This is a genomic window from Goodfellowiella coeruleoviolacea (assembly GCF_024171785.1).
Taxonomy (GTDB): Bacteria; Actinomycetota; Actinomycetes; order Mycobacteriales; family Pseudonocardiaceae; genus Goodfellowiella; species Goodfellowiella coeruleoviolacea.
Genome location: NZ_JAMTCK010000002.1, coordinates 1 through 56,953, shown reverse-complemented (window position 1 = coordinate 56,953; position 56,953 = coordinate 1). Strand labels below are relative to the sequence as shown.

Annotated in this window: 51 protein-coding genes (1 of these 51 cut by a window edge); 21 read left to right on the top strand and 30 right to left on the bottom strand. The window is 72.8% G+C overall.

The features are described 5' to 3' along the window. The 3 genes in view from LX83_RS03935 to LX83_RS03925 are tightly spaced (each overlapping or abutting the next) and all read right to left on the bottom strand, a layout consistent with a single transcriptional unit that may run on beyond the window. Nucleotides 1-385: the start of an EAL domain-containing protein gene (locus LX83_RS03935; protein ID WP_253767129.1), read on the bottom strand. Its footprint begins 1,829 nt before the window's first position; only the first 385 of its 2,214 coding nucleotides appear in the window; it begins with the start codon at nt 383-385; its stop codon lies beyond the left edge, outside the window. Further along, the gene (locus LX83_RS03930; protein ID WP_253767127.1) at nt 382-987 is read right to left on the bottom strand and encodes an RNA polymerase sigma factor; all 606 of its coding nucleotides are present in this window, start codon (nt 985-987) and stop codon (nt 382-384) included. The genes LX83_RS03935 and LX83_RS03930 overlap by 4 nt, the downstream gene beginning before the upstream one ends. Beyond that, nucleotides 984-1,151: a hypothetical protein gene (locus LX83_RS03925; RefSeq protein WP_253767125.1), complete on the bottom strand. Its 168-nt coding sequence runs from the start codon at nt 1,149-1,151 to the stop codon at nt 984-986. Before LX83_RS03925 ends, LX83_RS03930 begins: the two co-directional genes overlap by 4 nt. Nucleotides 1,152-1,475: 324 nt before the next feature. On the opposite strand from LX83_RS03925, the gene LX83_RS03920 reads away from it, so the two are divergent. Next, a complete protein-coding gene (locus tag LX83_RS03920) occupies nt 1,476-2,915 on the top strand; it encodes a GNAT family N-acetyltransferase (protein ID WP_253767123.1) in 1,440 nt (479 codons plus the stop codon). Between the two features lie 35 nt (nt 2,916-2,950). Here LX83_RS03920 and LX83_RS03915 read toward each other — a convergent pair whose 3' ends face one another. After that, the gene (locus tag LX83_RS03915; RefSeq protein ID WP_253767121.1) at nt 2,951-3,355 is read right to left on the bottom strand and encodes a MerR family transcriptional regulator; all 405 of its coding nucleotides are present in this window, start codon (nt 3,353-3,355) and stop codon (nt 2,951-2,953) included. Between the two features lie 28 nt (nt 3,356-3,383). On the opposite strand from LX83_RS03915, the gene LX83_RS03910 reads away from it, so the two are divergent. From LX83_RS03910 to LX83_RS03900, 3 genes are all read left to right on the top strand, one after another. Then, nucleotides 3,384-4,157: a methyltransferase domain-containing protein gene (locus LX83_RS03910; protein WP_253767119.1), complete on the top strand. Its 774-nt coding sequence runs from the start codon at nt 3,384-3,386 to the stop codon at nt 4,155-4,157. A 278-nt stretch (nt 4,158-4,435) separates the two neighbouring features. Further along, nucleotides 4,436-5,641, top strand: a complete 1,206-nt coding sequence (locus tag LX83_RS03905; RefSeq protein WP_253767117.1) for a glycoside hydrolase family 64 protein — start codon at nt 4,436-4,438, stop codon at nt 5,639-5,641. A gap of 134 nt (nt 5,642-5,775) precedes the next feature. Continuing rightward, entirely contained in the window at nt 5,776-6,819 is a 1,044-nt protein-coding gene (locus tag LX83_RS03900; RefSeq protein WP_253767115.1) for an ABC transporter substrate-binding protein, read from the top strand. A gap of 103 nt (nt 6,820-6,922) precedes the next feature. Here the strand turns inward: LX83_RS03900 and LX83_RS03895 are convergent, their stop codons facing one another. The 4 genes from LX83_RS03895 to LX83_RS03880 all read right to left on the bottom strand — a co-directional run bounded on the left by LX83_RS03895 (nt 6,923) and on the right by LX83_RS03880 (nt 10,872). Further along, the gene (locus tag LX83_RS03895; protein WP_253767113.1) at nt 6,923-9,265 is read right to left on the bottom strand and encodes a heavy metal translocating P-type ATPase; all 2,343 of its coding nucleotides are present in this window, start codon (nt 9,263-9,265) and stop codon (nt 6,923-6,925) included. A gap of 35 nt (nt 9,266-9,300) precedes the next feature. Next, complete coding sequence (locus LX83_RS03890; RefSeq protein WP_253767111.1) at nt 9,301-10,260, bottom strand: hypothetical protein; 960 nt, start codon at nt 10,258-10,260, stop codon at nt 9,301-9,303. A gap of 70 nt (nt 10,261-10,330) precedes the next feature. Further along, on the bottom strand, nt 10,331-10,540 hold the full coding sequence (locus tag LX83_RS03885; RefSeq protein WP_253767109.1) for a heavy-metal-associated domain-containing protein: 210 nt from the start codon (nt 10,538-10,540) through the stop codon (nt 10,331-10,333). Nucleotides 10,541-10,590: 50 nt separating this feature from the next. Further along, nucleotides 10,591-10,872 (bottom strand): metal-sensitive transcriptional regulator, encoded by a 282-nt coding sequence (locus LX83_RS03880; protein ID WP_253767107.1) that lies wholly within the window; start codon nt 10,870-10,872, stop codon nt 10,591-10,593. 518 nt (nt 10,873-11,390) lie between these two features. Here LX83_RS03880 and LX83_RS03875 point away from each other — a divergent pair. Next, complete coding sequence (locus LX83_RS03875; protein ID WP_253767105.1) at nt 11,391-12,524, top strand: J domain-containing protein; 1,134 nt, start codon at nt 11,391-11,393, stop codon at nt 12,522-12,524. 149 nt (nt 12,525-12,673) lie between these two features. Further along, the gene (locus LX83_RS03870; protein WP_253767103.1) at nt 12,674-13,129 is read left to right on the top strand and encodes a DUF5946 family protein; all 456 of its coding nucleotides are present in this window, start codon (nt 12,674-12,676) and stop codon (nt 13,127-13,129) included. Here LX83_RS03870 and LX83_RS03865 read toward each other — a convergent pair. Beyond that, nucleotides 13,083-13,775, bottom strand: a complete 693-nt coding sequence (locus tag LX83_RS03865; protein WP_253767101.1) for a TetR/AcrR family transcriptional regulator — start codon at nt 13,773-13,775, stop codon at nt 13,083-13,085. The two genes, LX83_RS03870 and LX83_RS03865, sit on opposite strands and share 47 nt — an antisense overlap. Nucleotides 13,776-13,857: 82 nt before the next feature. On the opposite strand from LX83_RS03865, the gene LX83_RS03860 reads away from it, so the two are divergent. Continuing rightward, nucleotides 13,858-14,820, top strand: coding sequence for a zinc-dependent alcohol dehydrogenase family protein (locus LX83_RS03860; RefSeq protein ID WP_253767099.1), 963 nt, complete (start codon nt 13,858-13,860; stop codon nt 14,818-14,820). Between the two features lie 37 nt (nt 14,821-14,857). Here the strand turns inward: LX83_RS03860 and LX83_RS03855 are convergent, their stop codons facing one another. Both LX83_RS03855 and LX83_RS03850 read right to left on the bottom strand, forming a co-directional pair. Then, nucleotides 14,858-16,636 carry a thiamine pyrophosphate-requiring protein gene (locus LX83_RS03855; RefSeq protein ID WP_253767097.1) on the bottom strand — a complete coding sequence of 593 codons (1,779 nt, stop codon included), beginning with the start codon at nt 16,634-16,636 and terminating at the stop codon, nt 14,858-14,860. Between the two features lie 47 nt (nt 16,637-16,683). After that, nucleotides 16,684-17,619 (bottom strand): tyrosine-type recombinase/integrase, encoded by a 936-nt coding sequence (locus LX83_RS03850; protein WP_253767095.1) that lies wholly within the window; start codon nt 17,617-17,619, stop codon nt 16,684-16,686. A gap of 431 nt (nt 17,620-18,050) precedes the next feature. On the opposite strand from LX83_RS03850, the gene LX83_RS03845 reads away from it, so the two are divergent. Continuing rightward, complete coding sequence (locus LX83_RS03845; RefSeq protein WP_253767093.1) at nt 18,051-18,698, top strand: hypothetical protein; 648 nt, start codon at nt 18,051-18,053, stop codon at nt 18,696-18,698. A gap of 56 nt (nt 18,699-18,754) precedes the next feature. Next, nucleotides 18,755-19,198 (top strand): hypothetical protein, encoded by a 444-nt coding sequence (locus tag LX83_RS03840; RefSeq protein ID WP_253767091.1) that lies wholly within the window; start codon nt 18,755-18,757, stop codon nt 19,196-19,198. Here the strand turns inward: LX83_RS03840 and LX83_RS03835 are convergent. Both LX83_RS03835 and LX83_RS03830 read right to left on the bottom strand, forming a co-directional pair. Then, complete coding sequence (locus LX83_RS03835) at nt 19,180-22,755, bottom strand: TM0106 family RecB-like putative nuclease (RefSeq protein WP_253767089.1); 3,576 nt, start codon at nt 22,753-22,755, stop codon at nt 19,180-19,182. The genes LX83_RS03840 and LX83_RS03835 overlap by 19 nt on opposite strands. Before the next feature lie 87 nt (nt 22,756-22,842). Then, complete coding sequence (locus tag LX83_RS03830; RefSeq protein ID WP_253767087.1) at nt 22,843-23,712, bottom strand: NAD(P)-dependent oxidoreductase; 870 nt, start codon at nt 23,710-23,712, stop codon at nt 22,843-22,845. 200 nt (nt 23,713-23,912) lie between these two features. On the opposite strand from LX83_RS03830, the gene LX83_RS03825 reads away from it, so the two are divergent. Continuing rightward, nucleotides 23,913-24,407: a MarR family winged helix-turn-helix transcriptional regulator gene (locus LX83_RS03825; RefSeq protein ID WP_253767085.1), complete on the top strand. Its 495-nt coding sequence runs from the start codon at nt 23,913-23,915 to the stop codon at nt 24,405-24,407. 28 nt (nt 24,408-24,435) lie between these two features. On the opposite strand, the gene LX83_RS03820 is transcribed toward LX83_RS03825, so the two are convergent. After that, nucleotides 24,436-25,764, bottom strand: a complete 1,329-nt coding sequence (locus LX83_RS03820) for an XRE family transcriptional regulator (protein ID WP_253767083.1) — start codon at nt 25,762-25,764, stop codon at nt 24,436-24,438. Between the two features lie 375 nt (nt 25,765-26,139). Beyond that, nucleotides 26,140-27,999, bottom strand: a complete 1,860-nt coding sequence (locus LX83_RS03815) for an AfsR/SARP family transcriptional regulator (protein WP_253767081.1) — start codon at nt 27,997-27,999, stop codon at nt 26,140-26,142. A 469-nt stretch (nt 28,000-28,468) separates the two neighbouring features. Between LX83_RS03815 and LX83_RS03810 the strand changes: the two genes are divergently transcribed. Further along, nucleotides 28,469-30,094: a GMC oxidoreductase gene (locus LX83_RS03810; protein ID WP_253767079.1), complete on the top strand. Its 1,626-nt coding sequence runs from the start codon at nt 28,469-28,471 to the stop codon at nt 30,092-30,094. Nucleotides 30,095-30,129: 35 nt separating this feature from the next. On the opposite strand, the gene LX83_RS03805 is transcribed toward LX83_RS03810, so the two are convergent. Further along, a complete protein-coding gene (locus LX83_RS03805) occupies nt 30,130-31,164 on the bottom strand; it encodes a LacI family DNA-binding transcriptional regulator (protein WP_253767077.1) in 1,035 nt (344 codons plus the stop codon). 121 nt (nt 31,165-31,285) lie between these two features. On the opposite strand from LX83_RS03805, the gene LX83_RS03800 reads away from it, so the two are divergent. From LX83_RS03800 to LX83_RS03770, 7 genes are all read left to right on the top strand, one after another. Next, nucleotides 31,286-32,293: a Gfo/Idh/MocA family protein gene (locus LX83_RS03800; protein WP_253767074.1), complete on the top strand. Its 1,008-nt coding sequence runs from the start codon at nt 31,286-31,288 to the stop codon at nt 32,291-32,293. Continuing rightward, nucleotides 32,290-33,189, top strand: a complete 900-nt coding sequence (locus LX83_RS03795; protein ID WP_253767072.1) for a TIM barrel protein — start codon at nt 32,290-32,292, stop codon at nt 33,187-33,189. The genes LX83_RS03800 and LX83_RS03795 overlap by 4 nt, the downstream gene beginning before the upstream one ends. Further along, nucleotides 33,186-34,190, top strand: a complete 1,005-nt coding sequence (locus LX83_RS03790; protein ID WP_253767070.1) for a sugar ABC transporter substrate-binding protein — start codon at nt 33,186-33,188, stop codon at nt 34,188-34,190. The genes LX83_RS03795 and LX83_RS03790 overlap by 4 nt, the downstream gene beginning before the upstream one ends. 8 nt (nt 34,191-34,198) lie before the next feature. Next, nucleotides 34,199-35,269 carry an ABC transporter permease gene (locus tag LX83_RS03785; RefSeq protein WP_253767068.1) on the top strand — a complete coding sequence of 357 codons (1,071 nt, stop codon included), beginning with the start codon at nt 34,199-34,201 and terminating at the stop codon, nt 35,267-35,269. Nucleotides 35,270-35,274: 5 nt separating this feature from the next. Next, a complete protein-coding gene (locus LX83_RS03780) occupies nt 35,275-36,060 on the top strand; it encodes an ATP-binding cassette domain-containing protein (RefSeq protein ID WP_253767066.1) in 786 nt (261 codons plus the stop codon). A gap of 178 nt (nt 36,061-36,238) precedes the next feature. Next, nucleotides 36,239-38,122, top strand: coding sequence for a LamG-like jellyroll fold domain-containing protein (locus LX83_RS03775; protein WP_253767064.1), 1,884 nt, complete (start codon nt 36,239-36,241; stop codon nt 38,120-38,122). Nucleotides 38,123-38,157: 35 nt separating this feature from the next. Next, a complete protein-coding gene (locus LX83_RS03770) occupies nt 38,158-38,538 on the top strand; it encodes an MmcQ/YjbR family DNA-binding protein (RefSeq protein WP_253767062.1) in 381 nt (126 codons plus the stop codon). 63 nt (nt 38,539-38,601) lie between these two features. Here LX83_RS03770 and LX83_RS03765 read toward each other — a convergent pair whose 3' ends face one another. From LX83_RS03765 to LX83_RS03755, 3 genes are all read right to left on the bottom strand, one after another. Beyond that, a complete protein-coding gene (locus LX83_RS03765) occupies nt 38,602-39,741 on the bottom strand; it encodes a phospholipase D-like domain-containing protein (RefSeq protein WP_253767060.1) in 1,140 nt (379 codons plus the stop codon). A gap of 236 nt (nt 39,742-39,977) precedes the next feature. Beyond that, nucleotides 39,978-41,159, bottom strand: a complete 1,182-nt coding sequence (locus tag LX83_RS03760; RefSeq protein WP_253767058.1) for an FAD-dependent oxidoreductase — start codon at nt 41,157-41,159, stop codon at nt 39,978-39,980. Then, nucleotides 41,156-41,896: a TetR/AcrR family transcriptional regulator gene (locus LX83_RS03755; RefSeq protein WP_253767056.1), complete on the bottom strand. Its 741-nt coding sequence runs from the start codon at nt 41,894-41,896 to the stop codon at nt 41,156-41,158. Before LX83_RS03755 ends, LX83_RS03760 begins: the two co-directional genes overlap by 4 nt. Nucleotides 41,897-42,023: 127 nt before the next feature. On the opposite strand from LX83_RS03755, the gene LX83_RS03750 reads away from it, so the two are divergent. After that, the gene (locus LX83_RS03750) at nt 42,024-42,536 is read left to right on the top strand and encodes a mycothiol transferase (RefSeq protein ID WP_253767054.1); all 513 of its coding nucleotides are present in this window, start codon (nt 42,024-42,026) and stop codon (nt 42,534-42,536) included. Nucleotides 42,537-42,612: 76 nt separating this feature from the next. Here LX83_RS03750 and LX83_RS03745 read toward each other — a convergent pair whose 3' ends face one another. The 9 genes from LX83_RS03745 to LX83_RS03705 all read right to left on the bottom strand — a co-directional run bounded on the left by LX83_RS03745 (nt 42,613) and on the right by LX83_RS03705 (nt 51,944). Next, nucleotides 42,613-44,004 (bottom strand): MFS transporter, encoded by a 1,392-nt coding sequence (locus LX83_RS03745; protein WP_253767052.1) that lies wholly within the window; start codon nt 44,002-44,004, stop codon nt 42,613-42,615. A gap of 96 nt (nt 44,005-44,100) precedes the next feature. After that, the gene (locus LX83_RS03740) at nt 44,101-45,612 is read right to left on the bottom strand and encodes a mannitol dehydrogenase family protein (RefSeq protein ID WP_253767051.1); all 1,512 of its coding nucleotides are present in this window, start codon (nt 45,610-45,612) and stop codon (nt 44,101-44,103) included. Between the two features lie 10 nt (nt 45,613-45,622). Next, nucleotides 45,623-46,846, bottom strand: a complete 1,224-nt coding sequence (gene manD, locus LX83_RS03735) for a D-mannonate dehydratase ManD (RefSeq protein ID WP_308203905.1) — start codon at nt 46,844-46,846, stop codon at nt 45,623-45,625. Then, entirely contained in the window at nt 46,843-47,841 is a 999-nt protein-coding gene (locus tag LX83_RS03730; protein WP_253767049.1) for a 2-hydroxyacid dehydrogenase, read from the bottom strand. Before LX83_RS03730 ends, manD begins: the two co-directional genes overlap by 4 nt. A gap of 10 nt (nt 47,842-47,851) precedes the next feature. Then, nucleotides 47,852-48,886, bottom strand: coding sequence for a LacI family DNA-binding transcriptional regulator (locus tag LX83_RS03725; RefSeq protein ID WP_253767047.1), 1,035 nt, complete (start codon nt 48,884-48,886; stop codon nt 47,852-47,854). A gap of 212 nt (nt 48,887-49,098) precedes the next feature. Then, entirely contained in the window at nt 49,099-50,199 is a 1,101-nt protein-coding gene (locus tag LX83_RS03720) for an SdrD B-like domain-containing protein (protein ID WP_253767045.1), read from the bottom strand. 179 nt (nt 50,200-50,378) lie between these two features. After that, a complete protein-coding gene (locus LX83_RS03715) occupies nt 50,379-50,672 on the bottom strand; it encodes a DUF202 domain-containing protein (RefSeq protein ID WP_253767044.1) in 294 nt (97 codons plus the stop codon). Beyond that, nucleotides 50,672-51,031, bottom strand: a complete 360-nt coding sequence (locus LX83_RS03710) for a YidH family protein (RefSeq protein WP_253767042.1) — start codon at nt 51,029-51,031, stop codon at nt 50,672-50,674. The genes LX83_RS03715 and LX83_RS03710 overlap by 1 nt, the downstream gene beginning before the upstream one ends. An 85-nt stretch (nt 51,032-51,116) precedes the next feature. After that, nucleotides 51,117-51,944 carry a hypothetical protein gene (locus tag LX83_RS03705; RefSeq protein ID WP_253767040.1) on the bottom strand — a complete coding sequence of 276 codons (828 nt, stop codon included), beginning with the start codon at nt 51,942-51,944 and terminating at the stop codon, nt 51,117-51,119. A 541-nt stretch (nt 51,945-52,485) separates the two neighbouring features. Here LX83_RS03705 and LX83_RS03700 point away from each other — a divergent pair. Beyond that, nucleotides 52,486-53,316 carry an SDR family NAD(P)-dependent oxidoreductase gene (locus LX83_RS03700; protein WP_253767038.1) on the top strand — a complete coding sequence of 277 codons (831 nt, stop codon included), beginning with the start codon at nt 52,486-52,488 and terminating at the stop codon, nt 53,314-53,316. A gap of 87 nt (nt 53,317-53,403) precedes the next feature. Here the strand turns inward: LX83_RS03700 and LX83_RS03695 are convergent, their stop codons facing one another. Both LX83_RS03695 and LX83_RS03690 read right to left on the bottom strand, forming a co-directional pair. After that, nucleotides 53,404-54,651, bottom strand: coding sequence for a D-arabinono-1,4-lactone oxidase (locus tag LX83_RS03695; RefSeq protein ID WP_253767036.1), 1,248 nt, complete (start codon nt 54,649-54,651; stop codon nt 53,404-53,406). Between the two features lie 80 nt (nt 54,652-54,731). Next, nucleotides 54,732-55,424 carry a TetR/AcrR family transcriptional regulator gene (locus LX83_RS03690; RefSeq protein ID WP_253767034.1) on the bottom strand — a complete coding sequence of 231 codons (693 nt, stop codon included), beginning with the start codon at nt 55,422-55,424 and terminating at the stop codon, nt 54,732-54,734. 98 nt (nt 55,425-55,522) lie between these two features. Between LX83_RS03690 and LX83_RS03685 the strand changes: the two genes are divergently transcribed. After that, nucleotides 55,523-56,731, top strand: coding sequence for a cytochrome P450 (locus LX83_RS03685; protein WP_253767032.1), 1,209 nt, complete (start codon nt 55,523-55,525; stop codon nt 56,729-56,731). Nucleotides 56,732-56,953 lie beyond the last annotated feature (222 nt).

Sequence of the window (56,953 nt, the reverse complement as noted above, 5' to 3'; positions counted from 1 at the left end):
GCGTGGCCATGTCCGGGTCCAGCAGCCGCAGGGCGAGTTCCTTGGCGAAGCCGAGCAGCTTGTCCCGCAGGCCGGCCTGGCTGTCCAGCACGCAGCAGACCTCGCAGATGCCCCTGGCCCACTCGGCCACCAGCGGCTCCAGGTCGAAGTCCCGGGTCCGGGCCGCCCCGGCCGCCGGTTCGCCGCGCTCGTCGGCCGGCGGGTCGGCGGGTCCGGCCTCCCGCGCCAGGATCTTCGCCAGGGTCACCCGCATCACCGCGTCCTCGACCGGGGAGGCCGGCGCCCCGAGCACGGCCGACAACCGCGCCAGCCGGTCGTCGACCAGGCGCCGACGGGCATGCGCGCTGGTCCCGGGCAGCCACTGCAGAACACGGTCGAATATCACGCCTCACCCCTTGTTTCCCGGTCCCCCGGATCGTTCGCCTGGTCGCTGTCCCGGGGACGCCGCCGGGAGAGCCGGCCGGTGGGCAGATCCGCCCGTGCCGCCAGCAGCCGGCGCGCCCGGGAGACGTAACTGGACGCGGTGCGCGGGCTGCACCCGAGGACCTGGCCGATCTCCTGGGGCGACAGCCCGTTCGCGTTCAGCACGATGGCGTCCCGGAGGTGGTCGGGCAGCTCCCGGATCGCCCGCATGGTGTCGGTGTATTCCTGCCGTGTCTCGATGTCCGCGGTGTGCGCGACGAGCACGTCGTGGCTGTCGGTGAGTTCGACGGGAACCGCGTCCCTGCTACGACTGCGCAGCGCGGACCGGGCCAGGTTCTTGGCGATGGCGAACAGCCAGGCCCGCCGCTCGCCCTTGGGGCGGTCCCAGGTCTCCCACACCCGCGAGAAGGCGTCGGCGGTGATCTCGACGGCGTCCAGGTGCGGCGCCATGCCCCGGACGTACCGGAGCACCGCCAGGTAGTGCTTGTCGTAGAAGGTCTTGTAGTCGGTGTGCTGATCGTGCGACGGGCGTCCGTCGTCGCACGCGTTCCGGGCATTGGTCACTCGTGGTCGTCCTCACCCGGCGGTTCGACCAGCGTCGCTAAGGTTTTTCGGTGAACCCGCTCGGTCAGGAGTGGGTCGACCATGACTCGTGCCTCATGGCCTGCCCTGGGCACACCGTGGTTGACCACCACGGCCGCCCTGGTCGCGGCCATCAGCTGCAACAAACCGGTGTTCCTTCCAGTGCGTCGGCTTCGACGGGAGCGAAGCTCGGTGAAGGCTGGTCACCCCGTACCACGTTGGCGGCACCGTTTTGTTGATGCGCCAAGGGCAATGTTCACTCGATCGTGTTTGTCACCCACGTGAGTCACACGGAAATCCCACACCACGTGTCCGCCGGCCTCCTATCCCCCTGCCGGGTGGCGGAGTGCCCGACAAGACGCAGATCGCTCCCTACGGAGAGCCACCGGGATGGGAACACAGTGCCGTGACCAGCAGTACCAGCCGCGCGATCGCCGGGTGCCGGCAACCCCGGCCAGTAAGATCAACTGGTGCTCGGGGGACACCGTTCCGGGGGCGCTGAACCGCCCGCCGTTGATCTTGACCGGCCCAGCGCCGCCCGCGTCCACGACTGGTTGCTGGGGGGCAGTCTGAACACTCCGGCGGACCGGGCCGTTGGCCGGTCCCTGACCGACCGGCTGCCCGTTCTCGTCCCGCTCGCGCGTGCCCACCGGGCGTTCTCCCGCCACGCCGTCGCCGCGATGCTGCGCCAGGGCATCCGGCAGTTCGTCGACCTGGGGTCCGGCCTGCCCACCGTCGAGCACGTGCACCACGTCGCCCAGGCCGAGCACCCGCAGGCGCGCGTGGTCTACGTCGACCACGACCCGGACACCGTTGCCCAGGCCGAACTCCTGTTGCGGGACAACCCGTTCGCCGCCGCCGTCCGGGCCGACCTGCGGCAGCCACTGACGCTGCTGGACGCGGTCGTGCGCACCGGCCTGCTCGACGTGACCGAGCCGACCGGGCTGCTGGCCGTCGACGTCCTGCACCTGGTTCCCGACCGGGAGGACCCAGCCGGCCTGCTGCGGCGCTACGAGCGGCTGCTGGCCCCGGGCAGCTGCCTGGCCCTGTCGCACTGCCTGGCCGGCGCTGCCGCCACCCTGGTCCAGCAGCGACTCGGCGAACTCGCGCACACCGGTGCCCTGTTCCCCCGCACCAGGGCGGCGCTGCGCGCGTGGCTGGCGTCGTTCACCCTGCTCGATCCCGGTCTGGCCGACCTGCCCTGGCCGGACTCGGCGCCGCCCCCGGACGAGCCGGACAGCGCGCTGGCGGTCTGCGCCTTGGCCCTGGTCGGCTCGGCAGGGCAGCGGCCGGCCCGGCCAGCGGCGGACGAAAACCCGGTGTGCCCGGCGGGAAGGCGTTCTACCGTCCGCGCCATGTCATCCCCACCACCGGCCGGCACCATCCGACCGGCCACCCCCGAGGACGCCACCGCGCTCGCCGAGATCCACGTCGCCTCCTGGCAGGCCGCCTACGCCGGCCACCTGCCCGACGGGTTCCTGCGGAACCTGTCCGTGGCCGACCGCCAGCGGTCCTGGCAGCAGTGGCTGGCCGCGACCGACCAGGCGTCCTCGGTCCTGGTGGCGGAGGCCGACGAGCACGTGGTCGCCGGCTTCGCCGCGATCGGTCCCAGTCGCGACGACAACGCCGCCCCGGGCACCGGGGAACTGCGGTCGATCTACCTCCACCCCAAGCACTGGGGCCGGGGCCTCGGCCGGTTGCTGCACGACCAGGCGATCGAGGCGCTGCGCCAGCGCCGGTTCCGGCAGGCCACCCTGTGGGTGCTGGCCAGCAACACGCGGGCGCGCCGGTTCTACGAGACGGCCGGGTGGGCGGTGGACGGCGCCACCCGCACCGACACCAGTCGCGACGGCACCGTGCTGTTCGACGAGGTCCGGTACTGGCGGGACCTGCCGCCGGAGTCGGTCTGAACGGGACGGTCAGCTGGCCGCGGGCGGGAACGGGTTCACGGTCCACCCCCTTCGGCCACGACCGCCTGGAAGTGCGCGCACCGCGCCACGTCCTCGTGGTCGCAGCGCAGCGCGCACTCGACCAGTCGCAGGGCGGCCTGTGCCTCGGCGACCCGCCGGGTCAGCTCCGCGTGCTGGCGGCGCAGCACCTCGCGCCGCTGCGCGGAGTTCCCGCCGGCGAGCATCTGCCGGATGGCGTCGAGGCCGAGCCCGGCCTGTTTGGCGCGCAGGATCACGGCGACCCGGTGCAGGTCCTCGCGGCCGTAGCGGCGCCGGTCACCGTGGACCCGGGCCGGGGTGAGCAGTCCCACGGATTCCCAGTGCCGCAGCACGTGGGTGGCCACACCGAAGCGCGCCGCGACCGCCCCGATGCTCAGCGCGTGGTCTCCGCTTGACTTCATGTCGACATTAAGTCGCACGCTGACGACCATGTCCAACCACACTCCCCCGGACGCCAGCGAGATCGCGGTGGACGAACTGATCCGGCGGCTCGACCTGGCTGACGCGCTACCCGAGGCCGCCAGCCTGCGCGCGCACAGCTACGACCTGCTGGCGCCGACACCCGGCGCGCTGGTGGTCGACGTGGGCACCGGCTCGGGCCGGGCCGTGGCCGAACTGCGGGCCCTGGGTGCCGCCGCGATCGGGGTCGACGTCAGCGAACGGATGGTCGCGGTGGCGCGCCGGCGTTGGCCCGGCGCCGACTTCCGCCTGGGCAGCGCCTACCGACTGCCGCTGCCCGACGGCTCGGCCGCCGGTTACCGCGCGGACAAGGTGTTCCACGAACTCGACGATCCCGGGGCGGCACTGGCCGAGGCGCGCCGCGTGCTGCGCCCCGGTGGGCGGATCGTGCTGCTCGGCCAGGACTGGGACGGGTTTCTGATCGACTCCGACGAGCCGGTGCTGACCCGCGCGATCGGGCACGCGCGCGCGGACACCGTGACCAATGCCTGGTCCGCGCGCCGGTACCGGAACCTGTTGCTGGACAACGGTTTTGTCGACGTCACCGTCTCCGCGCGCACCGTGCTGCACACCGACGAGAGGGCGCTGCCCCTGCTCGTCGGGCTGGCCGCCGCCGCGCACTCGGCCGGCGCCGTGCCACGTGACCAGGCCGACGCCTGGGTGGCCGAGCAGACCCGGCGCGCGCGGGACGGACGGTTGTTCCTCGCGGTGCCGCTGTTCGTGGCCGCGGCCACCCGGCCCTGACCCGCCGAGCCGGCTCCCGGGCGTGCGCGGCACCGCGCCCCGGGGCGCACCGAGGTCGACGGCGGCGCCGAACAGGCCGGCCCGGTGGCGCCAGTCATCAGTTGTTGGCCAACGTCTGTTGAGCACACTCCGGCAAGGTTGCCCGCAGGCGTCCCCTTCTGGTTGACAGCCGGGGTGCACCCACCCAGCATGAGAGCGCTCTCACGCGGCCCCGTCGCGCCGCGAGGAAGGAGAGAAGTCACACCCAGCTCCGCGGAAGACATCGTGAGGAGTTGCTCGTGCGTTTCACCCGAAAACTGCTCCACTGGCTGAGCGCCGTGGCGGTGGTCGCGTCCACCGCGGTCGGCGTGTCAGCGGCGTCGGCCGCGCCGGTCGCGGCGGCGCCCCCCAACCTGTTGCCGCTGACCCTCACCAACAACTCGGGGCGCGCCGAACAGGTCTACGTCTACGTGCTCGGCACCAACCTGAACACCGGCAAGCTCGGCTACGTCAACGCGGCGGGTGCGTTCACCCCGTGGTCGCCGGGGTCGCTGCCGCCGAGCCCCGCACCCGACGTGGCGATCACCGGGCCGGCCAACGGCTCGGCCACCACGATCCAGTTGCCCATCATGTTGTCCGGCCGGGTGTACGTGTCCTTCGGGGAGAAGCTGAAGTTCTTCCTCACCCCGGACGGGCTCGTGCAGCCCGCGCCGTGGGCGGCCGGGGACGCCAACCGGGACATCCTGTTCGACTGGAGCGAGTTCACCTACAACACCAGTGGCCTGTGGTTGAACACCTCCATGGTGGACATGTTCAGCGTGCCGCACGCGGTCGAGGTGACCGCCGCCAACGGCAGCACCCAGCGCACCGGGGACCTGGTCCCCAACGGTCGCGAGCGGATCTTCAACGCCCTGCGCGACCAACAGGGCGACTGGGCCAAGCTGGTCCAGTCGCGCGGTGACGGCACCCGGCTGCGGGCGCTCTCGCCGGGCAGGGGCATCGACGCCGGACTGTTCAGCGCCACCTACTTCGACAGCTACGTCAGCCAGGCGTGGGCGACCTACCAGAGCACCACGCTGACGGTGGTGCCGTTCGAGAACGAGCCGGACAAGAAGTTCTTCGGCCGGACCGACTCGGCCGGGGTCATGAACTTCACCGACACCTCGGGTGCCAGGGTCGCCTCGTTCTCGCGACCGTCCACCAAGGACGTGTTCGGCTGCGACGGTGCGCTGCACGCCCCCAACGACGGGGTGGTCGGCCCGATCGCGCGCACCCTGTGCGCGGCACTGCACCGGTCGACCCTGGGCTACCTGCACACCCAGCCCACAGTGGACCCGGCCCAGTTCTACACCCGGGCCACCACCGACCACTACTCCCGCGTGCTGCACGCGAACTCGGCCGACGGCAAGGCGTACGGCTTCGCCTTCGACGACGTCGGGCACTTCGAGTCCCTGGTCCACGACGGTTCACCGCGGGCCGCGCGGATCATCCTCACCTCGTTCTGATCCGGTCCACCCCGGACTCCTGATCGGCGACGGCGGCGGGCGCCGCGGGCGACCCGTCGCCACCCGCCACTTTGGATAGGTTAGCCTAACTTCGTTGCCGTCCAGGAGACCCAGCGTGTGAAAGCAGGACAGCCATGCCCAACGCCAGAGTTCCCCGTCTCTCCCGTCGTGGTCTGCTCGCGGCGGGTGGCAGCCTCGCCCTGGGTGCCCTGGTCTCCGCCTGCGGAGGCGGCGGCAGCGGCAGCGGTTCCACCGGCTCGTCCGGGACGGCGTCCAGCGGGAACTCCGGCGGCTGGTCCTTCACCGACGACCGCGGCGTGACCGTGCGGGCCGACGCCACACCGCGCAACATCGTGGCCTTCGTCGGCACCGCCGCGGCACTGCACGACTACGGCGTCGAGTGCTCGGCGGTCTTCGGCCCCACCAAGGACAAGGACGGCAAGGCCGACGTCCAGGCGGGCGAGATCGACGTGGACAAGGTGCTCGTGCTGGGCAACAACTGGGGCGAGTTCAACATCGAGAAGTTCGCGTCCTTACAGCCGGACCTGCTGGTCGCCCCGATGTACTCCAAGGACACCCTCTGGTACGTGCCGGACGAGAGCAAGGACAAGATCCTCGGCCTGGCGCCCAGCGTCGGGATCAACACCGCAAACACCTCGCTGCCCGTGCCGATCCAGCGGCACGAGGAACTGGCCCGGGCCCTGGGCGCGGACCTGTCCGCGCCGAAGGTCACCGACGCCAAGGCCCGCTTCGACCAGGCCTCGGAAGCACTGCGCCAGGCCACCTCGGCCAACGGCGGGATCCGGGTGCTGGCCTGCTCCGCCAGCCCCGACCTGTTCTACGTGGCCGCGCCGGACGTCCTGACGGACCTGCGCTACTTCAAGGAACTCGGCGTTGACTTCGTCGTCCCGGACCAGCTCGGCGCCGGTGTCTTCTTCGAGAACCTGAGCTGGGAGAACGCCAACAAGTACCAGGCCGACGTGCTCTTCCTGGACAACCGGACCGCGTCCCTGCAACCCCCGGCGCTGGCGGCCAAGCCGACCTGGAACTCGCTGCCCGCGGTCGCGGCCAACCAGGTCGTTCCCTGGGTGTACGAGCCCCGCTACTCCCACGCCGGCTGCGCGCCGTTGCTGGAGGCACTGGCCAAGGCCATCCAGGGCGCCAGGAAGCTGGGCTGACCGCCCGACCACGGACGCGGGTTCGGGGCAGTCGACGTGACTGCCCCGAACCCCTTGACCACCGCTCCGCCCGGAACCTCACGGGCCGGCGTCCGGCACCGGGTCAGCGCGCCCCGGCGGTGACGGGCCGCCGCTGCCCCGAGGTGGCCGGGGCCGGCGCGTCCGAGGTGCCGATGCTGCTGCGGAAGCCGCGCAGGCGCAGGCTGTTGCTCACCACGAACACCGACGAGAACGCCATGGCCGCGCCCGCGATCATCGGGTTGAGCAGCCCGGTGGCCGCCAGCGGCAGCGCGGCCACGTTGTAGGCGAACGCCCAGAACAGGTTGCCCTTGATGGTGGCCAGCGTGCGCCGGGACAACCGGATCGCGTCCACCGCGGCCCGCAGGTCGCCCCGCACCAGGGTCAGGTCGCTGGCCTCGATGGCCACGTCCGTGCCGGTGCCCATGGCCAGGCCCAGGTCCGCCGTGGCCAGCGCGGCCGCGTCGTTGACGCCGTCGCCGACCATGGCCACCACCTTGCCCTGCTGCTGCAGGCGGGCGACCACGTCCACCTTGTCCTTGGGCAGCACCTCGGCGATGACCTCGTCGATGCCGACCTGCTTGGCCACCGACCGGGCCACGGCCTCGTTGTCGCCGGTCAACAACACCGGGGTCAGCCCGAGCGCGCGCAGCTCGCGGATGGCCTGGGCCGAGGTGGGCTTGACGGTGTCGGCGACCACCAGCACGGCGCGGGCCTGACCGTCCCAGGCCACCGCCACCGCGGTGCGCCCCTCGGCCTCGGCCGCCGCCTTGGCCCTGGCCAGTTCGGCGGTCAGGGGCTGGCTCCACTGCTCCAGCAGCGCCGACCGGCCCACCAGCACGGCGCGGCCGTCAACGATGCCCTGCACCCCCAGTCCCTCGACGTTGGTGAACCCCTCCACCGAGGGCAGTTGGCCCACGGCCTGCTCGGCACCGCGGGCGATCGCCTTGGCGATCGGGTGCTCGGAGGCGTGTTCCAGGGCGCCGGCCAGGCGCAGTGCCTCCGCCCGGTCGGTGCCGGGCGTGGTGTGCACCTCGACGAGGTCCATCTGGCCGGTGGTGACCGTGCCGGTCTTGTCCAGCACCACGGTGTCGATGCGCCGGGTCGACTCCAGCACCTCCGGGCCCTTGATCAGGATGCCGAGCTGGGCGCCTCGGCCGGTGCCGACCAGCAGCGCGGTCGGCGTGGCCAGCCCGAGCGCGCACGGGCAGGCGATGATCAGCACGGCCACCCCCGCGGTGAACGCCGCGGCCACCCCGCCGCCGGCCCCCAGCCAGAACGCCAGGGTGCCCACGGCCAGCGCGATCACGATCGGCACGAACACCGCGGAGACCCGGTCGGCCAGCCGCTGGATCTCGGCCTTGCCGGTCTGGGCGTCCTCGACCAGCTTGGCCATCTGCGCCAGCTGCGTGTCCGCGCCGACCCTGGTGGCACGCACCACCAGCCGGCCGCCCGCGTTCACGGTCGCCCCGACCACGGCGTCGCCGGGCCCGATCTCCACGGGGACGGACTCGCCGGTGAGCATGCTGGCGTCCACCGCCGAGTTGCCCTCCTCGACCACACCGTCGGTGGCGATCTTCTCGCCGGGGCGGACCACGAACCGGTCGCCCACCGCCAGCTGGTCAACGGGGATGCGCTGCTCGCGGCCGCCGCGCAGCACGGCCACGTCCTTGGCGCCCAGTTCCAGCAGGGCCCGCAGCGCGGCGCCGGCGCGGCGCTTGGCGCGGGCCTCGAAGTAGCGGCCGGCCAGGATGAAGGTGGTGACCCCGGCGGCGACCTCAAGGTAGATGGAGCCGGCGCCGTCGGTGCGCTGGATGGTGAACTCGAACGGGTGGGTCATGCCTGGCGTGCCGGCGGTGCCGAACAGCAGCGCGTACAGCGACCAGGCGAACGCGGCGATGGTGCCCATGGAGATCAGGGTGTCCATGGTGGCCGCGCCGTGGCGCAGGTTGGCCCAGGCGGCGCGGTGGAACGGCCAGGCGCCCCAGACCAGCACCGGGGCGGCCAGCGTCAGCGAGATCCACTGCCAGTAGGTGAACTGCAGGGCGGGGATCATCGCCAGCGCGATCACCGGCACGGCCAGCGCGGCCGAGCCGATCAGCCGCTGCCGCAGCGAGCGGGTGGGGTCGTCCTCGGGCGCGGGCCCCGGCTGGCCCGCCTCGGTGGTCTCGGGGGGTGGCGGCGCGGGCAGGCTGGCGCCGTAGCCGGCGGCCTCGACCTGGGCGATCAGCTCCTGGGGGTCCAGCGCGGCGGGGAAGCTGACCTTGGCCTTCTCCGTGGCGTAGTTGACCGTGGCGGTGACGCCGTCGAGCTTGTTCAGCTTGCGTTCGATCCGGGCCGCGCAGGACGCGCAGGTCATCCCGGTGATCGCCAGCTCGACCTGGCCGGTGTCGGCCACGGCTCCCGACGGGTTCGGGGTGGAACTCATCTGCGAACTCTCCCTCGATCGTGTCTGGGCGGCGGTCAGCCGTGCCCGTGGCCGGTGCTCTCGACGCCGGCCGGGCCCGTCGGCGTGCCGGTGGTGGCGTCCACGGTGAACTCCGCGGTGTGCACCGCGCCCGCGTGCTGGAAGTCCAGGAACAGCCGGTAGCCGCCGGCCGTGGGCACCTCGGCCACGAAGTCGACGTCCGGGCCGGCCGGGGTGCGGCCGTCGCCGGGGGCGCCGTCGGGGTGCACGTGCAGGTAGGCCAGGTCACCCAGGCGCAGCGCCACCAGGTGCCCGTAGGCGGCGAGGTAGGGCTGCAGGTCGGTGACGGGCTGGCCGTCCCTGGTCACGCTCAGCCGCAGCGGCGAGGCCGTGCCCGCGACCAGGTCACCGGTCAGCCGCACCTGGTAGCCGTCCACCTCCGCCACTCGGGAGGACGGGTAGGACCGGGGCGTGAACTGGCCGGCCACGAAGATGTCGGTGCCCAGGGTGGTCGCGCTGCCCCCGGTGGGGGTGAAGTCGGCGAAGACCCGGTAGGTGCCGGCTTCGGTCAGGGTGAGGGGCACGCTCCAGGTGCCGTCGGCGGCCATGTCCGGATGGACGTGCTGGAACCCGGCGGTGTCCCGGCGCACCACGATCAGGTGCATCCGCTTGTCGTGCTCGACCTCGAAGCCGGTGACGGGGGCGCCGTCCTGGCCGAGGACGCGGAAGGAGAAGGGCTGGTCGGTGCCGGTGGACAGGGTCGTGCTGGTGGGCGTGAGGGTGTATCCGCCCCTGGACGACGCCAACCCGCCGGGCAGGTCGGTCCGCGCGCCCTCCGCGACGGTGCCGCTGTGAGCGTCCCCGTGGCCGGTGTCCTCACCACCGGTCGTGCCGGTGTGCCCGCTGGACGCGGACGCGCCGGGAAGGGGACCGACAGCGGTTCCGGCCGCCCAGGCGCCCGCGGCGACCAGGGCGAGTGCCGCACCGTAGGCGGAGAGCTTCGCTGCTGTGTTCATGACTTCCTCGCTGCCGGGGTCCCGGTGTGGAGCCGGACGGTGCCGGCTCCACACCGGTCAGTGGTTGGGGTCAGCTGGCGGCCAGCTGGTAGCCGGCCTCTTCGACGGCGGCGCGCACGTCGGCCTCGTCGAGGGCGTCAGCGCTGGTCACGGTCACCGCGCCGGTGGGCAGGTCAACGGCCACCCCGGACACCCCGTTGATCTTGCTGACCTCCTCGGTCACCGACTGCACGCAGTGCCCGCAGGTCATGCCGACAACGGTGTAGGTGGACTCGGCCATGGTTCTCTCCTCGTTCGCGTTGACGTGGTGACTCTTCGTGGTGTTCGGGCTCAGGACCGCACCAGGCGGGCGATGGCCTCGCTCGCCTCGCGGACCTTCTCGTCGGCTGCCACGCCGCCCTCGGCGATGGCCTGGGCCACGCAGTGCTTGAGGTGCTCGTCCATCAGGCCGAGGGAGACCGCCTGCAGTGCCTTGGTCGCCGCCGCGATCTGGGTGAGCACGTCGATGCAGTACTCGTCGTTCTCCACCATCCGCTGCAGGCCCCGAACCTGACCTTCGACCCGGCGCAACCGCGCCAGGTAGCCGTCCTTGTCGGTGCTGTAGCCACGCATCTGCCACTCCCTCCGGTGACGAACCCCGAGCCTCACAGTACCCCTAGGGGGTATTGGTAGCCGCGGCTCCCGTTCACGTGGTCATTTATACCCCCAGGGGGTATCAGAGGTCAACTCGGCCCGGTCCGGCCTGCCGCCCACCGCCGCGACCAGCGAAACTCCGTGCGCACAACGCCTTCATCACCCGTTCGTGTGTCGAGTGGACCGGCCGCCCGGCCCGCCCGGATCGTGGTCCGGCCGGATCACGTCCAGGCCGGCTACCCCTTCGGGGTACCCGCGCGTGGTCGGCGCCACGCAACGGCGGCGGCCGGTCCCCGGTCGGCACCGCAACCGGCGCGGCGCGTCCGGCCCGCCCGGGCGGATCGGGTCATGATCGTGGTGTCGGGTCCGGTCGAGGTCGGCCAACCCGCACGCCCTATCGTGTGCGCGCGGCAGCAGCGGGGGGAACAGCGCGGCACGCGAGCAGCGGGCTGGGCGCGGAATCGAGTGACCGGGCACAGCGGACAGGTGGAACGAACATGGAGCGGGTCGACTACTACGAACTCCTCGGCGTCGCCCCGACCGCCTCAGCAGCCCAGATCAAGGCGGCCTACCGCGCACTGGCCAAGGTCATGCACCCCGACGCCGGCGGAACCGCGGGGGCGTTCCGGCTGCTCAGCGACGCGTACGCCACGCTGACCGATCCCCAGCGGCGGGCCGCCTACGACCGCTCGCTGCGCCGGCCCGCCGGCACCGCCGGCACCGCCGCACCGGCGCCAACCCGGCGCCCGCGCCCCGCCCGGGACTGGCGGACGCGCACCAGCCGGCAGGCCCGCGAGGACCCGGACTTCGCCCCGACCGTGCCCGATCTCGCACCCGACACCATTCCCTGGTGGCCGGCGGTGAACGCCGACGAGTCCGCCCGCTACCTCCCCACCGACGCCCCGGGACACGCCCCGGTGGTCACCGTGCTGGGCGGCTGGCCGCTGATCCTGCTCACCACCCTGCCGCTGCGGCCGTCCCCGCTGCTGCTGAGCCTGTGGCTGGTGCTGCTGGCCGCGGCCTGCACGAGCGCGTTCTGGCTGGTTCGGCTCTACCAGGCCGCCGCGCGCAGCCACCGGGACTTCCTCGCCGAGTTCGGCACGCCCAGGGTGGTCGGCGCCCCCTCGGCCGAGCACAGCGAACTGGGCGAGCACCTGACCGCCGAACTGCTGTCGCGGTATCTGACCAGGCTGCCCGGGGTCCGCATCTTCCACGGCCTGAGCTGGCCGGACTCGGTCTTCGCCGACATCGACCACGCCGTGCTGTGCGGCCGGCGGCTGGTGCTGATCGAGTCCAAGGTGTGGCTGCCCGGCCACTACGCGGCCGATGAGGACGGTCGGCTGTGGCGCAACGACCACCCGTTCCGCGGCGGTGACTCGCAGCTGGCCGAGGGGGTGAGCGCCTACCGCGCGCTGCTGCCCGACGTGGAGGTCCGCGGCGCGCTGATCCTCTACCCGAGCGCCCCCGGCGAGATCACCACCGAGGAGCCGGACGAGGAACTGGCCCCGCCGATGACCCCGGAGCAGTTCGTGCACGAGATCGGCGGCTGGCTGGCCACCGATCCCGCCACGGTGGACCGCGACGCGCTGCGCACCCTGCTCGGCCGGGTGACCAACGCCGACCCGACCTGAGCCGCGGACCGGCGGGCCGGTGGCGCGGGACCGCCGACGTGACCGGTCCCGTTCGCGGGCACGGCACCGGTCCGGTTGACCTTCCAGCGGCTGGAGACCCTAGGTTGCCGGCCCGTGACCACTCCGCTGTCGCCCCCGGGGAGGTGCTCGTGACCCGCTGCGCCGAGTGCGGAGCACCCGCGCGGCCCCACTCGTGCGCGGAACTCTTCGACACCGTGCTCGCGCTCGACCACTCCCAGCGCCCGCCCTGGGGTCCCCTGCACGGCGTCACCGTGTCCTGCTTCGTGCTCCAGCACCCCGGCCGGCTGCCCGCGCCGGGCCGGGCGCAACCCTGGGCGGTACTGCACGCGTACCTGGCCGGCGGCCAGACCGCGGTGACAGCCCTGGCCGGCAGGATGCGCCGCGCCAACTCCCACCACCGCCGCGGGGTCGGCCTCGCGGACGTGTGGGCCGGCGTGCCAGCCCCGCCCCTCGGGCCGGTGCCCACCGGCTTCGCCGTCACCATCACCGATGTCGCCCTCGACGGCACGTTCCCCGCCGCCGGCTTCCCGGAACGGGTCAGTGCCTGGGCGAGGGCCACGGTCGCGGCCTGGCGTCCCCGGTGACGGCACCGCGGCCCGCGGGCTCGCCCGGTGCCCCGGGCGCCAACCGCGCCGCCGGCGGCAGCGGTGCGTGGTGCGGGGCGGCCTGCAACGCCTGGAGCACGAGCGCGGCGAAGCGCCGGGAAGCCGCGACCTGACCGGCCGCGGTGGTGGCGCGGATGCCCCGGTTGGCCATGAGCACCAGGACCAGGTCGTCCAGGACGAAGTCCGGCCGCAGGTGGCCGGCGCGCTTGGCCCGCTCGGCCAGTTCGGCCACGGCGGCCAGCGCGCGTTCGCGGGCCGAGGTGAACTCCCGCGCCCCGGGAAAGGCCGACGCGAAGGCCTCGGTGAAGCCCCGGTTGCGCGCGTGCAGCACACAGATCTTCTCGATCACCAGGCGGAAACCCCGCCACGGATCCGGCTCGGCCAGCCCCTCGTCGACGATGGCGTGACACATCCGCACCTCCTCGGCGAAGGCCGCGGCGATCAGCGCCTGCTTGGTCGGGAAACGGCGGTAGAGGGTGGCGGGGCCGACCCCGGCGTGCCTGGCGATCTCCCGCATGGGCACGGTCACGCCTTCGGCGGCGAACAGCCCTCGGGCCGCGGCGAGGACGCGTTGCCGGTTGTCCAGCGCGTCGGATCGCAGCGGGTGAGGCAGATCGTCGGTCACCGCTCTCACTTTAGCTAAGTGGACGGTGCCGTCCGTTAGCGTCCGAAGCCGGACAGCGTCGAGCGCAACCGAGGAGACGGCAGTGCGGGCAGTGGCGATCCACACGTTCGGACGGCCCGAGGGCCTGGAACTCATCGACCTTCCCGCGCCGGCCCCCGGCGCCGGACAGGTGCTGATCGCCGCTGAGGCGATCGGCGTCAGCGGCGCCGACGCCGTCATCCGCCGCGGGACCCTCGCCGCCTACGGCTTCACCGAGGGACACATCCCGGGCAGCGAGGTGGCGGGCACCGTGACCGCGGTCGGCGACGGCGTGGACACCGCGTGGGTCGGTCAACGCGTGTGGGCGTTCACCGGTGTCGGCGGCGGGTACGTCGAACAGGCGGCCGTCCCGGTCGCGGAGGTCATCCCCCTGCCGGCGGGCCTGTCCGCTGCCGACGCGGTGGCACTCGGGAGTTCCGGAGCGGTGGCCCACTTCGGCCTGGCCCGTGCCCACTTCGCCGCTGGTGAGTCCGTGCTGGTGCGGGGCGCGGCCGGCAGCATCGGGATCACGGCGGTCCAGCTCGCGGCACGTGGTGGCGCCAGCGCGGTGGCGGTCACCACGTCCTCGGCCGAGCGGGGCGCCCGGCTGCGCGCGCTGGGCGCGACCCACGTGCTGGACCGCTCCGGCGCGGGCGGCGCGGACGCTCCCGCCGGCTACGACGTCATCCTCGACGTCGTAGCCGGGGCGGACATGCCCGCTTTCTTCGACCGGCTCAACCCGAACGGCCGGCTGGTGGCCGTGGGCGCGGTCGGCGGCCAGCCGCCGGCGGACTTCGGCGCGAAGCTGATGGCGGCGTTCCAGAAGTCGATGTCGTTCGCCACCTTCAGCGCCGCCACCGTGCCCCCGGCCGCGCTGCGTGCCGTGCGGACCGCGCAGTTCGCCGCCGCCGGCCGGGGCGAGCTGCACGCGGTGGTGCACGAGGTGCTGCCGTTGGAGCAGGCCGTGCTCGCGCACCAGAAGATGGACAGCGGTGCGGTGTTCGGCAGGATCGTGCTGACGCCGTGACCCCGGCCCCTCCCGAACCACGCGCCGGAGGCGCTGTCTAGGCGACACCGGGCAGGTGCGCGCTCAACACGGCGGACCGTCCACTCCGGACCACCGCGACGGCCTCGGCCAGCGCGGCCGGCAGCTCGTCGGGCCGGGCGACGCTGCGGGCCCACGCGCCGCCGGCCGCCGCGGCGACACCAGGCAGGTCGGCCCGTGGCGCGAAGCTCACGTTGAAGTCGTCGCGGGCCGAGGCACTGCCCTCGGGGTGCACCCCGAGCGTGGACAGCTTCGGCGACATCCAGCCCTGGTTGTCCATGATCACCGTCAGGCTCGGCGTCCGGTAGCGGCTGGCGACCCACTGGGCCGAGGCGGGCACACCGAACAGGTAGGTGCCGTCCCCGACCAGTGACACCACCAGCGCGTCCGGCCGGGCCAGTTTCACCCCGACCGCCGCGCCCGCGTGCCAGCCGAGCGAACCACCGCCGGAGCCGAGCAGCGCGCCCGGCCGGTCGACCCGCAGGTGTTCGCCCACCACCTGGTAGTTGGAGATCGCCTCGGTCAACACGATGACGTCCTCGGTGTGCTCGGCCAGTGCCCGCCGCACGCACGCCACCAGGTACTCCGGCGTGATCACCTCGGGGTCGGGCCGCTCACGCTCGGCCAGTTCCCGGGTCCGCCGGCCGTGCGCGGCGGCCAGTTCGGCGCGCCGCGCGCCCACCACCGCCGGATCGGCCAGGGGTGCCGCCGTGACGAACTCGGTCAGCTGCCGCACGGCCGTGCCCGGATCGGCGCGGGCGAACACCTCGGCGGGCACGTGCCACAGCGGCATCCGCTCCCGGAGCGGGTCCACGTCCACCACGAACACCCTGGCGTGCTCGGGGGGCCGGTTGCGGACCGGGATCCACGGCACGTCGCTGCCCAGGACCAGCACCACGTCGGCCGCGGCCAGCACCACGTCGGCCGCGGCCAGCACCGGGTGCTGGCCGGGGGTGTTCCACTGGTAGCCGGCGTGCAGCGGGTGGCTGGCCGGGAAGTTCATCCGCATCGGCACCGACTCGATCACCGGGACGGCCAGCGCCTCGGCCAGCTCGACCAGCGCGGGCACGGCCTCGGGGTCGCGGCCCAGGTAGGAGGTGACGATCACCGGGTTGGCCGCGCCGGCCAGGGCCGCACCGATGGTCGCCACGGTCCTCGGGGCCAGGCCCGCCGGGTCGATCGCGGCGTAGCGGTCGGGGCCGTACTCCGGCCGGTTGGCCCGGGCCGGGTCCAGGTGCTGCTCCATCACCTCGCGCGCGCCGACCAGGTAGACCGGGCCGGGCGGGTCGCTCACCGCGATCTGCGCGGCCCGGCGCACCAACTGCTTGACGTTCTCCCCGGTGCGGATCTCGTTGTCGTACTTGGTGTAGCCGCGCACGATGCCCCGCTGGTCCGGCACGTCCTGGATCCACTGGATGAACTCGTTGCGGCTGCCGGGCAGCTCGCCGTGCTGGGTGATCGGTGAACTGCCGGCGAACACCAGCACCGGCACCCGCCCCCTGGCCGCGTTGTGCAGCATGCCGCCGATGTTCTGGGTGCCGCACTCCACGTGCACCACCACGGCCTGCGCCCGTCCGGTGATCTGGGCGTAGCCCTGGGCGGCCGAGAACGCCACGCTCTCATGTGGACAGATGACCAGTTCGGGGAACCGCTGCGCGCTGCCCTCCGCCCTGGCCCTGGCGTAGGCCTCGACCAGGCCGGTGTGGTCGCTGCCCAGGTTCGCGAACACGTAGTCGACCCCGGTCTCGCGCAACGCCTCCAGGAACGCGGTGCTCGTGGTGTACCACCGTGCGCTCATACCGGTCAGTCAACCAGCGCTCGGCCCGGCCGGCACCCCCCACCGGATCACCACCCACCCGTCCCGCCGCGCCCCGGCCAGCGCGCCCGCACCTCGGCGAAGCCCCGGGTGCGGCGGGCCAGCGAGGCGACCGAGACGTGGCCGGAGCAGGTGAGCAGGGCGGCGGTGGCCGCGCTGTCCTCGGCCGCGTGGGTCAGCGCCGAGTGCCGCAGCTGGCAGAGGGTCCACGGTCCCCCGGGCAGTCGACGGGTGGCCTGTTCGAAGCACTCGGCGGCCCGCCGGTAGGACAGCCGGGCCCGCCCGGTGCGCAGGTCCAGGTCGGCGCTGGGCAGGCTGACCCGGGCCCGCCGGTCGGTCAGGAACACCGGCCCGGCCCGCCGACCGGCCAACAGGCCGGGCAGCAGCCGCGCGGTGGCCGTCTGCCACCCGATGACGTGCGTGGCCCCGTCCCTGCCGCGCACCAGGGCCTGCCGGTTGCGCAGGTCCAGCTCTGGTACGTCCAGCCCCAGGACCTCGTCGACGCGGGCGGCGGTCTCGTAGAGCATCCGCCAGAGCACCCGCTCCCGCAGCGGCAGGTGTGGTCGGGTCAGCAGGCTCTCGATCTCGGATCTGTCCAGGACGCGGGGCCGCCGCCGCTGGGTCCGCGGCCGGCGGTGGATGCGGTGCAGCGGGTTTCCGGCGAGCCAGCACTGGGCCTGCCACCACGCCACGGCCGAGCGCAGCGCGTCGAGGCGGGCGTTGGCCGTGGCATTGGCGGCACCACCCCAGCGGCGGACGAACCAGCCGGCGATCCGCTCCGCGGTTGGCTCCTCGGCCAACACGGCCAGTGGGGTGGTCGAGCCGAGTTCGGCGACCAGGGCGCGCAGCGCGACGCCGTAGGACCGGGCGGTGTTGGTGTTGCGGACCTGGGCGAGGAAGGCATCGACCGCGTCGGCGAGGTGCGGCCCCGCGGGCACGATGGCGAGGTGGTGGGCGCTGTTCACGCTGGTCCTCCTCACTGCTATTTCAGCTAAAGATTAGGCGGATTGAGTCAGCGCGCTCGCCGAAAGAGGCCGGCGCAGCTCGAACCCACGCGTTATCGCAGGTAATCAACGGTTATCTGCGGAACGCGCACATCGATGTTCCCCGACATCGATCCACATCCTGTTGAGCAGCGCATTCATCCCTTGTCGGCGGTGATCGGAACAGGTTTCCACAGCGCTCACCGGTCAGTTTTGCCAGCACCGCACAAGCAATCCCGACGGGCCGGGGTGCGCACCGAAAAAAGCCGGGGCACGCTGGGGCGACAGCCAGTACCACAAAGCGCGTGCCGGCGGCGCCAACCGGTTGGCACCAACACCCGATCAGACCGGCCGGGCACACCCGGATCAACCAATGGGGCTGGGCCGCCCACCCCCGAACCGAGGAGAAAACAATGTCGAACATCCCTTACGTGAAGTCCGAGACGATGGAGATCGTTCCGGAGCAACAAGCGGCAGCGGAATTCGCCGGACTGACCAAAGATTTCCCACAACTGACCCACCTGCGCGCCGCGGTACCGGTCCTGCTCGGCACCAGCATCGAAGCCGCGGAGAGCAGGCCGTTCGGGCTGCGCTCGCAGTCCACGCTGAGCAGCGCGGTACCCGTCGGCAGTTCGGAAGTGGAAAACGTCAATTCCGCATTCATCGTCCAGTCGCTCACCAATGGTTCGACCCAGTTGGCCCTCTGCGCGACCATCATCAAGGGGCAACCCGCCGGGGAGACCCTGGGGGAGGTGTTCGCGCTCAGAACCACCACCGGCGGTCAACTCGACCAGGTCGAGGAATTCACGCCGGAGCCGACCGCCGAAGGAAAGGTGGTGCTGCGCGACGGCTGGTGGAACCGGCTCACCACCTGTCTCAGCCGGGAGAACTGCGGAACCACCTGTCTCAACGCCGCGCTCACCTGTCCCAAGGTGAACTGGGCGGTCTTCCTCGGTTGCCTGGCGGGGCGGTGCGGCGGCTGCATCGTCAAGTGCGCCGCCTGTGCCACCTGCGACTGCAGCTTCTGGTGCAAGTTCGTTGCCGGCTGCTGCAACGGCTGACCGATCCGCCCGGCGGGTCAGCCGGTCAGCGACCAGCGAGGTGAGGGAGACATCTGATGGCTGTCCACTGGTTGGAGGTTCCGGTCACGCCGCCGAGTGCGGGGCGCGCCTCCACGGCGATCAAGTACGACGTGGGCAACGCGGTGGTGGTGCACGGGGACAACAGGGCGTACGTGGGACTCGCGGACCGGCGCGCCGTCCGGCGGCTGCTCGCCCGGCCCGACGTGCGGAAGTTGTCCGATGTGGACCTGGCGACGGTTCAGCCCGTGCCCGGACTTCCGGTGAGCTGGTCGGACCTCGCCGCACAGGTGCCGGGCCTGGGCCGGCCGCACGCGCGTTTCCGGGTGCTCGGGCTCGGCGACGCGATCGCGGTGCTCACCCGGCGCGCCCGGATTCCGGAGTGCGGGGCGTGTGCCCGGCGACGCAAAGCGCTGAACCGGATCACGGTCTGGGGCTGGTGGCGGCGCCGGCCCACGCAGGTTCAGCCAAGTGGTTCCTGAGGTTGCGGGTGCTGGGGCGCGGTGGGCAGTGGCCAGGGCTTGGCGTCGTCGAGCAGACCGAGCAGACCGGACACCAGTCGCATCTGGTCGATGCCCCGGATGTCCGCGTCGGCCAGCCGGGGCGAGCAGACCAGGACGGCCACGGCCTGGGCCCGGGACAGTGCCACGTTGAGCCGGTTGCGGGACAGCAGGAAGTCCAGACCGCGGGGCAGGTCCGCGGTTGCCGACGAGGTCATCGTGGCCACCACCACCGGGGCTTCCTGCCCCTGGAACCGGTCCACCGTGCCCACCCGCACGTCGGGGAAGCCGGCCTTGGCCAGCTCCCGGGCCACCACCCGCACCTGCAGGTTGTACGGGGCGACCACGAGGACGTCCGCCTCGGTCAGGGCGCGCCGGTCGGTGCCGTCGGTCCACTCGCGACCGATCAGCGAGCGCGCGATCGCCACCACGGCCGCCGCCTCCTCCACCGAGGACGTGGTGTTGTGGTGGTGGTCGACCTCGCTGACGTAGAGCCCGGCCGGCAGCCCGGCCACCCCGCGCCGGGCCGCACTGGCGTGGGCGTGCAGCAGTCCCGCGTAGGACAGCCGGGAGATCGGCGCGCACACCTCGGGGTGCATGCGCCGGGACCGGTCCAGGAAGTAGCCGAGGTGCGGCGGGATCACCTCGGCCTCGCCGAGCAGGTGGCCCAGGGCGGAGGCGTCCGCCCCGGCCGGGTGGGTGCCCTGCACCACCTGCGGCAGCTGTTGGGGGTCGCCGAGCAGCACCAGGTTGCGGGCGCAGGTGGCCACGGCGAGCGCGTCGGCCAGGGCGAACTGGCCGGCCTCGTCGATGACCAGCACGTCCACGGGGTTGGCGCGCAGCGCGGCGTTGGCGAAGGTCCACGCGGTTCCACCGACCACGTGGCCGAGTTCGTGCTCGGCGCGCCACCGGGCCAGGGCCGGGTTGTCCCTGGGCTGCTCCCACCCGCGGTCCGGTTCCGGCCGGCCCTTGGGGCGTTTCGCGCAGGGCAGGCTCATCCCCTGCTGCCTGGCCGCGGCCAGGGCCGCGGTCAGCACGTTCTCCACGGCCTTGTGGCTGGTGGAGGTCACGCCGACGGTCCTGCCGCTGGCGACCAGGTGCGTGATCAGCCTGGCGGCCAGGTAGGTCTTGCCCGCTCCGGGCGGTCCCTGCACGGCCAGGGTGGACCCGTCCAGCGCGTCCACCGCGCTGATCACCGTGGCCACCAGGTCCTCGCCGTCGGCGGCCGGCCGGGGCAGGGGCCGCTGGTGCCGCAGCCGGGGTGGCAGCCGGCGCAGCAGGTCGACGCCGGGGTGGGCGGGCAGGTCGGGCAGTGCCTCGACCACGGTGCGCGCCAGCTCGGCCACGGCCTCGTCCTTGGGGGCGGGCCGGACCGGACCGCCGGGCAGCACGGCCACGGGCAGCCCGCCCGCGGCAGCGGCGTCGACGTCGCCGGCGGGCGCGCTCTCCTCCAGGACGAGTTCCGCGCCGGTCTCGGCGCGCACCCGGGCATCACGGGTCCACCGTGGACTTCCGGGGTAGAGCAGCCGGACCTGGTCGCCGGTGGTGAACGGGTGCGGGCGGTCCGGGTCGCAGACCACGGTGACCTCGCGCTTGGCCGTGCGGACCCGGCCGACGGGCGGTGTCCACTCCCCCACCCGCACCGCCAGCGGGACAACGCAGTTGCTGTCATCCTCCACATCGGACAGTGGGGCGGCGACGCGGCGGAAGAACTCCCACCACGCCGGGTTGGTCTCCCTGCGGTGGTAGCCCACGGCGGCGGCCAGCAGCGCCCTGGCCCGCTCGTCGTCGCTCGCCTCGGCCGGGTCCTCGGGCAGCCCGGCCAGCAGCGGCTCGACCAGGGCCGCCACCCGGGCGGCGCGTTCGGCGCGCCGTTGCGCCTCCTGCTCGGCGGCGGCCTCCTCGATGAGAGCGTCCACATCGGACTTCTGCGGCGGCGGCAGCGGGGGGATGCCGGCCTCGTCCCTGATCTCGTGCAGGAACCCGACCAGCCGGTGCAGGGACAGGCAGTCGTCGCGGTTGTCGCGCTGGATGCCGGCCAGCACCGCGTCGGCGCGCGAGTCGTCCCCGGCGCGGCGGGCGGCGAGGTGTTCCTGGTACGCCTCGGGGCCGGGCGCCGGTCCACGCCGGAGTGCGGGCCGGTACAGCGGTTCGAGGTGGCGCAGCGAGTACGAGCGCTGCGAGATCCGCAGTGCCTTGCGCACCACCGAGGACAGGTCGACCAGCACGCCCGCGCGCAGCAGGTCGTCCACTGCCTCCTCCCGGGTGCCGTGCAGCGCGGCCAGGCGCTTGAGCGTGTTCACCGGGTGGGCGGTGTAGTGGTAGACGTGCGCGGCCGGATCGGCGGCCACGCCGGCCGTCAGCAGGTCCACGAACTCCTGGAACGCGGCCCGCTCCTGGCCCCGGCCGTGCGCCCACAGCGCGCTGGGTCGCTCGCCGGTGACGGCGCCGAACAGGTGCACCAGGCCGGCGCCGTCCAGCGCGTCCGGATCGTCCTCCAGCGCGATGAACACGTCCCCGGCGCTGGGCGCGGGCAGGCCGGCGAGCACGTCCGGGTCGATGATCTCGTAACTGACCTTGCCGGTGGGGTCCGCCTCGGTTCTGGTGCCGTCCTGGAGCACCTGGATGGCGGCCTGGTCGCGCAGGGCGGTGAAGGTCGTCGCGGACAGCGTGGCCGGGCGGTCCGCCGCGGTGGCACCGGCCAGCGCGTCAATCGTGCTCAGTCCGGCCGCCACCAGCTTGCGCCGCTGGTCGGCCCGGATGCCGGCGACCAGGGACAGGTCACGGGCCGCTTCCCGGCCGCTGGCGCAGTGCGCCGCGAACCGGCACGCGGCGCAGGCCGGGCGCTCCTCGCCCCAGGACGGCGTTGGCGGGGCGGTGGGGCGGGCGGCCAGCCGCTGGCGCAGCCGGGACCGCAGGTGCCGCACCAGGGGCAGGAAGTCGGCGGCCGGCAGGGAGTGCGGTGCGCTGCTGTTCTGCTGGCCGGCCGCCGCGTCGCCCACCAGCAGGTGCACGGCCGGACCGGCCCGGTGGCCGGACCGCAGCAGCGCGTCGGTGACCGCGGTGAGCCCGAGCACCTCGGCCGGCCGCACCCGGTGGACGGGGCTGACGGTGAGCGGCTCGTAGCCGACCGCGGTGTGCCCGGTGGACCGCCTGGGCCGGCCGGTGTGCGGATCGACCGAGGTGGACACCAGGAAGTCGGCGGTGGCGTGGAACTCGCCGTCGAAGAACACGGGCTGGCAGATCACCGCCGCACCGGCGGCGAGGGCGGCGCGGGTGTGCTCGGCGGCCACCCGCAACGCGGCCGGGTGCGCGCCGGGCCGGGCCACGGTCACCACGCCGGCACCGAACACCGCGCGCAGCTGATCCACAGTGGACGAGGTGGCGGCCGGCGCCGCGGCCTGCTCGGCGGGTTCTCCCCCGGGCACGCCCGGCACGCCGTGGGCGCTGGCGTGGTTGAGCAGCGCGCGGTGCTCGCACTCCACCAGGTCGACCAGATCAGCCGTCGAGCTGACCAGACCTTCGTCGGTAACGAACACACACCCTCCACGCCGGTGGACCGCCGGACACCGGGGCCATTGTGACAACCGGTGTGCGGTCCACCGACGCCGCGGGGGGCCGACGGGTCAGTGCGGCTGGACGTGCTCCAGCACCACGGCGGCGTCCTTGTCGCCGTCGCCCGCGTCCACCACGGCGCGGTACCGCTCCAGCACGCCGCGCAACACCGGGAACTCGTCCTGCCGCGCGCCGGCGGCGGCCAGGCCCAGCCCCAGGTCCTTCGCCATCAGGCCGGAGCGGAAGAACGCGGGTTCGTAGCGGTGCTGGCGCATCAACTCGGCGCGGAATCCCATGACCCGGGAGCTGAACCCGCTGTGCACGATGGCGGACAGCACCAGGTCGGGGTCGAGGCCGGCGGCGGCGCCCACCCCGACCGCCTCGGCCAGCGCCACCAGTTGGGCGCCCAGCACCAGGTTGAACACGAGCTTGAGGGTGGCGGCCCGACCGGGTGGTCCCAGGTACACCACGTCGGTGCCGAGCACCTCCAGGATCGGGCGCACCGCGACCACGTCGCGTTCGTCCCCGGCGGTGAACACCCGGAGTTCGCCCGCCCTGGCGTGCCTCGGGTTGCCCACCACACACGCCTCGACCCGGCGGGCGCCGGCCTGTTCCAGCCGGGTCGCGGCGGCCACCGCGTACTCGGGCGAGACCGTGGAGGTGTCCACGACCAGCGCGCCCGGCCGCAGATCCGCCAGCACCTGGTCGAACACCACCTGCTCCACCGCGGCCTCGTCGCTCAGGCTGACCAGCACCACCTCGGCGTCGCGCACCGCCTGCCGGGCGGAGTCGGCCGGCCGCGCGCCGGCCGCGACCACCGGCGCCGCCTTGGCCGCGGTGCGGTTGTGCACGGTGACGGGATAGCCCGTGGCCACCAGGCGGTGCGCCATGGCGCTGCCCATGTTGCCGAGCCCGATGAATGCCAGCCTCGTGGATTTCACGCCGCCACTGTTGACCGCGGTGCTCGACCCGGGCTCCAGCCGCGCTCGATCAGTCGGTCCACCCGGGGCGGCCAGGTGCCGCTGTTTCCCCGTTCGGCGGCGGAACTTTCCCATCGACGCCGGGAAACACGGGCGCTTTCCTGTTAAACTATTCGAGATTTCGTAACTCTCAACTGACGAAGTGTCCGCGGAGCATGCCGATGTCGAGTGACCAGGTGGACCGCAGCGACCTCGTCACCGCTCTGCAGCAGGCAGTGCGCGACAACGCGACCTGGGGCCTGCTGCTGCACCAGGAGATCGCCGCCCGGTTCGGCCTCAACCCCACCGACCTGAAGTGCCTGGAACTGGCGCGCCGGGAGCACGAGCTGACCGCGGGCCGGCTCGCCGGCCTCGTCGGGCTGAGCGCCTCGGCGGTGACGGCGGTGCTGGACCGGTTGGAGCGCGCGGGTTTCGTGCAGCGCAGGCGCGACCAGAACAACCGCCGACGGGTGTTCGTGCTCTCCACCGGCCGGCACGAGGCCAGTGTGCGGCACGCGTACGCACCACTGGCCGCGGCCCTGCGCGAGCACCTGGAGCGCTACGACGACCAGCAACTGGCGCTGCTCCTGGACTTCACCCGGCACCTGGGCGAGATCACCAGGGACACCGCCACCGACTACGCCGGCGCCGGCACACCTCTGTCCACTTCGGACTGACAGGTGGCCGGCGGCCAGCGGCGGACGCCTAGTCGCCGCCGGTGAGCACCAGCCTGATCCGCTGCCGCAGTTCGGCGATCTCGGGCACAGCCGCGTGCGGACCGGCCACCCGGCTCAGCTCCCGCAGATCGTCGGCGGAGCGCGCGGACCGCAACCGGCCGGCGCCGCGGACCGCCAGCATGCCGATCTCGGCCGCCTGGCGCGGGTCCTCCCGCATCAGCACGGTGGCCAGTTTGGTTCGGCAGCGCGCGGTGGACCTGGTCCGGCCGGCCGGCTGCCGGTCGATGGCCGCGGTCAGCCGGTCCACCGCCGGCGCGGTGGCGGTGAGACCGCGGATGGACAGGTCGGCCAGGGCCAGTGCGCTGTCGTCGGTGCGGGTGAGCCCCCGGTAGTACGCCAGCCAGGGCTCACCGTCGCTGGCCGGCGCGCCGTTGAAGGCCTCGTCGGATTCGGCGATGGCCCGCCTGGCCGGGTCCGCCCGCCGCAGGCCGGCCAGGGCACGCGCCCGGATCGAGGCCAGCTTGCCGAGTTCGATCGAGGTGAGCCGGTCGGCGCGGATCCCGGCCTGCTCCACGTGCGTCAGTGCGGTGTCCGGGTCACCGCACCACATCTCCTGGCGCGCCATGTCCGAGAGGATCTTCGCGCGCAGGTGCCAGTCAGCGGCCTCCTCGGCGCAGGACAGGGAGAACCGGAAGATGCGCCGCGCCCGGTCGTGCTGGTAGGCGTCAAAGGCCATGAAACCGGCGACGTTGCCGAAGTAGCCGACGGCCGCGAACAACGCCGGCCGCAGTCGGGCCGGGCACCGCGCGCTCAGCAGACTCGCGGACCAGCTCAGCTGGGCGCTCACCGCCTGCCAGACCAGTCCCCCGCCGTGCGCGTGGTCCCAGGCGGCGAACTGGCGCGCCAACGCGTTGACCTGGTCCACTTCCACGGCGCCGACGGTCACCGGCGGGGCGGGCGTGTCCGACGGCCCGAGCACGGTGCTGTGGAACCGGCCGGCGGCTGCTCCCGCGCCGGCTCCCAGCGCCAAGTACAAGAACTGCTTCCGGTCCACGTCATCCAGGGTAGCCGGGAGCCGTCGGGGTCGACGAAAGCCGAGTTCGGTATCGGTACGCACCCGCAACACAGCGCGGAACGCGGCGCGCCGGTCCGGGTCCTGCGGCCAGCGGATCCGGCCCTGTTCCAGCTTGCCGATGTAGTTCGCGTCCAGCTCGGAGACCCGGCCCTTGTTCTCCCACAACCAGGTGTTGACCAGGTCGGCCAGCTCCTGCCGGGACAGCGGCTGGCCCGTGGCGTAGGGGGATTCGGTCCGCTCCCGGGCTGACCGCAGCTGATGGTTGGCTTCCCATCCGCGCACTGTCGCCTCCTGCCTGGTGACTACCGAGGAGTCTGGCAGGCACTCGATCAACCCGAAACCGGGTAGGCATCCCCCGATCTGCCTAAAATCCTCCCCCTGACATCCCCGTTTCCACGCCACCCTCGGCGCCTTGATCGGGCAGAGTTCAGCAACGGCAGCAACGGCGGCAACGCGCCAGCCCCCACGATCCCATCCCCCGATGGACCGGCCGCGGCTGACTCCCCGACCAGTCGCGGCCGGTCCCCGGCGGGGCCAGGTGGATTCCCCGCACCTGGCCCCGCCGCTCACCCTCCGTCCCGCTGTCCAGTTCCGCTGTCCAGTTCCGCGGTCCAGCCTCCACTGTCCGATCCGGACAGTCCTGCTGGGACGGTCCGGTCAGCCGGCGCCGGCCGCGTGGGCGACGCGGATCTCGCCGGCCACCCTGACCGGGGGACGTTCCTCCCCGCCGGTGATCAGCCGGGCCGCACCGCGCACCGGCCGCAGCACCCGGTAGCGGAATCCGCCGGGGTCGCCGCTGTCGGCCGGGGCGTCCACCTCCACCAGGTGGCACTGCGCCAGGTCCTCCAGCAGCGACTCCGCGGCCAGCTCGTCAGTGCCCAGCGCGGTCGCGGCCAGCAGCGCCGACACCGGCCGGTCCAGCGCCGCGACCAGCCGGAAGGCCGCCTGCGCCGGTGCCGACAGCACCCGGTAGGAGCGCCACAGGCTGGCGCGCAGCTCCGGCGGCGGGTGCGCGCCCCGTCCGCGCATCCGGCCCACCTGGTGGCTGATCGGCCAGTGCGGCCGCAGTTCCAGTTCGCTGACCGCGGCGCGCAGGGCCAGCGGCAGCCCGTCGCACAGCTCGACCAGTTCGTCCGCGGCGTCCTGGTCCGCGCGGACCCGCGGCGCGCCGAGCACCTCGGTCAGCAACCGCGTCCCCTCGCCGCCGGAGAACGGCCGCAGCGCCACGGTGGCCGTGATCGTCGGGTGGGCCAGCCTGCGCCGGGCGGCCACCAGGGTGGCGCAGTCGGTTCCGGTCGGCAGCAGCGGGACGAGCTGGCTGGTGCTGACCGCGTCGTCCAGCACGACCAGCACCCGCCGGTCCGCGGTCCAGCTGCGGAACACCCGGGCGCGCTCGGCCACCGAGTCGGGCATGCGGGTGCCGGACACCCCGATGGCGCGCAGGAAACCGGCGAGCACCGCGCCGGGCTCGGCGGGTGTGCCGTCCGCCGCCACCAGTTCGGCGTAGAACTGCCCGTCGGGATAGCGGGACCGGACGCGGTGCGCCAGGTGCACGCAGAACGCGGACTTGCCCGAACCGGGCGCGCCCACCACCACGGCAACCGGTGGCACATCCCGGTTCCGCGGGCAGATCACGTCGTTGGCCGTCCGAAGCTGGTCACCACGTCCGACGAAGTGCGGCATGTCCGGCGGTAGCTGGCTGGGGCACACCGCCGGGCCGTTCGGCCGCGCCAGCCCCCCGCTGTCCGCCGGTGCGTCCAACGAGGTGTCCGCGGCGAGCAGCGCCTGGTGCAGCCGCTGGAGTTCTGGCGCGGGCTCCAGCCCCAGCTCGTCGGCGAGCACCCCCCTGGCCCGCTGGTAGGCCCGCAGCGCCTCGGAGCGGCGGCCGCACCGGTAGAGGGAGAGCATGAGCTTGCCCTGGAAACCCTCGTGCGTGGGGTGCTCGGCGACCACCCCGGCCAGCTCCCCGACGAGTTCGTGGTGCCGGCCGAGCCGGATGTCCACGTCGACGCGCTGCTCCAGCACGCTCTTGCGCAGCTCCTCGAACCACACCGCCGCGGTCTGCAACACCGGACCGACCCCGACGTCGGCGAACATCGCGCCGCGCCAGAGGTTCAGCGCGGACCGGAAGGTGGCGGCGGCCGAGGCCAGATCACCCAGGTCCAGTTCGGCGCGCCCGGCCTCGGCCAGCCTGGTGAACTCCGCGGTGTCCAACGCGTTGTCCGGCAGGCTCAGCAGGTACCCGTTGGCCGAGGTGCGCAGCGCGGGCGCCCGATCCGTGCCGGCCGCGGCCAGGTGGTGGAGTTTGCGCAGCTGGTAGACGTAGGTCTGCAGGGTGGTGTTCGCGCTGAGCGGGGGCCGGCCGTCCCACAGCTCCTCGACGAGCTGGTCGGTGCGCACCACCTTGTTCGCGTTGATGGCCAGCAGGGCCAGCACCCGGCGCAGTTTGGGCGCGGACGGCGTGACCAGCTGGCCGTTCCACAACACCTCGAACGAGCCGAGCAGATTGATCCGCATCACCACGGCCGCCCCGCACCCCGGCGGATTTCCAGCAGCCGCCCACCTGGTGAGTCGACCGCGGCAGAACAGCGGTCAACGCCATCGGATTTCACATTTACCCCCCATCGGCGTCATTCCACCGAAGCCAGTGCGGAACCGCGACAGCGAGCCGAAAGCCACCAAAACCCACTGCTGACAAGGCCGAACGCCCGCACACGGACGACCCCGGGCACACTCCTGGGCAGAAAGAACGACGCGGGATGACATTTCGATCGTCTGCATGTTTCGTGCGATCGAATTATCGGAAAACCGCTCCGACCTGTCAAGCAGTCGCCCGGAAAACGAATCGAGTCGAAACACGAACGGGACCGCCGCGATCGCCCCGCGCTGGTTCACCCGCCCGGGCGCGCGGTCCGGTGGCCGGAGCGGGCGGGACCTAACAATTCGCCCAGAGACGCCCGTCGGAAACTGCCCTAGGTTGAAAAACATGATCACACCGCGCCTGTCCCGCCGCCAGTTCCTGGGCGTCACCGCGTTCAGCGCCGCCGCTGCCGCCGGGCTCACCTCGGTCACCGCCCCCGGAGCCACCGCCGCGCCCTCGGCCGACCAGGCCGAGTTCGTCCCGGCGGTCGTGGTGGGCACCGGGTACGGCGCCGCCGTGGCCGCGCTGCGCCTGGCCGAGGCGGGCGTGCCCACCCTGATGCTGGAGATGGGCCAGCTGTGGAACCAGCCGGCCGAGGACGGCAACGTCTTCTGCACCATGCTCAACCCGGACCGGCGCTCCACCTGGTTCAAGACCCGCACCGAGGCGCCACTGGGCACGTTCCTGTGGCTGGACGTGATCAACCGGGACATCGAGTCCTACCCTGGCGTGCTGGACCGGGTGCACTTCGCCGAGATGTCGGTGTACGTGGGCCGCGGTGTTGGCGGTGGTTCACTGGTCAACGGCGGCATGGCGGTGACCCCGACGCGCTCCTACTTCGCCGAGGTCCTGCCGCAGGTGGACGCGGCCGAGATGTACCGGACGTACTTCCCGCTGGCCAACCGGATGCTCGGGGTCAACAGCATCGCGCCGGACTTCTTCGAGAGCACCGAGTACTACCAGTACGCGCGGGTCTCCCGGAAGGCCGCGGCGGCGGCCGGGTTCGGCACCGCCTCCGTGCCCAACGTCTACGACTTCGAGTACATGCGCGCCGAGGCGGCCGGGACGGCGCGCAAGTCCGCGCTGGGCGGTGAGGTCATCTACGGCAACAACGCGGGCAAGCGGAGCCTGGACAAGACCTACCTGGCCGCGGCGATCGGCACCGGCCGGGTGACCGTCCAGACGCTGCACCGGGTCGCCGCGATCAACCGCCAGTCCGACGGCACCTACCTGCTGTCGGTGCACCAGATCGACACCACGGGCGCGGTCGTCGCCCGCAAGCAGCTCTCCTGCCGGTACCTGTTCCTGGGGGCCGGCAGCCTCGGCTCGACGGAGCTGCTGCTGCGGGCCAGGGACACCGGCGCGCTGCCCGACCTCAGCGACTCGATCGGCACCGAGTGGGGGCCCAACGGCAACGTGATGACCGGCAGGGCCAACCACATCTGGGACCCCACCGGCGCCAACCAGTCCGCCATCCCCGCGCTGGCCATCGACAACTGGGCCGACCCCGACCACCCGGTGTTCGCCGAGATCGCCCCGGTTCCCGCCGGCATCGAGACCTGGGCGAGCCTGTACCTGGCGATCACCAGGAATCCGGAGCGCGGCACGTTCTACTACGACGCGGCCGGCGACCGGCTGGGACTGCGCTGGCGCAGGGACCAGAACACCCCGGCGGTGACCGCGACCAAGGCCCTGTTCGACCGGATCAACAAGGCCAACTCCACCATCTACCGGTACGACCTGTTCGGCAGCACCGCGGCCTTCGCCGACGACTTCTGCTACCACCCGCTCGGCGGCTGTCCGCTGGGCAGGCCCACGGACGGCTACGGTCGGGTCACCGGGTACCGCAACCTCTACGTCACCGACGGCGCGCTGATCCCCGGCTCGATCGGGGTGAACCCGTTCGTCACCATCACCGCGCTGGCCGAGCGCAACCTGGCGCGGATCGTCGCCGAGGACGTCCGCGCCTGAGCCGACGGCCGTCCACATCGGACAGGTCTACCGACTCACCCGGCCCCGCCCTGCCGGCGCCCCCGGGCCGGTCGGCCGGGCGGGGCGGCGGTGCTGGCGCGCTCGACCAGTGTGGGCCGGAGCAGGTGGTGCACCGGTGCGGTCCGCCCGTGGCGCACCCGCTGCAGCAGCGCCTCGGCGGCGAGCCGGCCCATGTCGTGGCGCGGCTGGTCGATCGTGGTGAGTCCGATGTGGGCGAGCGCGGACAGCGAGGTGTTGTCGTAGCCGATCACCGAGATGTCCCCGGGCACCCGCAGGCCCACCGCGTCGAGCGCGGAGATCGCCCCGATCGCGTTGACGTCGTTGGCGGCCACGATCGCGGTGGGCAGCGGGTCGAACCGCTCCAGCAGCCGCGCCACGGTGCGCGCCCCGGCGGTGTCGGTGTACTCGCTGTGCAGCACCACGGGCTCCAGCCCGTGGGCGCGCATCGCCGCCACGTAGCCGCGCCGCCGCTGGGCCGCCTGGGAGCCGCTGCCCCCGTCGAAGTGCACGATCCTGGAGTGTCCCAGTCGGACGAGGTGGTTGACGGCCAGCCCGGACCCGACCCGGCCGTCGTCGTTGATGCTGTCCACTGTGGACAATCGGCAGCTCCGCGCGACGAGCACGACCGGGGTGGAGCCGGCCGCGTCGGCGATCACCGATGCCGCGACCACCGGGCCGAGCAGCGCCAGCCCGGCCGGCCGGAAGGACAGCAGGCTGGCCACGGCCCTGCGCTCCCGCGCGGCCCGGCGGCCGCCGGTGTTGATGATCAGCTCGAAACCCCGGTCGCTGGCCACCTCCTCCAGGCCGTCGACGACCTCGGCGAAGAACGCGTTGTGCAGGTCGGAGACCATCACCCCGAGCAGGGTCGAGGTGCGCGAGGCCAGTGACCGCGCCATGGCGTGCGGCGAGTAGCCCAGTTCCTCCGCCGCGCGCAGCACCGCCTGCCTGCGCTGCGCACTGACCTTGGGCGAGCCGCGCATGACCAGCGACACCAGCGCGCGCGACACACCGGCACGGGCCGCGACGTCGGCCATGGTCGGCCGCGTCATGTTCACCTCCGTGTTACCGGGGTTGACAGCAGCGTGACCGAGGTTACAGCATTGGAGCGCTCTAATTTGTTGGAGCGCTCTAACCCGGTCCTGCCTGCCAAGACGGAACGGAGCCGCAACGATGGACGTAGCAGTAGCCGGGGTTGGCCGCATCGGTTCCATGCACGCGGCCAACCTCGCGTCCCTGCCCGAGATCGACCAGGTCCTGCTGCACGACGCGGTTCCCGGCCGGGCGGCGGCGGCCGCCGCGTCCCTGGGCGGCCGGGCGCGGGCCGTGGACACCGTGGACGAGCTGCTCGGCGCGGCCGGGCTGGTGGTGGCCACCCCCACCGACACGCACCCGGACCTGGTCCGCCGGGCCATCGCCGCCGGCACGCCGGTGCTCTGCGAGAAGCCGCTCGCGCCCGACCTGGCCGCGATGACCGCGCTGGTCGCCGAGATCGAGGCCAGCGGGGTCCCGGTGCTGGTCGGCTTCCAGCGCCGGTTCGACCCGCCCACCGTCGAACTGCACCGGCGGCTGCGCTCCGGCGAGGCCGGCTCGGTCTACCTGGTGCGCGCGGTGTGCAACGACCACCTGCCGCCGCCCCGCGAGTTCGTGGCCACCTCGGGCGGGTTGTTCCGGGACTGCCTGATCCACGACCTGGACGCGGTGCCCTGGCTGGTCAACGAGCCGGTGACCGAGGTGTACGCGGCCGGCTCGGTGCTGGTGGACGCCGCGTTCGCCGCGATGTCCGATGTGGACAACGCCGTGGTGACGCTGCGCTTCGCCGGCGGGGCGCACGCGCTGCTGTCCGCCGGCCGGCACGACCCGGTCGGCTACGACTGCCGGCTGGAGGTGTTCACCAGCGCCGACACCCTGGCGGTCGGCGTGGACGAGCACACCCCGCTGGTCTCCCTGGACGCGGGCGGGCGCGGCCCCACCCGGCCGTGGCGCTCGTTCACCGAGCGCTACCACGCCGCCTACGTCAACGAGGTGCGGGTGTTCCTCGACGTCGTGGCCGGCCGCGCGGCCAACCCGTCCCCGCCCGGGGAGAGCCTGGTCAGCCTGCGGCTGGCCGAGGCGTGCGAGGAGTCGGTGCGCACCGGCCGGCCGGTGCGGGTGGACGGACCGGTGGGAGCGACGGCATGACCGCGGGGCTGCGGCTGGCCGGGGCGCCGATCTCCTGGGGCGTCAGCGAGGTGCCCGGCTGGGGCCGGGTGCTCGACGCCGACCTGGTACTCGGCCAGATGGCCGAACTCGGCCTGGCCGCCACCGAACTCGGCCCGCCAGGCTACCTGCCTGCCGACCCCGTGCCACTGCTGGCCAGGCACGGCCTCGGCCTGGTCGGCGGCTTCCTCGCGGTGCCACTGCACGATCCGGCGACCGAGCGCTCCACTGTGGACACCGCGGCCGAGACCGCGGCGCTGATCGCGCGCTGTGGCGGTGAGGTGCTGGTGCTGGCCGCCGCCACCGGCCTGGCCGGCTACGACGAACGCCCGGCGCTGGACGACCGGCGGTGGCGGACCCTGGTGGCCACGGCCGCGCGGGTGGCGGAGGTGGTGGCCGGGCACGGCGTGCGCACCGTGCTGCACCCCCACGTCGGCACCCACGTGGAGACCGAGGCCGAGGTGGAGCGGTTCCTCGCGGACTCGTCCCTGCCGCTGTGCCTGGACACCGGGCACCTGCTGGTCGGCGGCACCGACCCGGTGGCCCTGGCGCGGCGGCACGCCGACCGGATCGGCCACGTCCACCTCAAGGACGTCCGCGCCGAGCTGGCGGCTCAGGTCCGCGCCAACACCGTGCCGTTCGCCGCGGCGGTGGCGCGCGGTCTGTTCGTCCCGCTCGGCGACGGCGACGTGGACACCGGGTCGGTCATCCGCTCGGTGCACGCGGCCGGCTACCGCGGCTGGTACGTGCTCGAACAGGACACCGCGTTGACCGATCAGCCCGGCGCGGCCGACGCCCCCCGCCGCGACACCGCACGCAGCCTGGCCCACCTGGCCCGGCTCGCCCCGACACTCTCGACACCACGGGTAGGACGATGAGAACCCCGCGCGATCCCCGACGACGTGGCGCGCTGCTGGCCCTCCTGACCGGTGTGCTCGCCCTCGCCGCCTGCACCGGCCCCAAGGCCGAGGCGCCCGCACCGGCCGGCACCGCCGGTCAGCAGTCCACTCGCACCGGTCCACTGCGGATCGTCGTGGTCAGCCACGGCACCCCGGGCGACGCGTTCTGGAACGTGGTCAAGAACGGCGCTGAGCAGGCCGGCGCCGACCTCGACGTCGACGTCTCCTACCAGGCCGACCCCGACCCGGGCAACCAGGCCAAGCTGGTCGACAACGCCGTGGCCCAGGGCGCCGACGGCGTGGTGGTCTCGCTGGGCAGCCCGGACGCGCTGCGCGCCTCGGTGGCGGGCGCGGTGGGCGCCGGCATCCCGGTCATCACCATCAACTCCGGCGCGGAGCACAGCACCGAGTTCGGCGCCATCGCCCACGTCGGGCAGACCGAGACCGTCGCCGGTCAGGCGGCGGGCCAGCGGCTGGCCCAGGCCGGCAGGCACCGGCTGCTGTGCGTGATCCACCAGGCCGGGGTGGCGACGCTGAACCAGCGCTGCGACGGCGCGCGGCAGGGCTTCGCCGGCGGGCAGGTGACCAACCTCCAGGTCGACATCAACAACCCCACCGACTCGCAGTCCCGGATCAGGGGTGCGCTGCAGTCCGACCCCGGCATCGACGCGGTGCTCACGCTCAACCCGCAGACCGCGGCGAACGCGGTGAACGCGGTGCGCGAGTCCGGGTCGGGCGCGGCCGTGGCCACCTTCGACCTCAACGCGGACGTGGTCGGCGCGATCAAGGCGGGCGAACTGCTGTTCGCCGTGGACCAGCAGCAGTACGAACAGGGCTACCTGCCGGTCGTGTACCTGAAGCTGTACCTGGAGAACGCCAACACGGTGGGCGGCGGCCAGCCCGTGCTCACCGGTCCCGGTTTCGTGGACAGCTCCAATGTGGACACCGTCGGCGAGTACGCCCGACGCGGCACCCGGTAGGAGGAACCATGGCTGACCCCACGGCGGTGCGCGCGGCACGTGGCCCCACACCCGGCGCGCCCGACGAGCGCGTGCGCGGGCAGGGGCTGCTCGGTCGGCTGGTGGCCCGCCCGGAACTCGGCGCGCTGCTGGGCGCGGTCGGGGTGTTCGTGTTCTTCTCGGCCATCACCGACCAGTTCCTGTCCCCGCTGGGCGTGGCGACCTGGCTGGACGACTCGGCGACGCTGGGCATCATGGCGGTCGCCGTGGCCCTGCTGATGATCGGCGGCGAGTTCGACCTGTCCGCCGGCGTGATGACCGCGTCCACCGCGCTGGTCACCGCGATGCTGGCCACCCGGCTGGGCTGGAACGTGTGGCTGGCGCTGCTGCTGTCCCTGGCGTTCGCGCTGGCCGTGGGCGCGTTCAACGGTTTCCTGGTGATGCGCACCGGACTGCCCAGCTTCATCGTCACCCTGGGCACGTTCTTCGCGTTGCAGGGCCTCAACCTCGGGGTGACCCGGCTGGTCACCGGCACGGTCCAGGTGTCGGGCATCCGCTCGGCACCCGGCTACGAGTCAGCGGGCTTCGTGTTCGCCTCCACAGTGGACCTGGGCGGGCACGCGTTCCAGATCTCCATCGCCTGGTGGGTCGGGGCCGCGGTGATCGCCTCGCTGGTGCTGCTGCGCTCCCGGCTGGGCAACTGGATCTTCGCGGTGGGCGGCGCGGCCGGCAGCGCCCGCGCCGTGGGCGTTCCGGTGACGCGCACCAAGATCCTGCTGTTCATGACCACCGCGCTGGCCGGCTGGCTGGTCGGCACCATCAACATCCTGCGCTTCGCCAGCGTCCAGGCCAACCAGGGGGTCGGTCTGGAGTTCCAGTTCATCATCGCCGCGGTGATCGGCGGCTGCCTGCTCACCGGCGGGTTCGGCTCGGCGGTCGGCGCGGCGATCGGCGCGCTGATCTTCGGCATGGTGCGCCAGGGCATCGTGTTCGCCCGCTGGGACAACGACTGGTTCTTCCTGTTCCTCGGCGTGCTGCTGCTCGGCGCCGTGCTGGTCAACAACACCTTCCGCCGCCGCGCGGAACGGGCCAGGAGGTGAACGGCGTGGCCGAGCCACTGCTGGAGGCCCGCGGCCTCGGCAAGAACTACGGCAGCGTGGTCGCGCTGCGCGACGTGTCCACCGTGGTCAATCCGGGACAGGTGACCTGCGTGCTCGGTGACAACGGCGCCGGCAAGTCCACGCTGATCAAGGTGCTCGCCGGGGCGCACCAGCACGACGCGGGCGAGCTGCTGTTCCAGGGCAGCCCGGTGCGGTTCGCCTCGCCGCGCGAGGCACTGGAGCACGGCATCGCCACGGTGTACCAGGACCTGGCCGTGGTGCCGCTGATGAGCGTGTGGCGCAACTTCTTCCTCGGCGCGGAACCGCTCCGCCGGATCGGCCCGCTGCGGATCATCGACCGCGGGCTGGCCATCGACACCACCCGGCGCGCGCTGGCGGACATGGGCATCCACCTGCGCGACGTCGAGCAGCCGGTGGGCACCCTGTCCGGTGGCGAACGGCAGTGCCTGGCCATCGCGCGTGCCGTGCACTTCGGCGCGAAGGTGCTGATCCTGGACGAGCCCACGGCCGCGCTGGGCGTCAAGCAGGCGGGTGTGGTGCTCAGGTACGTGGCCCAGGCCCGCGACCGCGGCCTCGGGGTCGTGCTGATCAGTCACAACCCGCACCACGCCCACCTGGTGGGCGACCGGTTCCTGGTGCTCAAGCGGGGCCGCAGCCTCGGCTGCCACGAGAAGGACGAGATCACGCTGGCGGAGCTGACCCGGCAGATGGCCGGCGGTGCCGAGTTGGACGAACTCGCGCACGAGTTGCGCGGCAGGGGAATCGGGTAGGCACCGCGGCTGGGCCGGCCGCCCCTGGCCGGGCACGTCCGGACAGGCCGTCCGGTGCGCCGACGGGACTTCAGCCGCTGGGTGCCTGGCGTTGGGCCGGTCGTCACCGCCGCGCCAGACCCGGACAGCAGGATGATCACGTCCCGCCGCTTTCCGATCCCAGCCAGGAGACAACCGCATGGACGAGCGTCCTCGGTCCCGTGACGTGGCCCGCCGCACCCTGTTGCAGGCGGCGCTGGGCGCGCCGGTCGCCGCCGCGGCCGCCCCGGCCGTGCTGGGCACGCCCAGCGCACAGGCGACGGAGGCGACCGCCCCGGGCGGGGGACCGGTCGACGCGCACAGCCCCCGGTTCACCCTCGCGGTGTTCCCGGACACCCAGTACCTGCTGGACGAGGGCGGTTCCGACCCGGAGCCGGTGCGGGAAACCCTGCGCCACCTCATCCGGCGGCGCCAGCAGGACAACATCGTGTTCCTGGCGCACCTCGGCGACGTCACCGAACACGGCACCGAGCGGGAGATGCGGCTGGCCGACCAGGTGTTCGCCACGCTGCGGGGGAAGCTCCCGCACAGCGTGCTCGCCGGCAACCACGACGTGCCCTCCGGCGGGGACGACCAGCGCGGTGACACGCCGTACCTGCGCACCTTCGGGCCCCGCCGGTTCGCCGGGATGTCCACCTACCGAGGGTCCTCGCCCGACGGCTACCACAGCCACCACGTGCTGGACGCGGGCGGCCGGCAGTGGTTGCTGCTCGCCCTGGACTGGCGCGTGTCCGACCAGGGAATCGCCTGGGCGCAACAGGTTCTCGACCGCAACCCGCGCCTGCCCACCATCCTCACCACCCACGACCTGGTCGCGCCCGACGACGCCGGCCACGCCGCGCTCTCCGACCACGGCCAGCGGCTGTGGGACCGGCTGATCCGGCGCAACGACCAGATCTTCCTCACCCTCAACGGCCACTACTGGCCGGCGGGCCGCACCACCCTGGTCAACGACCACGGCAACCCGGTGCACCTGCACATCACCAACTACCAGGACCGCTACTACGGCGGTGCCGGCATGGTGCGGTACTACCGGTTCGACCTGGCGCGCAACACCATCGACGTGTCCACGTTCTCGCCCTGGCTGCTCGCCGGTGACCCGGCGCGACGGTCCACTCTGGAGGCCGAGACCGTGGAGCTGAGCGGGGAGGCCGACCGGTTCACCGTCGAACTCGACTTCGCCGAGCGCTTCGCCGGTTTCGCCCCGCCCAGCCCGCCGCCGGCCCGGCCCGCCCGGTCCGTGCTGGTCCGAGGCACCGTGGCCTACTGGCGCTTCGACCGCGACGGCCTGGCCGGCGCGGGAACCGACGGTGCGGCCGTGGCTGCCGGCACCGTCGCCCGTGACCTGTCCGGCAACGGCAACGACCTGACCGTCACACACCTGCACGCCAGCCCACCGGACGTGCTCACCTGGTCGGCCGACCACCACCAGGCCCAGCCAGCGCACGCCAGCCTGCGCTTCGGCGGCGGCAGGAACCCCGACCGCGGCGCGGTGCTGCGGACCTCGGCCACCGCCCCGCTCACCCGCGCGCGGTTCGAGTCCGGCTACACCATCGAGACGTTCATCAAGCTGCCCGATCCCTTCGAGGGCGATCACGCGTTCATGGGCATCCTCAGCTGGGAGGGCCGCAGCGGCGACGCGGGCAAGACCAGTGGCTGGTCACCGGACGAGCCCACGTGCAGCCTCAACCTGTCCGGTGAGCGCTTCCTCCAGTTCGTCGTCTACCCGGTGGACCGGGACGCCGATCCCACGTCGTGGAGCCACGCCCTGCCGGTGGGACGGTGGACGCACGTGGCCGTGGTCAACGACGGCCGGCGCACGGTGACCTATGTGGACGGATCACGCATCGCCCGCAACGCCGACGAGGACTCCAGGGGCATCACCACGCTGGGCAAGCCGTTCGCCATCGGCGGCACCCAGTTCGCGGCGGAGTACGGCCAGGGCTACTACGGCTGGATCGGCGACACCCGCATCGTGGCCGCCGCGCTGCGCCCCGACCAGTTCCTCACCGCCGTGCGCTAGGCGCCTGCCCCGGTTCCGGGCGGTAGGGTGGGCGGGTGACACCGGCAGCTCTCAAGGCGTTCTGCCTGACCTTTCCCGGGGCCGGCGAGGAGTTCCCCTTCGGCGAGGACAGCAGCGTGTTCAAGGTCGCGGGGAAGATGTTCGCGCTCAGCCGGCTGACGTCCGCGCCACTGCGGGTGAGCCTCAAGTGCGATCCGGACCTGGCCGTGCAGCTGCGCACGCGCTACCCCGCGATCACCGCCGGCTACCACCTGAACAAGCGGCACTGGAACACGGTTGTGCTGGACGGGTCAGTGCCCGACCAGCTCGTCCGCGAGATGATCGAGGACTCCTACGACCTGGTGGTGGCCGGGCTGTCCCGGCGGCAGCAGGAGAAGCTCAGGTGGGTGGGGCTCAGCGCTGGTGCCGCTGAGTGATCCCCGGGGGCCGCGTCCCCGCCGCGGCGGGCGGGGACGCGAGGTCGATCCCGCCGTGGTCGGTCAGGAGGCGGCGGTCCGCAGCGCCCAGAAGTTCGCGCGGTACTGGTCGTGGATCGCGTTCGACTGGATCCGCACCAGCGCCTCGTCATTCTCCCGCAGCGCGGCGTTGGTGTAGTTGTGGCTGCCGGTGAACACCCACTTGCTGTCCTTGACCCCCGCGTAGGTGCCCTCGACCAGCAGGTACTTGGAGTGCACGATGTGGGTGCCGTCGTCGATCCGGTAGAGCACGATCCGGTCGTGACCGCTCAGGTAGCTCCGGCTGCCGTCGTCCATCGTGGTGTAGACGACCTCGATCCAGCACTTCCGGTCGGCCAGCTCGCGCAGTTTCCTGGCGATGTTGTCACGGCTGAAGTACCACATGCCGATCCTGATGATGGTGCGCCCGGTCTGGGTGCCGACACTGGTGTTGCCCTCGCAGGTCACGTTCTCGTTGAGCATGTTGTAGACGGTGTCGGTGTCCGCCGTCGTGCCGGCCCGGGGGAAGAAGTACGCCTTGACGTTGCCGGCGCTCACGGTCCGGTAGTAGTCGCTGTTCTTGCGCTTGGCCGCCAGATCCTTGAAGTAGCTCAGGTATCCGTTGTACAGGTCGGTGTTGCCCACCACGGTGACCGCGTTGTTCCAGTAGTTCTCGGCGTTGGCCTTGGTCAGGTTCGCCGAGGACTGCACCACCACGTTGGTCGAGCCGGAGGTGCTGGAGAACAGGAAGAACTTGTTGTGCATGATCGGCGTTCCGGTGCTGCCGATGCACGCGGCGTCCTTGGTGCACAGCGTGACCCAGGACGACTTGGCCTGGTCGGTGCCCAGCGCGTTGACCAGGCTCACCACCGGCGCGGACGACGCGGACGAGTAGTCGGCGACCAGGCGGACGTTGACCCCCCGGTCCCGCGCGGCCAGCAGGTCGGTGGACACCGTGGTGTCGGTGAAGTGGTAGATCGCGATGCTGATCGTCGAGCCGGCCGGCGCGCCCTGGATGAGCGAGCGCAGGTGGTCGCGGATCGCGTACTGCTTGGCCGGGTCGGTGGGGTCGTTGAACACGGCGCCGGACCCGACCGCGGCGGAGGCCGGCGGGCTGGCGATGCTGGGCACCAGCACGGCGGCCGCCGCCGCCAGGGCCACCAGCATGGCGCGTAACGGTCTCATCATGTTCCTCCCCGTTGAAACCAGAGCCGCCCGGGTGCGCGGTGATCGGCCCCGGTGCGGGAGGTACAGGTGTAGACACAACCCCACAAAAAGACAAGCAGTTCGTAAATAATTAACCTCACTGCGTCGTGACAGCGTCCACCTGGCGGTGTCCAGCCGTGGCATCCGGGGCACCCGCTACGCCTGCCCGGCGTGCCCGCCCAGGGCCGTGCCGGGCAGATGTGGGCGGCCGCGCTCTACTGGTGCGCGGTGAACTGGGCGAGCACGTCCTGCAGGGCGGTGTCGCCGAACATCGTCGCCAGGCTGGCGGCGGACTCCTCGGCGGCGGCCGCGCCGCGCGGGAAGAGCGCGTGTTCGTAGGCGGCCAGCGCGGCCTCGGTGTCGCCGGGGTGAGCGGCGATCGCCTGGCCGAGTTCGGCGCCGTCGAGCATGGCCAGGTTGGCGCCTTCCCCGGCGAACGGCGACATCAGGTGCGCGGCATCGCCCAGCAGCGTCACCCCGGGGACGCGGTCCCAGCGGTGGCCGACGGGCAGGGCGTGGATGTGCCGCGGCACCACGGGACCGTCGGCGTCGGCGACCAGCGCGCGCAGTGCTTCGGCCCAGCCGTCGAACTGGGCGAGCACGGCCTTCTTGGCCACCTCGGGCTCGGTGAAGTCGATGCTGTCGAGCCAGTCCGCGCCAACCCTGAGCGCGGTGTAGACGTGCAGACCGCCGTCGGCCTCGCGGTGGGCGAGAAAGCCCTTGTGGTCACCGAGGCAGAGGAAGAACCCGCCGCCGACCAGGGCGGCGCTGACCGGGTGGCGGACGTCGGCCTCGCGCAGATCGGTCTCCACGAAGGAGATCCCGGTGTAGGCGGGGACCGCCGAGGAGACCAGGGGACGGATCCGCGACCAGGCGCCGTCCGCGCCGACCAGCAGATCCGTGGTGATCGTGCCGCCGTCGGCGAAGCTCACCTCGTGCCGGCCACCGCCCAGCGCGCGGGCACCGGTCGCCTTGTGTCCCCAGTGGACGGTGCCGGCGGGGAGCGAGTCCAGCAGCAGGTCCCGCAGCTGTCCCCGGTCCACCTCGGGGCGCTCACCGGTGCCGTCGTCCTCCTCGGCCAGCCGGAGCACACCGCGCGGGTCGACGATGCGCAGTGCCTGCCCACCCACGTGCACCAGGCGGCGGAACGCGTCGTGCAGGCCGGCGGCGCGCAGCGCGCGTTGGCCGGAATCCTCGTGGATGTCGAGCATGCCGCCCTGGGTGCGGGCGCTCGGCGATGCCTCCAGGTCGAAGACAGCGGCCCGGATGCCGTTCACGTGCAGCACCCTGGCCAGGGTGAGGCCGCTGAGGCCGGCACCGATGATCGCGATCGGGTGGTGGGACCGGGTCGCCGTGGTCGCGGTCGGGGTGGTCGCGGCCGGGGTCGGGGTCGTCATGGTCGTGTTCCTCCGTGTGGTGTGGCCGAGTGGTGGCTGGAGTGGTCGGGGTGGGGCGCCGGGGTGTGCACGATGCCGTTGAGCAGCACCTGGAAGCCCCAGGTCCGGCGCTGCCCGGGCGTGCCGGCCAGCAGGCTCGCCGCCAGTGCGCGCAGGTGGGGGTGGGTCCGCTCGTCGACCTCGTGCAGGGCGCGGGTCAGGTCGTCCCACTCCCTGTCGGCGTCGCCGGACTGGCCGCGGGTGGACTGCTCGGCCGCGGTGGCGGTGGCGACCTGGAGCAGCAGGTCCACGCCCCAGGCGGCCTGCACCGGCGGCACGCCGCCCTCGTCCAGCAGCGCCAGCAGCCGCTCCAGCAGCCGCAGGTAGTTCTCGCCGCTGGGCCACACGGTCAGCGCCGAGCGGGCCAGCGCCGGGTGGGCGAACAGCACGGTGATGTAGGAGCTGAGCACGCCGATCACGCGCTCGCGCCAGTCGCCCTGGCTGGCGGCCTGGTCCAGGTCCACCTCGCCCAGCAGCTCGTCCAGCACGGCCGCGTGCAGCTCGGCCGTGCTGGCCACGTACACGTACAGCGAGGCCGGACCGGTGTCCAGCTCCTGGGCCAGGCGCCGCATGGTCACCTTCTCCAGCCCCTCCGCACGCAGCACGGCGACCGCGGTCGCGACGATCCCCTCGCGGGTCAGGGCGGGTTTCGCCGGCCGCTCCCGCCTGCTGGCCTGGTTCTTCGGTCGTGGTGTCACCGACCCAACCTAACGAACGCGTTCGTTCCGAACAAGTTCGTGACGAACGTGTTCGTCCCGGCCGGCGGCGGGAAGTCCCGGGTGCCAGGATGGGTTCGTTGTCCGCAGTCAGCCCGAGGAGCCTCCTGTGACCAGCGCCGACCTACTCGCCGACGCCTTCGGCCGGATCCGCGAGACCGTGCACCACGCGGTCGCCGACCTCTCCCCCGACGAACTGGCCGCCCGCCTGGACAGCGAGGCGAACTCGATCGCCTGGCTGGTGTGGCACCTCAGCCGCGTCCAGGACGACCACGTCGCCGAGGTCGCCGGCACCGAGCAGGTGTGGCGGGCACAGGGCTGGGCCGACCGGTTCGGCCTGCCCTTTCCCGTCGGAGACATCGGCTACGGGCACAGCAGCGCGGAGGTGGCCGCCGTCCGGGTCGAGTCGGCCGCGCTGCTCACCGACTACCACGACGCCGTGCACGACCAGACCGTCCAGTTCGTCCGCACGATCCAGGACGCCGACCTGGGCCGCGTGGTGGACGAGGCGTGGGACCCGCCGGTGACCCTGGGGGTGCGACTGGTCAGCGTCATCTCGGACGACCTCCAGCACGCCGGCCAGGCCGCCTACCTCAGGGGCGTGCTGCTGCGCCGGCGCTGAGCGGGGAAACCAGCGGCCCCCTGCCGGCGCGGACGCGGGCAGGGGGCCGGGTGGGTGTGCTGCTCGGCCGGGCACCTCAGCCGGCGGCCGGGGCGTGGCGCTCGGTGGCGTCCTCCGGGACGGTGAGGTCGCGGTCCCTGGTCTCGGGCGCCAGCAGGGCGGCGACGAAGCTGATCGCCACCATGACCATCATGTACCCGGCCACCGGGATCCAGGAGCCGGCGAACGCGCCGAGCAGGGCCGCGCAGATCAGCGGAGCCACCCCGCCGCCGAGCACCGAGGAGAACTCCCGGCCCAGGGTGACCCCGGCGTAGCGGTAGCGGTTGCCGAACAGCTCCGGGAAGTAGCTCATCTGCACGCCCACCGACCCGTGGCAGGCCAGGATGAAGCCGATGACGATCGCCACCGTGATCGCGATCGGCGAGCCGGTGTTCAGCGCGATGAACGTGGGGCCGGGCAACAGCACCAGCGCGCCCATGATCACCGAGTACACCCGCTTGCGGCCCACCCGGTCGGACAGCGCGCCGAACCCGATCGCCGCGATGCCCCCGCAGATCGCGCCGACCAGCAGCACCTTGGGCACGAACGCGGGGTCGACGCCCACGGTGGACACCAGGTAGGAGGCCATGAACACCTGGTAGGTGTAGGACTGCGAACTGACGCCGACGTTCATCAGCAGCACCAGCAACATCGGCTTCCTGCCGCGCTGGAAGATCTCCCGGACCGGTGTGCGCGGCGCCGCGTGCTGCTCCTTGAGGTCCTCGAACACCGGGCTCTCGTTGAGCTTGCGCCGCATGACCAGCGCGGCGATGGTCACCAGCAGGCTGCTGCCGAACACCAGGCGCCAGCCCCAGCTCAGCAGCTGGTCGTCGGGCAGCAGCTGGGCCAGGATCCAGGCGACCGCGCCGAGCGCGGTGCCCAGTGCCGCACCGCTCATCACCAGTGACGAGAACCGGCCACGCCGTCCCCGCGCCGCCGTCTCGGTGAGCAGGGTCGCGCCGCCGGACTGCTCCGCTCCCGCGCCAAAGCCCTGGAAGAACCGGCAGACCACCAGCAGGACCGGAGCGAGCAGCCCCACCTGCTCGAACGTGGGCAGCAGGCCGATCGCCAGGGTGGCGCCACCCATCAGCAGCAGTGTGGCCACCAGCACCCACTTGCGGCCCAGCCGGTCGCCGAAGCGGGAGAAGAACAGCCCGCCCAGCGGCCGGGCGGCGAACCCCACCGCGTAGGTGCTGAAGCTGGCCAGCGTGCCGGCCACCGGCGACACGTTGGGGAAGAACAACTGGTTGAAGATCAGCGCCGACGCCGTGCCGTAGATGACGAAGTCGTACTGTTCGAGGGTTGTCCCGATCAGGCCGGCCCACGCCGCCCGGCGCACCGCCCTCGGGTCGGCCGGCGCGTCCTGGTTCGGACGCGCCGGTGCGGCGGAGTCCACTGTGGTCTGTGCTGGTTGGGCGGTGATATCCATGCGTCCTCGAATGGATCGGGCCCCGGGCGGGGCGGAACAGGCCTGGTGCTACGTCCTCGTCGTCAGTGAACTCGGGGGGCCGGCCGGTGCCGCTGGTCAGGGGGTGGTCAGCGGCTCGGCGTCGCTGGCGCGCAGGGCGTCCTCGGCCGCGGCCGCCACCCCGTGCCTGGCGATCACGTCGACCAGGCCGGCGACGCGCTCGGCGAACTCGGGGTGCTCGGCCAGGCCGTCGCCGAACGTGCCGCCGGCGATCACCTCGTCCACAAAGGACCGTGTGGTGCTGGCGCTGGCGGCGCTGGCCGCGAGGGTGGTGCGGGCCGGGTCGACCATGGCGGCGGCGTGCGGGCCGGCGTCGAAGCCGCTGGGCGGTGCCACGCAGCACAGGTAGGCGGCCATGGTGAGGGCCAGCTGGTGTGGCATCCGGCCGGCGCGCAGGTGCCGCAGTGCCGGTTCGGGAACGCGTTGGCGCAGCTTGACCGAGCCGTCCGAGCCCACCTGCCGGGTGCGGTGGCCCAGCGCGGTGTTGGCCCACCGCTGGAACAGCCGCGCGATGTAGTCGTCCGCGTCGATGTCGGCCGGCACGGTGAGGGTGGGCAGGTAGTCGTCGTAGAGCACGCGTCGGGCCGCCTCGGCCACGAACGGCTGGGCGAGCGCGTCCGGGATGGTCTCCCGCCCGTCCAGCGCACCCAGGTAAGCGATGAGCGAGTGGGTGCCGTTGAGCAGCCTGAGCTTGACCTGCTCGTAGGGCTCCACGTCGGCGGTGAACAGCGCGCCGGCCTGCTCCCAGTCCGGCCGGCCGGCGGCGAACCGGTCCTCCAGCACCCACATGGTGAACGGCTCGGCCGGCACCGGCACGGTGTCGCGCAGACCGAGCTGGGCGGCCACGGCCCGCTGGTAGGCCTCGGTGGTGGCGGGCACGATGCGGTCCACCATGCAGCTGGGGAAGCTCACCGCACTCGCCAGCCAGGCAACGAGTTCGTCGCGTTCGGCCGGGGCGAGCGCCTCGGCGAACTCGCGCACCAGCCGCTGGGTCTGGGTTCCGTTGCCCACCAGGTTGTCGCAGCTGAGCACGGTGATCGGGGTGGCGTGGGCGCGCAGCCGGCGCTGCAGTCCCCGGACGAGCTGGCCGATGGCGGTCCGGGGCGGGGCGTCCCCGCGCAGGTCGGCCCGCACCTCGGCGGCGTCCAGGTCGAGCCCGCCGGTGCGCGGGGAGAAGGTGTAGCCGCGCTCGGTGATGGTGAGCGTGACGATCCTGGTGTCCGGCGCGGCGATGGCGTCGAGCACCGCGTCGGTCTGCTGCGCCGCGACGAGCACGCCGGTGTGCGCCGCGGGCACGCTGACCCGGGTGTCCGTCGGCGAGATCTCCACCACCGAGTAGCGCAGGTCCTGCTCGCGCATGGCGTCGGCCACCTCGGCCGAGCGGCTGGCCACCCCGAGGATGCCCCACGGGCCGTCGGTGTGGGCCAGCGCCTCGGCCGTGTACACGGCCTGGTGGGCGCGGTGGAAGTTGCCGAGTCCGAGGTGGACGATGCCGGTCCTGGTCAGGGCGCGCTGGTGGGTCAGTGCGGTGGCGGGCACCGTGGCGGCGCCCAGGCGGGGCAGACTCATCGGGGTTGTGTCACCAATCGGTCATCGAACCGTCGCGCCGGCGCGCGACGGGCAGGTAGGCGGGCTCGTAGGGGAACCGGGCGGCGAGCGCCTCGTCGACCTCGACCCCCACGCCGGGCACGTCACCGGGGTGCAGGTGCCCGTCGGCGTAGCTCCACGCGTGCTGGAACACCTCGTGGACCTGGGGTCCGTAGCCCATGTACTCCTGGATCGCGAAGTTCGGTGTGGACAGTCCAACGTGGAGTGACGCGCCGAGCGCCACCGGGGAGACGTCCGAGGGACCGTGCGGGCCCAACCGGATCTGCCACACCTCGGCCAGCGCCGCGATCCGGCGCAGGTGGCTGATCCCGCCGGCGTGCGTCACGCAGGTGCGCACGAAGTCGATCAGCTGCTCGGTGATCAGCTGCTGGCACTCCCAGATGGTGTTGAACACCTCGCCGATGGCCAGCGGCACGGTGGTGTGCCGCCGGACGTGCCGCAGCACCTCCTGGTTCTCCGCCGGGGTGACGTCCTCCAGCCAGAACAGGTCCACCGACTCGACGGCCCGGCCCAGCCGCGCGGCCTGGCCCGGGGTGAGCCGGTGGTGGACGTCGTGCAGCAGCTGCACGTCCGGGCCGACGTGCTCGCGCGCGGCGGCCAGCGCACCGGGTGCGTGCCGCAGGTAGGCGTCGGTGTCCCAGACCTCCACCACCGGCGCCGCGCCCCGCCCGGCGGGCTCGTAGCCGGTGGCGCCCCGGGTCACCCCGTACACGGTGTCCAGGCCCGGCACCCCGGTCTGGACGCGCACCGCCCGGAAGCCGCGCTCGCGCTGGGCGTCGACGGAGTCCAGCAGTTCCGGCACGTCCCAGCCGGTGGCGTGGGTGTAGGACAGCACCCGGTCCCGCACCGCGCCGCCGAGCAGCTGGTACACCGGCTGGCCGGCGACCTTGCCCTTGATGTCCCACAGCGCGATGTCCACCGCGCCGATCGCGGTCATGGTGACCGGACCGCGCCGCCAGTACGCGCCCCGGTAGAGGAACTGCCAGGTGTCCTCGACGCGCGCCGGGTCGCGGCCCACCAGCAGCGGCGCCACGTGGTCGCGCAGGTAGGCGGCGACGGCGAGTTCGCGGCCGTTGAGGGTGGCATCGCCCCACCCGACCACCCCGTCGGTGGTGGTGATCTTGAGCGCGACGTAGTTGCGGCCCGGGCTGGTCACGATCACGTCGACCGCCGCGATGGTGTCGGTGCGGCTCACCGGGCCACCGCCACCACGTTGCGCAGCGGCTCACCCGCGGCCAGCCGGCCGATGTTCGCGGCGATGTCGTGCACCCGGCGGGTGAAGGTCTGCCGGGTCAGGCCGGAGGAGTGCGGGGTCATCAGCACGTTGTCCAGCTCGTGGAACGGGTGCGGGCTGGGCGCGGACTCGGCCCCGGCCGCCGGGTAGTCGTACCAGACGTCGATGGCGGCGCCGCCGATCACGCCGTCGCGCAGCGCGGCGTACAGCGCGTCCTGGTCGACCACCGGTCCCCGACCGACGTTGACCAGCAGCGCGGTGTCGCGCATCGCGGCCAGCTCGGGCGCGCCGATCAGGCCGGTGGTCGCGGGCGTGAGCGGGGTGGACACCACGACCACGTCGGACTCGGCCAGCAGCGCGCCCAGCTCGGCGATGCCGGCCGCCCAGGCCAGCCCGTTGGCGGTGGCGTCGATCCCGCCGCGCCGGGTCACCGCCACACCGCGCGCCCCGAACACGTCGAACCGCTGCCAGGCGCGGGCCCCGATGTGCCCGAACCCGACGAAGCCCACGGTCGCGCCGTCCAGCGCGTCCGGCCACGGCACGCTCGGGTCGTAGGCCGGGGAGTCCCACCGGCCCTGCCGCAGGGCCGCGTCCTGCCGCAGGAAGCCGCGGCGCAGCAGGATGGTCGCGGCCACCACGTACTCGGCGATGGAGTCCTCGTGGTGGAAGGTGTTGGCGACCTGGGCGCCCGGGCGCAGCGCGCCGACGTCGATCTTGTCGGTGCCCGCGCCGGCCGCGTGCACCAGCCGCAACCGGGTGCCGGCGGCCAGCAGCGGCGCCGGGCAGTGGCTGCCGACCAGCACGTCGGCGCCGGCCAGGGCGGTGGCCACGGCGGCGGGGTCACCGACGTCGGGCCAGCGCACGACCGTGCCCTCGGGCACTGCGGCCTCGAACTCGGCGCGCAGCGGCACCAGGTTCTGGTCGGTGACGACCACGGTGAGATCAGGGGTGTTCATGACGTGACCTTCAAGCGAGTTCCGTTGCGCAGGCGGCGGCAGGACGGGCAGCGGCAGGACCGGCGGCGGCCGGCGCGGTGGACGCGCGGACCACGAGCTGGGTGGGCAGCCGCACGGTGCGCGGGGCCTGCCGGTCCCCGGCCACGGCCCGCCCGAGCAGTTCCAGGCTGAGCGCGCCGGCCCGGGCCATGGGCACGGCCACGCTGGTCAGCGCGGGGTGCGCGACCGCGGCGAACGGGATGTCGTCGATGCCGACCACGCTGAGCTGGTCGGGCACGGACACCCCGAGCGCACGCACCCCGGCGATCACCCCGAGGGCGACCAGGTCGTTGTGGGTGATCACCGCGGACGCGCCCGAGGCCATCACGCTGGCCGCCGCCGCGGTGCCGCCCGCCGCGGTCTCGGCCTGCCAGCCGAGCAGGCACAGGTCCAGGCCGGCCTGCTCGGCCAGCCCGCGGACCAGGTCCACCCGGTGGCTGTTGGACCAGGACCGCTGCGCGCCCTGCACGTACGCGACGCGGCGGTGGCCGAGCGCGGCCAGGTGCTCGACGGTCTGGCGCAGTCCGTCGGCGGCGTCGGCTATCACGCAGTCGGCGCCGACCGCCTCCCGGTTGACCAGGACGACCGGGGTCTGTCCCGCGCAGGCCAGCACGTCCTCGGCGGTCAGCCGGGGCGAGCACACCACGATGCCGCTGACCTGGTCGCGCAGGTGGTTGATGGCCTCGCGCTCCCGGTCGGGGTTGAGGTCGGTGTCCACCAGGACCACCGTCTGCCTGCGGTACCAGCCCTCGGCCTGGGCCGCCTTGACGAACGCGCCGAACACCGGGTTGGCGACGTCGGGCACGACCACGGCGACGGTGCTGGCCTCGACGGACGCCTCGCCCGACCGCGCGCCGACCGGTGCCTGGTAGCCCAGGTCCTCGGCGACCGCCAGGACCTTGCGCAGGGTTTCCGGCCCCAGCCGACCCGGGTCGCTGAACGCCCGCGACGCCGTGGACAGCGACACCCCGGCCTGCCTGGCAACCTCGGTCAAGGTCGGGGCCATCGGTCCTCCGCTGCGTCGCCGTTGAGCAGGTCACCGGCCAGGTGTGACCGGTGTCGCCAATGGTCAGCAACCTTGCACAACATTGTCAAGGGTTTGCCAAGCGTGGTTCTGCCGCTACTTCCCGCCCCGGACACGCGAAACGGGCACGGCGGTGGCCGCCGTGCCCGTTCACCACGTGCCGCCCGACCCACTTCGCCGGGCCGGGCCACCCCTCACAGCGTCAGGGTGCGCACGTTGTTGTCCACATTGGTCTCGGGCAGGCCCGGCACGGTCCCGGCCGGGACGGCCTCCAGCCGCACCGGTTCGGTGGGCACCGCGGTGACCAGGGCGGTGACCCACAGTTCCAGCACGCCCGGCGCGTAGTCGTGGCCCCACTTGCCCACGGTGATCACCTGGCCGGACACGCTGTGCTCCACCACCGAGGTGGCGTCGACGAACTCCAGCCCGGCGGGCAGGGTGAGCTTGCCCTGGTAGGTGTCCACGGTGTTGCCCCGGTTGGCCACCACCGCGTGGAAGCTGACGGTCTGTCCCACCTGGACGCCCCCGGCCGGGGACGCGGTCAGCTCCTCGGCGACGCGGTCACCCCTGCCGCGCACGAACCCGGCGTCGATGTGGGTGGGACTGGTCACCGTCCCGTTGTCGGCCACCTCGACGGTCACGGTGCGGGTGGTCGCGGCGTCCCACCCCACGTCCGAGTCGCGGTCAGCGGAGCCGACGAACGGCCTGGTCGGACCGAACCCGGACAGCACCGAGGTGGACATCCGGTACTCGCCGGCCGGCAGGTCCTCGATCCGGTAGTGCCCCTGCGGGTCGATCTGGGCCCCGTCGTAGTAGGGCGGGTTCGCCCGGTAGGCGAAGACGTGGATCTGCTGCGGCAGCGGCGGCTCGGCGTCCTGCCTGATCCCGTCCTCGTTCTCGTCCAGCCAGGCGACCCCGGAGATCGAGCCGCCCCGGATGCCGAACTCCACCTCGGCCGTGCCGCCCGCCGTCACCCGAGCCAGCGCCACGCGGCTGGTGGTCGACGCGTACCCGTCGATCCCCCCGTTCACCAGGTACCGCCCCGGCCTCAGGCCCTCGGCGGTGAACCTGCCGTCCAGCCCCAGCGTCGCACTGCCCGACCAGGTGCCGTCCAGCTTGGTGATCGGCACCGGCCGAACCACGCCGTACGGGCGCTCCCCGCCGTCGAAAACGCCGTTGCCGTCCCGGTCCAGCCAGATCTGCCCGCTGATGGCACCCGACGCGTCCGCCGCCGCGGCGGCCGTGCCGGTCAACAGCAGTGCGCTGCCGACGGCACCCGCCGCGGAAACAGCCATCAGTCCGCGAAAGATTCGCATGGTCGTCTTCCCCCTCGCTGTGCGATCCGCGCTGCCACCGTGACAACGCGAATACTGGAATGTGCCCGCTGCGGGGGTGGTGTTGCGGCACGTCCCCATCAGGTGTGAACAGACCCGGAACACCGGCCGCCGCACCTCGCCGGTGCCCGGCGCCTCGATCAGCCGGTGACGAGCAGCTGCGCGGTGGTGAGCAACCCGGTGCCCGCCGCCGCGAACGCGGCGACCGCCAGCCGGCGCCGGGACGATCCCGCCGCCGCGGGCGCGCGCACCGCGGTCAGGCACACCAGCACCAGCACACTGGCCAGCACGCCCGCGGCGATCTCCAGTGGTGCCGCGTGCAGCACGCCGGCGCGCACCAGCAGCACCGCCAGCACGGTCGCGGTGAACGCGGTGCGCTGCCAGGCCAACGCGGTGCGCTCGGGCTGCAGGCCGGGATCGCGGTCGGCGGCCACTACGGACCGACCACAACCAGGACCAGCACGATGACCCCGGCCACCGCCGCCACCCAGCCCAGCACGAACGGCAGCCAGGTCATGGGCAGCGAACGCCCGTGCCGCATGGCCCGCTGCACGTGCGCCCACCGCTGGTAGGCGAACGCGCCCAGCGCGGTGCCGGCCACACCCAGCAGCACGGCCAGTGCGGTGCGCAGCCCGCTGATCCCGGCCAGGGGAACGAACTGCATGAGCGCCACGGCACCGGCCAGCAGCGCCAACGCCGTGCGCAGCCAGGCGAGGAAGGTGCGCTCGTTGGCCAGGGTGAACCGGTAGTCGGGCTCCTCCCCCTCCTCGTACCAGTGCGGCCGTCGCGGCATGGCCCGCATCATCGCACGCCGAACGCGCACCTCCCGGCACGGCCGGCCGCGCCGGTCCGCCCGTGTCCACAGTGGAGCCTGCCGGTCACTGCCTGCCGCTGCCGCCCGGCTCCCGCAGTGCCTGCTCCCACCTGCGCCGCAACTCGGCCACCCGGTCCGCGGTGAGCCGCTCGTACAGCTCCTCCAGCTGCCGCACCGCGCTGGCGAGTTCCGCGGCGTGCCGCTTGACGTCCAACAGCTCCTTCTGCGCGACCACCACCCGGCCCCACTGCGAGGTCAGCACGTCGCGGTACTCCTCGCCGCCCGGGATCGACAGCTCCTCCTCGTAGAGCCGGTTGATCTCGGACAGGGTCGCGTACGCCACGAAGTCGTCGCCGGCCTCGATCGCCTTGAGCAGATCGCCCTCCAACGCGGTCAACCTGGTGACCCAGTCGGGCACGGTGACCGGGAGGTCCAGCAGCCGCTGGAACCGCTCCTTCTCGGCCGCGAGTTTCCTCTCCTTGTACACCGTGTCGTCGGTGGCCTCTTTCAGGTCGGCCCGACAGCGGCGGAGGTCACCGAGCACCTTCTTGATGTCGGCGCGCAGCCGGAAGATGACCGCGTCGGCCTTTTTGCGGGCCGGCCCCAGCGATGCGGTCAGGTAGGGCACCTTGTCCTCGACCCGACGCCGAACCGCGTTGAGCAACCGGGGAAAATCCTGACTGCGGTATTCGAGTTCCTTTTCCCGGATCTCGTCGTGGCCCTCGGTCAGCCCCTGCACGGCCTCCCGGATAACCGTGGCGTAGTCGGCGAGCGTGACCGCGAATTCCGCCTCGTAGCTGGCCTGGTCGCTCAACTCGTCCAGCACCGCGCCAGGCCCGACCGGCTGCCCGTACCGCTCCTGTCTGGCCCGCTCCTGCCTGGCACCGCTCATCGGCGCACCCCGGCACCGACCGACCACGAACCGACGACACCGCGCGGTGTTCCGCCGGCAATTCCGGGCACGACGCGCACAATGGTCAGGGCCACAGCCGTTTCCGAACCAGACACACCTTCTCCTTACTGACTGAAGATATGCGACACAGCTCCGCAGCGGCAACGACCAGGACGGTCCCGTCACGTTTCCACGCTCTGCCGAACAACGCTGGAATCTCCAAGATCACGCAGATCGTGGCAGCCGCCATCCAGAGCCGCAATGCGGTTAATCCGGCCGAGTGAGAACGATCAACCCGGACACCGCGAGGACCGATCACCACAAGCGACGGACGTGGCGCGCATTCCCTCCAGCGGCGCGCTCACCCGGCTCCGCGACGCCGGGCGGTTTCCGTTGTTCGGCCCGCGCCCGTGACCTGTGGTAGCCGGCGCCACCCGGTCGAGCACCGGTCGCCGCGCCCGCGCCGACCTGTCGGGTGTGCTTTCCGGTCGCTGGCCCGACTTGCTGCGCGCGGTGTCGCGATTGGACCTATGGTCGGGGTGTGTACAGCGGACCGGCGACTGCGGTGGTGACCGGAGCGTCCTCGGGCATCGGCGCCGAGTACGCCAGGCAACTCGGCTCGGCCGGGTGGAACCTGGTTCTCGTCGCCCGGCGCGCCGACCGCCTGGCCGAACTGGCCTCGTGGCTGCGGGCGCGGACCGGGGTGGCGGTGGAGCCGCTGACCGCCGACCTGGCCGACCCGGTGGACCTGGGCCGGGTCAGCGCGCGGGTGGCCGGCGCGGACGTGGCCTTCCTGGTCAACAACGCCGGCATCAACGGCTACGGCCCGTTCACCGAGGTCGACCCCGCGCTGCTGGCCAAGGTGCTGGCCGTGAACGTGGTGGCCCCCACGCTGCTCACCCGCGCCGCGCTGCCTGGCATGCTCGACCGGGGTGGCGGCAGCGTGGTCAACGTCGCCTCGCTGCTGGCCTTTGCCGGCTCACTGCCGCCGGACCCGTTGCCCTGGCGCGCCACCTACGGCGGTTCCAAGGGCTACCTGGTGACCTTCACCCGCACGCTGGCCGCCGAGCTGGCTGGCCGCCCGGTCCGGGTGCAGGTGGTGTGCCCGGGGCTGACCGCCACCGAGTTCCACCTGACCACGGGCGAGAAGTCGGTGCCGGGCGGCGAGGAACAGGTGCACGCCGAGGGCGGCATGCCCGCGGGTGACGTGGTCACCGCCTCCCTGGCGGCGCTGGAGACCGGTGAGGTGGTCTGCGTGCCGGGGTTGGCCGAGCGCGCGGCGGTCGACCGGCTCGTCGCCGCCGAAGCCGAGCTGCGCGCGGGCTCCGGCAGCCGGATCGCCACGCGCTACCAGCGGCCGGACCACGGCTGAGGGCTTGTTTTGTTCAACACTGAAGTTATTGAGGATACAATTATATGAGCGGTGGTGGGGGCCGGTGCGCCCGGCCCCCACCACGCGTCAGGGCCGCGGGAAGAAGCGGTCCAGCATGGCGTTGCCGAACTTGCCGGCCGGGTCGTACTCGGCGCGCAGCCGGCGGAAGTCCGACCAGCGCGGGTAGCTGGCCGCGAGCTGGTCCGGGGTCAGCTCGAACAGCTTTCCCCAGTGCGGCCGGGCGTCCCAGGGCGCGAGCGCCCGCTCCAGCTGCCTGATCACCGCCACCACGGCCGCGGTGTCCGGCGTCCAGGTGAAGTGCATGGCCACGCTCGGGCGCTGGTAGGCCGGGCTGAGCCAGAACTCGTCCGCCGCCACCGTGCGGATCTCGGTGACCAGCAGCACCGGCGCGAGCTGGGCGGCGAGGTCCTTGACCGCCTGGAGCGCGGGCACGGCGTGCTCGCGGGCGACGAAGTACTCGGACTGGAGTTCCGCGCCCACGCTGGGCGTGAACTCCGCGCGGAAGTGGGGCAGCCGCTCGCTCCACGGCCCGGCCGCGCCCTGCTGCGGTGTGGCGTTGCGCGTGGGCATGCCGGGAACGGGGTGCCTCGGCCCGTCGGCCGGACGGGCGCCGGTCCAGCTCAGGTCCACGGCCGGCTCGTCCACCCGGCGCTTGACCCACACCGAACTCGGGCCCCGCCAGTCGGTGAACACGCTCACGCTGTAGCCGCTGCCCAGGATCGCGTCGAGGTCGGCGAACAGCGCCGGCCAGGTCAGTCCTTCGTGGACGGTCTGCTCGACGTCGAAGGTCGGGTGCACCGCCAGCTCGAAGCCGGTGACGACGCCGAGGGCGCCGACCGAGACGACCGCGCCGGGGAAGTCGGCGGACTCCGACCGGATCGTGCGCGGTGTGCCGTCGGCCGTGACCAGCTCCACCGCGCGCACCGCGCTGGCCAGCGTGCCGGACCTGATCCCCGAGCCGTGGGTGGCGGTGACGACCGCGCCGGCCACGGAGATGTGCGGCAGCGACGGCAGGGTGTGCAGGGCGAGACCGGCGCGCTGTAACCGGGCGGCCAGCTCACCCAACCGCGTGGCCGCGCCGACCCGCACGCTGCGCCGGTCCTCGGCGATCTCGAACAGGTCGGGCAGCCGGTCCAGCGAGACCAGCGCACCGGTGGTGTCCGCGCTGCGGTTGAACGAGTGGCCGGAGCCCAACACCCGGAGCTGGTCGCTGTCCGCGACGAGCTGGCGCAGCTGCGCCACCGACTCGGGCCGGTGCAGGCTTCGGGCGGCGAAGACAATGTTTCCCGCCCAGTTCGTCAAGGTCGCGGCCATCGTGGTCCTTCCGCCGTGCGCGGCACCCCCAGGTGCCGGTCCATCGCGGCGCCATTCTCGCCGACCGGCGCCACGCCCGGTCAGGGCTGGTCTTGCCGGCCGGGGGCGGTCCGCTGCTGTTCGGCGAGGTAGCGGTCGACAACCTCGGCGGTGATCGCCGGTCCGGCCAGCACGGGGCGCGGCACCGCGGGGCCACGCAGGCCGTCGATGAACAGCTCGGCGTGCCGCCGGTTCAGCGTGTCGGTGAAGTCGCCGAGCAGCCGCATGCTCGGCAGCGGCCGGAGCAGCTTCAGCAGCCCGAGCATGACGTCACCGACGCCGACGTCCGCGCGCAGCCGCCCGGTGCGCTGCGCGGCGCGCACGAGTTCGTCCAGCTCCGCGACCAGCTGGGAGCGGCTGGCCCACAGCTCGTCGTCGGGCGAGAACTCCATGCCAAGGCTGCCGAGCAGCACGGGCAGCACGGTGCCGATCCGGGTCTCCAGCACGGCGTGGAAGAAGCGCACCAGGGCCGCCCACTCGTCGTCCTCCTCGGCGCGCGCGGCGCGCAGCTGCGCCGCGGCCAGGGCCATGGCGTCCAGCGACACCTCCCGGATCAGCGTCCTGCGGTCGGGGAAGCGCCGGTAGAGGGTGGCGATGCCGACGCCGGCCCGGCGCGCGATCTCCTCCAGCGGCGCGTCAACACCCTGCGCCAGGAACACCTCGCGGGCCGCGGCGATGACCTGCTCCCGGTTGCGGCGGGCATCCGCCCGCAACCGAACCGTGTGCCTCGACAACGCCCACCTGCCTTTAGGCCGTTCGGAGGATCTTTCTCCGGTTGCGTCAGCGTACCCTGACGATTAAGTGGAGGGTTTCCCTTCGTTTAGGAGTTCTGATGACGCAGAGCACGGCCAGCGAACCCCAGGTGTTCCCCATGCGACGGGAGTGCCCGTTCGCCCCACCCACCGAGTACGCCGGGCTGCGCGCCGAGCGACCGGTGTCCCGGGTGTCCCTGCCCACGGGCGGCAGCGCGTGGGTGGTGACCAGGCACGCGGACGTCCGCACCGTGCTGACCGATCCGAGGTTCAGCGCGGACGTCAGGAAACCCGGCTTCCCCCTGGTCGCACCGCTCCAGCAGACGGTCGGCCGCGAGCGGCCCTCGTTCCTGCGGATGGACCCGCCGGAGCACAGCGCCTACCGCCGCATGCTCATCGCGGAGTTCACCGTCAAGCGGGTCAAGGCACTGCGCCCCGGCATTCAGTCCACAGTGGATGGTCTGATCGACGCCATGCTCGCCGGGCCGCCGCACGCGGACCTCGTCGAGTCGCTGGCCCTGCCCGTGCCATCACTGGTGATCTGCCAGCTGCTCGGCGTGCCCTACGCCGACCACGAGTCCTTTCAGGACTGGGCTCGCGTCCTGCTGTCCAGGACCAGCGGGCACGAGGCCGTCAACGCCGTGTTCCAGCAGCTGGTCGGGTACTTCGACGAGCTGATCGACCTGAAGCGGCGCGAACCGGGCGAGGACCTGCTGACCAAGCTGGTGACCGACTACCTGGAAACCGGTCAGGTCAGCCGGGAGAACCTGGTCACGACCATGATCCTGCTGCTCAACGCCGGACACGAGACCACATCGAACATGATCTCGCTCGGCACGGTCGCCCTGCTGGAGAACCCGGACCAGCTGGCCGAACTGCGGGCCGACCCGGACGTGCTGCCGGCCGCCGTCGAGGAACTGCTGCGCTACCTGAGCATCGCGGACACCGTGCCGAGCCGGGTCGCCACCGAGGACGTCGAACTGGGCGGCACGCTGATCCGCAAGGGCGAGGGCGTCATCGGGCTGCTCGCCGCGGCCGACTGGGATCCCGAGGTGTTCCCGGACGCCGAGTCGTTCGACATCCACCGGGGCAACCGCCGGCACCTCGCGTTCGGCTACGGCGTGCACCAGTGCCTCGGCCAGAACCTGGCCCGGCTGGAGCTGGAGATCGTGTTCGGCACCCTGTTCGAGCGCATTCCCACGCTCCGCGTCGCCGCACCACTGGACGAGCTGCCCTACAAGCACGACAGCCTGCTGTTCGGCCTGCACGAACTCCCGGTCACCTGGTAGCCCGACGGTTCCGGTAGCACGTCGGCGACGGGGACGACTCGACCCGGGAGCCGACGCACGCGGCCCGGGCCACTCGTCGCGTGGCCGCAGCACCACGCGACCGGTGGTCCGGGCCGCGGCGTCGGTGCCGATCACGCTCCGGCTGCGGCCTTGAGCGCCTCAGCCCGATCCGTGCGCTCCCACGGCAGATCCAACTCCGGACGACCGAAATGACCATACGCC

What these genes read in the sequence shown, in the direction of transcription:
- LX83_RS03790 (WP_253767070.1), top strand. Translation starts at nt 33,186, where the DNA reads ATGAGAACCCCGCGCGATCCCCGACGACGTGGCGCGCTGCTGGCCCTC.
- LX83_RS03880 (WP_253767107.1), bottom strand. Translation starts at nt 10,872, where the DNA reads ATGCGTGGCTACAGCACCGACAAGGACGGCTACCTGGCGCGGTTGCGC.
- LX83_RS03805 (WP_253767077.1), bottom strand. Translation starts at nt 31,164, where the DNA reads ATGACGCGGCCGACCATGGCCGACGTCGCGGCCCGTGCCGGTGTGTCG.
- LX83_RS03740 (WP_253767051.1), bottom strand. Translation starts at nt 45,612, where the DNA reads ATGAGTCTGCCCCGCCTGGGCGCCGCCACGGTGCCCGCCACCGCACTG.
- LX83_RS03900 (WP_253767115.1), top strand. Translation starts at nt 5,776, where the DNA reads ATGCCCAACGCCAGAGTTCCCCGTCTCTCCCGTCGTGGTCTGCTCGCG.
- LX83_RS03725 (WP_253767047.1), bottom strand. Translation starts at nt 48,886, where the DNA reads ATGGCCCCGACCTTGACCGAGGTTGCCAGGCAGGCCGGGGTGTCGCTG.
- LX83_RS03775 (WP_253767064.1), top strand. Translation starts at nt 36,239, where the DNA reads ATGGACGAGCGTCCTCGGTCCCGTGACGTGGCCCGCCGCACCCTGTTG.
- LX83_RS03720 (WP_253767045.1), bottom strand. Translation starts at nt 50,199, where the DNA reads ATGGCTGTTTCCGCGGCGGGTGCCGTCGGCAGCGCACTGCTGTTGACC.
- LX83_RS03875 (WP_253767105.1), top strand. Translation starts at nt 11,391, where the DNA reads ATGGAGCGGGTCGACTACTACGAACTCCTCGGCGTCGCCCCGACCGCC.
- LX83_RS03815 (WP_253767081.1), bottom strand. Translation starts at nt 27,999, where the DNA reads ATGCGGATCAATCTGCTCGGCTCGTTCGAGGTGTTGTGGAACGGCCAG.
- LX83_RS03890 (WP_253767111.1), bottom strand. Translation starts at nt 10,260, where the DNA reads ATGAACACAGCAGCGAAGCTCTCCGCCTACGGTGCGGCACTCGCCCTG.
- LX83_RS03825 (WP_253767085.1), top strand. Translation starts at nt 23,913, where the DNA reads ATGTCGAGTGACCAGGTGGACCGCAGCGACCTCGTCACCGCTCTGCAG.
- LX83_RS03760 (WP_253767058.1), bottom strand. Translation starts at nt 41,159, where the DNA reads ATGACGACCCCGACCCCGGCCGCGACCACCCCGACCGCGACCACGGCG.
- LX83_RS03710 (WP_253767042.1), bottom strand. Translation starts at nt 51,031, where the DNA reads ATGCCGCGACGGCCGCACTGGTACGAGGAGGGGGAGGAGCCCGACTAC.
- LX83_RS03840 (WP_253767091.1), top strand. Translation starts at nt 18,755, where the DNA reads ATGGCTGTCCACTGGTTGGAGGTTCCGGTCACGCCGCCGAGTGCGGGG.
- LX83_RS03685 (WP_253767032.1), top strand. Translation starts at nt 55,523, where the DNA reads ATGACGCAGAGCACGGCCAGCGAACCCCAGGTGTTCCCCATGCGACGG.
- LX83_RS03695 (WP_253767036.1), bottom strand. Translation starts at nt 54,651, where the DNA reads ATGGCCGCGACCTTGACGAACTGGGCGGGAAACATTGTCTTCGCCGCC.
- LX83_RS03785 (WP_253767068.1), top strand. Translation starts at nt 34,199, where the DNA reads ATGGCTGACCCCACGGCGGTGCGCGCGGCACGTGGCCCCACACCCGGC.
- LX83_RS03765 (WP_253767060.1), bottom strand. Translation starts at nt 39,741, where the DNA reads ATGAGACCGTTACGCGCCATGCTGGTGGCCCTGGCGGCGGCGGCCGCC.
- LX83_RS03895 (WP_253767113.1), bottom strand. Translation starts at nt 9,265, where the DNA reads ATGAGTTCCACCCCGAACCCGTCGGGAGCCGTGGCCGACACCGGCCAG.
- LX83_RS03810 (WP_253767079.1), top strand. Translation starts at nt 28,469, where the DNA reads ATGATCACACCGCGCCTGTCCCGCCGCCAGTTCCTGGGCGTCACCGCG.
- LX83_RS03745 (WP_253767052.1), bottom strand. Translation starts at nt 44,004, where the DNA reads ATGGATATCACCGCCCAACCAGCACAGACCACAGTGGACTCCGCCGCA.
- LX83_RS03915 (WP_253767121.1), bottom strand. Translation starts at nt 3,355, where the DNA reads ATGAAGTCAAGCGGAGACCACGCGCTGAGCATCGGGGCGGTCGCGGCG.
- LX83_RS03795 (WP_253767072.1), top strand. Translation starts at nt 32,290, where the DNA reads ATGACCGCGGGGCTGCGGCTGGCCGGGGCGCCGATCTCCTGGGGCGTC.
- LX83_RS03705 (WP_253767040.1), bottom strand. Translation starts at nt 51,944, where the DNA reads ATGAGCGGTGCCAGGCAGGAGCGGGCCAGACAGGAGCGGTACGGGCAG.
- LX83_RS03885 (WP_253767109.1), bottom strand. Translation starts at nt 10,540, where the DNA reads ATGGCCGAGTCCACCTACACCGTTGTCGGCATGACCTGCGGGCACTGC.
- LX83_RS03910 (WP_253767119.1), top strand. Translation starts at nt 3,384, where the DNA reads ATGTCCAACCACACTCCCCCGGACGCCAGCGAGATCGCGGTGGACGAA.
- LX83_RS03855 (WP_253767097.1), bottom strand. Translation starts at nt 16,636, where the DNA reads ATGAGCGCACGGTGGTACACCACGAGCACCGCGTTCCTGGAGGCGTTG.
- LX83_RS03845 (WP_253767093.1), top strand. Translation starts at nt 18,051, where the DNA reads ATGTCGAACATCCCTTACGTGAAGTCCGAGACGATGGAGATCGTTCCG.
- LX83_RS03800 (WP_253767074.1), top strand. Translation starts at nt 31,286, where the DNA reads ATGGACGTAGCAGTAGCCGGGGTTGGCCGCATCGGTTCCATGCACGCG.
- LX83_RS03730 (WP_253767049.1), bottom strand. Translation starts at nt 47,841, where the DNA reads ATGAACACCCCTGATCTCACCGTGGTCGTCACCGACCAGAACCTGGTG.